The organism is Gracilibacillus boraciitolerans JCM 21714 (assembly GCF_000521485.1).
In the GTDB taxonomy this organism is placed as follows: domain Bacteria; phylum Bacillota; class Bacilli; order Bacillales; family Amphibacillaceae; genus Gracilibacillus; species Gracilibacillus boraciitolerans.
This window is the reverse complement of sequence record NZ_BAVS01000028.1, coordinates 1-42,166: the sequence shown is the minus strand read 5'-3', so window position 1 is coordinate 42,166 and position 42,166 is coordinate 1. Positions and strand designations below refer to the sequence as shown.

Annotated in this window: 47 protein-coding genes and 8 pseudogenes; 21 read left to right on the top strand and 34 right to left on the bottom strand. The window is 35.9% G+C overall.

Annotation, left to right across the window (positions count from 1 at the left end; translation table 11 throughout):
• Positions 1-263: 263 nt before the first annotated feature.
• The 5 genes and pseudogenes from JCM21714_RS22000 to JCM21714_RS14190 all read left to right on the top strand — a co-directional run.
• Positions 264-443: a hypothetical protein gene (locus JCM21714_RS22000; RefSeq protein ID WP_035725336.1), complete on the top strand. Its 180-nt coding sequence runs from the start codon at positions 264-266 to the stop codon at positions 441-443.
• 117 nt (positions 444-560) lie between these two features.
• Complete coding sequence (locus tag JCM21714_RS14200; protein ID WP_035725333.1) at positions 561-1,532, top strand: peptidylprolyl isomerase; 972 nt, start codon at positions 561-563, stop codon at positions 1,530-1,532.
• An 82-nt stretch (positions 1,533-1,614) separates the two neighbouring features.
• Positions 1,615-2,268, top strand: coding sequence for a hypothetical protein (locus tag JCM21714_RS24375; protein ID WP_369403605.1), 654 nt, complete (start codon positions 1,615-1,617; stop codon positions 2,266-2,268).
• A gap of 16 nt (positions 2,269-2,284) precedes the next feature.
• Complete coding sequence (locus JCM21714_RS24370) at positions 2,285-2,848, top strand: hypothetical protein (protein ID WP_369403604.1); 564 nt, start codon at positions 2,285-2,287, stop codon at positions 2,846-2,848.
• A gap of 83 nt (positions 2,849-2,931) precedes the next feature.
• Positions 2,932-3,523 (top strand): annotated as a pseudogene (locus JCM21714_RS14190) (DedA family protein); the annotation flags it as partial.
• 58 nt (positions 3,524-3,581) lie between these two features.
• On the opposite strand, the gene JCM21714_RS14185 reads toward JCM21714_RS14190, so the two are convergent.
• From JCM21714_RS14185 to JCM21714_RS14135, 11 genes and pseudogenes are all read right to left on the bottom strand, one after another.
• Positions 3,582-3,983 carry a GNAT family N-acetyltransferase gene (locus tag JCM21714_RS14185; protein WP_084040837.1) on the bottom strand — a complete coding sequence of 134 codons (402 nt, stop codon included), beginning with the start codon at positions 3,981-3,983 and terminating at the stop codon, positions 3,582-3,584.
• A 67-nt stretch (positions 3,984-4,050) separates the two neighbouring features.
• A complete protein-coding gene (locus JCM21714_RS14180) occupies positions 4,051-5,328 on the bottom strand; it encodes an ATP-binding protein (RefSeq protein WP_035725330.1) in 1,278 nt (425 codons plus the stop codon).
• A 19-nt stretch (positions 5,329-5,347) separates the two neighbouring features.
• Positions 5,348-6,268, bottom strand: a complete 921-nt coding sequence (locus JCM21714_RS14175; RefSeq protein WP_035725328.1) for a hypothetical protein — start codon at positions 6,266-6,268, stop codon at positions 5,348-5,350.
• 140 nt (positions 6,269-6,408) lie between these two features.
• Entirely contained in the window at positions 6,409-6,687 is a 279-nt protein-coding gene (locus JCM21714_RS14170) for a hypothetical protein (protein WP_035725326.1), read from the bottom strand.
• Positions 6,668-6,904, bottom strand: coding sequence for an ATP-binding protein (locus tag JCM21714_RS14165; RefSeq protein WP_035725323.1), 237 nt, complete (start codon positions 6,902-6,904; stop codon positions 6,668-6,670). Before JCM21714_RS14165 ends, JCM21714_RS14170 begins: the two co-directional genes overlap by 20 nt.
• A 4-nt stretch (positions 6,905-6,908) precedes the next feature.
• Positions 6,909-7,103, bottom strand: coding sequence for a hypothetical protein (locus JCM21714_RS14160; RefSeq protein WP_035725320.1), 195 nt, complete (start codon positions 7,101-7,103; stop codon positions 6,909-6,911).
• Positions 7,075-8,145, bottom strand: coding sequence for a metallophosphoesterase family protein (locus JCM21714_RS14155; RefSeq protein WP_052000746.1), 1,071 nt, complete (start codon positions 8,143-8,145; stop codon positions 7,075-7,077). The genes JCM21714_RS14160 and JCM21714_RS14155 overlap by 29 nt, the downstream gene beginning before the upstream one ends.
• Before the next feature lie 257 nt (positions 8,146-8,402).
• A pseudogene (locus tag JCM21714_RS14150) lies at positions 8,403-9,676 on the bottom strand (ABC transporter permease).
• Positions 9,669-10,571, bottom strand: a complete 903-nt coding sequence (locus tag JCM21714_RS14145) for an ABC transporter ATP-binding protein (protein WP_035725319.1) — start codon at positions 10,569-10,571, stop codon at positions 9,669-9,671. Before JCM21714_RS14145 ends, JCM21714_RS14150 begins: the two are co-directional and overlap by 8 nt.
• A gap of 96 nt (positions 10,572-10,667) precedes the next feature.
• Positions 10,668-11,018 carry a YlbF/YmcA family competence regulator gene (locus JCM21714_RS14140; RefSeq protein ID WP_035725317.1) on the bottom strand — a complete coding sequence of 117 codons (351 nt, stop codon included), beginning with the start codon at positions 11,016-11,018 and terminating at the stop codon, positions 10,668-10,670.
• A 69-nt stretch (positions 11,019-11,087) separates the two neighbouring features.
• A complete protein-coding gene (locus JCM21714_RS14135) occupies positions 11,088-12,221 on the bottom strand; it encodes a DUF445 family protein (protein WP_035725315.1) in 1,134 nt (377 codons plus the stop codon).
• An 85-nt stretch (positions 12,222-12,306) separates the two neighbouring features.
• On the opposite strand from JCM21714_RS14135, the gene JCM21714_RS14130 reads away from it, so the two are divergent.
• From JCM21714_RS14130 to JCM21714_RS14110, 6 genes are all read left to right on the top strand, one after another.
• A complete protein-coding gene (locus JCM21714_RS14130; protein ID WP_035725313.1) occupies positions 12,307-13,590 on the top strand; it encodes a YheC/YheD family protein in 1,284 nt (427 codons plus the stop codon).
• A gap of 45 nt (positions 13,591-13,635) precedes the next feature.
• Positions 13,636-13,821: a hypothetical protein gene (locus JCM21714_RS14125; protein ID WP_035725311.1), complete on the top strand. Its 186-nt coding sequence runs from the start codon at positions 13,636-13,638 to the stop codon at positions 13,819-13,821.
• 247 nt (positions 13,822-14,068) lie between these two features.
• The gene (locus tag JCM21714_RS21995) at positions 14,069-14,458 is read left to right on the top strand and encodes a hypothetical protein (RefSeq protein ID WP_235182894.1); all 390 of its coding nucleotides are present in this window, start codon (positions 14,069-14,071) and stop codon (positions 14,456-14,458) included.
• Complete coding sequence (locus JCM21714_RS21990) at positions 14,388-14,963, top strand: PucR family transcriptional regulator (RefSeq protein ID WP_235182893.1); 576 nt, start codon at positions 14,388-14,390, stop codon at positions 14,961-14,963. Before JCM21714_RS21995 ends, JCM21714_RS21990 begins: the two co-directional genes overlap by 71 nt.
• 374 nt (positions 14,964-15,337) lie before the next feature.
• Complete coding sequence (locus JCM21714_RS21985; RefSeq protein WP_235182892.1) at positions 15,338-15,565, top strand: hypothetical protein; 228 nt, start codon at positions 15,338-15,340, stop codon at positions 15,563-15,565.
• Positions 15,566-15,734: 169 nt separating this feature from the next.
• Positions 15,735-15,992, top strand: a complete 258-nt coding sequence (locus JCM21714_RS14110) for a hypothetical protein (RefSeq protein WP_035725308.1) — start codon at positions 15,735-15,737, stop codon at positions 15,990-15,992.
• 106 nt (positions 15,993-16,098) lie between these two features.
• Here JCM21714_RS14110 and JCM21714_RS20395 read toward each other — a convergent pair whose 3' ends face one another.
• On the bottom strand, positions 16,099-16,242 hold the full coding sequence (locus JCM21714_RS20395; RefSeq protein WP_162833708.1) for a hypothetical protein: 144 nt from the start codon (positions 16,240-16,242) through the stop codon (positions 16,099-16,101).
• Positions 16,243-17,046: 804 nt separating this feature from the next.
• On the opposite strand from JCM21714_RS20395, the pseudogene JCM21714_RS14105 reads away from it, so the two are divergent.
• A pseudogene (locus JCM21714_RS14105) lies at positions 17,047-18,146 on the top strand (ABC transporter ATP-binding protein).
• Positions 18,147-18,264: 118 nt separating this feature from the next.
• Here the strand turns inward: JCM21714_RS14105 and JCM21714_RS14100 are convergent.
• From JCM21714_RS14100 to JCM21714_RS14080, 5 genes are all read right to left on the bottom strand, one after another.
• Positions 18,265-18,468, bottom strand: a complete 204-nt coding sequence (locus tag JCM21714_RS14100; RefSeq protein ID WP_035725306.1) for an alpha/beta-type small acid-soluble spore protein — start codon at positions 18,466-18,468, stop codon at positions 18,265-18,267.
• 94 nt (positions 18,469-18,562) lie between these two features.
• On the bottom strand, positions 18,563-19,954 hold the full coding sequence (fumC, locus tag JCM21714_RS14095) for a class II fumarate hydratase (RefSeq protein ID WP_035725305.1): 1,392 nt from the start codon (positions 19,952-19,954) through the stop codon (positions 18,563-18,565).
• 71 nt (positions 19,955-20,025) lie between these two features.
• The gene (gene yabG, locus JCM21714_RS14090; RefSeq protein ID WP_035725302.1) at positions 20,026-20,892 is read right to left on the bottom strand and encodes a sporulation peptidase YabG; all 867 of its coding nucleotides are present in this window, start codon (positions 20,890-20,892) and stop codon (positions 20,026-20,028) included.
• A 162-nt stretch (positions 20,893-21,054) separates the two neighbouring features.
• Positions 21,055-21,864, bottom strand: coding sequence for a M15 family metallopeptidase (locus JCM21714_RS14085; RefSeq protein WP_052000744.1), 810 nt, complete (start codon positions 21,862-21,864; stop codon positions 21,055-21,057).
• Between the two features lie 145 nt (positions 21,865-22,009).
• Positions 22,010-22,255, bottom strand: coding sequence for an IDEAL domain-containing protein (locus JCM21714_RS14080; RefSeq protein ID WP_035725300.1), 246 nt, complete (start codon positions 22,253-22,255; stop codon positions 22,010-22,012).
• Positions 22,256-22,482: 227 nt separating this feature from the next.
• On the opposite strand from JCM21714_RS14080, the gene JCM21714_RS14075 reads away from it, so the two are divergent.
• On the top strand, positions 22,483-23,349 hold the full coding sequence (locus tag JCM21714_RS14075; RefSeq protein ID WP_035725297.1) for a cation diffusion facilitator family transporter: 867 nt from the start codon (positions 22,483-22,485) through the stop codon (positions 23,347-23,349).
• Between the two features lie 54 nt (positions 23,350-23,403).
• Here the strand turns inward: JCM21714_RS14075 and JCM21714_RS14070 are convergent, their stop codons facing one another.
• The 15 genes and pseudogenes from JCM21714_RS14070 to qoxA all read right to left on the bottom strand — a co-directional run bounded on the left by JCM21714_RS14070 (position 23,404) and on the right by qoxA (position 33,919).
• Positions 23,404-23,700, bottom strand: coding sequence for an AzlD domain-containing protein (locus tag JCM21714_RS14070; RefSeq protein WP_035725295.1), 297 nt, complete (start codon positions 23,698-23,700; stop codon positions 23,404-23,406).
• Positions 23,697-23,900 carry an ABC transporter permease family protein gene (locus JCM21714_RS24365; protein WP_369403603.1) on the bottom strand — a complete coding sequence of 68 codons (204 nt, stop codon included), beginning with the start codon at positions 23,898-23,900 and terminating at the stop codon, positions 23,697-23,699. The genes JCM21714_RS14070 and JCM21714_RS24365 overlap by 4 nt, the downstream gene beginning before the upstream one ends.
• The gene (locus tag JCM21714_RS14065) at positions 23,891-24,409 is read right to left on the bottom strand and encodes an AzlC family ABC transporter permease (RefSeq protein ID WP_369403602.1); all 519 of its coding nucleotides are present in this window, start codon (positions 24,407-24,409) and stop codon (positions 23,891-23,893) included. Before JCM21714_RS14065 ends, JCM21714_RS24365 begins: the two co-directional genes overlap by 10 nt.
• 19 nt (positions 24,410-24,428) lie before the next feature.
• A pseudogene (gene map / locus JCM21714_RS14060) lies at positions 24,429-25,195 on the bottom strand (type I methionyl aminopeptidase).
• A gap of 237 nt (positions 25,196-25,432) precedes the next feature.
• Positions 25,433-25,624 (bottom strand): hypothetical protein, encoded by a 192-nt coding sequence (locus tag JCM21714_RS20200; protein ID WP_235182891.1) that lies wholly within the window; start codon positions 25,622-25,624, stop codon positions 25,433-25,435.
• A 132-nt stretch (positions 25,625-25,756) separates the two neighbouring features.
• Complete coding sequence (locus tag JCM21714_RS19470) at positions 25,757-25,867, bottom strand: YjcZ family sporulation protein (protein WP_084040831.1); 111 nt, start codon at positions 25,865-25,867, stop codon at positions 25,757-25,759.
• A gap of 86 nt (positions 25,868-25,953) precedes the next feature.
• Positions 25,954-26,709 (bottom strand): SDR family NAD(P)-dependent oxidoreductase, encoded by a 756-nt coding sequence (locus tag JCM21714_RS14055; protein ID WP_035725293.1) that lies wholly within the window; start codon positions 26,707-26,709, stop codon positions 25,954-25,956.
• Positions 26,710-26,718: 9 nt separating this feature from the next.
• Positions 26,719-27,856, bottom strand: a pseudogene (locus tag JCM21714_RS14050) (trans-sulfuration enzyme family protein).
• 96 nt (positions 27,857-27,952) lie between these two features.
• Positions 27,953-28,723, bottom strand: a pseudogene (locus JCM21714_RS14045) (DegV family protein); the annotation flags it as partial.
• Positions 28,724-28,881: 158 nt separating this feature from the next.
• Positions 28,882-29,250, bottom strand: a complete 369-nt coding sequence (locus JCM21714_RS21980) for a hypothetical protein (protein WP_235182890.1) — start codon at positions 29,248-29,250, stop codon at positions 28,882-28,884.
• Positions 29,251-29,269: 19 nt separating this feature from the next.
• The gene (locus JCM21714_RS21975) at positions 29,270-29,890 is read right to left on the bottom strand and encodes a hypothetical protein (protein ID WP_235182889.1); all 621 of its coding nucleotides are present in this window, start codon (positions 29,888-29,890) and stop codon (positions 29,270-29,272) included.
• Between the two features lie 172 nt (positions 29,891-30,062).
• The gene (qoxD, locus tag JCM21714_RS14035; protein ID WP_035725291.1) at positions 30,063-30,365 is read right to left on the bottom strand and encodes a cytochrome aa3 quinol oxidase subunit IV; all 303 of its coding nucleotides are present in this window, start codon (positions 30,363-30,365) and stop codon (positions 30,063-30,065) included.
• Positions 30,366-30,965, bottom strand: a complete 600-nt coding sequence (gene qoxC / locus JCM21714_RS14030; RefSeq protein WP_035725288.1) for a cytochrome aa3 quinol oxidase subunit III — start codon at positions 30,963-30,965, stop codon at positions 30,366-30,368.
• Positions 30,962-32,909: pseudogene (gene qoxB, locus JCM21714_RS14025) on the bottom strand (cytochrome aa3 quinol oxidase subunit I). Before qoxB ends, qoxC begins: the two are co-directional and overlap by 4 nt.
• Before the next feature lie 17 nt (positions 32,910-32,926).
• On the bottom strand, positions 32,927-33,919 hold the full coding sequence (qoxA, locus tag JCM21714_RS14020; protein ID WP_052000742.1) for a cytochrome aa3 quinol oxidase subunit II: 993 nt from the start codon (positions 33,917-33,919) through the stop codon (positions 32,927-32,929).
• Positions 33,920-34,304: 385 nt separating this feature from the next.
• Between qoxA and JCM21714_RS14015 the strand changes: the two genes are divergently transcribed.
• From JCM21714_RS14015 to JCM21714_RS13985, 8 genes and pseudogenes are all read left to right on the top strand, one after another.
• Entirely contained in the window at positions 34,305-35,012 is a 708-nt protein-coding gene (locus JCM21714_RS14015) for a response regulator transcription factor (RefSeq protein WP_235182888.1), read from the top strand.
• A 72-nt stretch (positions 35,013-35,084) separates the two neighbouring features.
• On the top strand, positions 35,085-36,419 hold the full coding sequence (locus tag JCM21714_RS14010; RefSeq protein ID WP_052000740.1) for an ATP-binding protein: 1,335 nt from the start codon (positions 35,085-35,087) through the stop codon (positions 36,417-36,419).
• Positions 36,403-37,119, top strand: coding sequence for an SDR family oxidoreductase (locus JCM21714_RS14005; RefSeq protein WP_035725285.1), 717 nt, complete (start codon positions 36,403-36,405; stop codon positions 37,117-37,119). Before JCM21714_RS14010 ends, JCM21714_RS14005 begins: the two co-directional genes overlap by 17 nt.
• A gap of 15 nt (positions 37,120-37,134) precedes the next feature.
• Positions 37,135-37,320, top strand: coding sequence for a hypothetical protein (locus JCM21714_RS21970; RefSeq protein ID WP_235182887.1), 186 nt, complete (start codon positions 37,135-37,137; stop codon positions 37,318-37,320).
• Between the two features lie 154 nt (positions 37,321-37,474).
• Entirely contained in the window at positions 37,475-38,152 is a 678-nt protein-coding gene (locus JCM21714_RS14000; RefSeq protein WP_235182886.1) for a TIGR00341 family protein, read from the top strand.
• An 84-nt stretch (positions 38,153-38,236) separates the two neighbouring features.
• A pseudogene (gene chrA / locus JCM21714_RS13995) lies at positions 38,237-39,435 on the top strand (chromate efflux transporter).
• 136 nt (positions 39,436-39,571) lie between these two features.
• Positions 39,572-40,489, top strand: coding sequence for a cation diffusion facilitator family transporter (locus JCM21714_RS13990; RefSeq protein ID WP_035725283.1), 918 nt, complete (start codon positions 39,572-39,574; stop codon positions 40,487-40,489).
• A 13-nt stretch (positions 40,490-40,502) separates the two neighbouring features.
• A complete protein-coding gene (locus JCM21714_RS13985; protein ID WP_035725280.1) occupies positions 40,503-40,811 on the top strand; it encodes an ArsR/SmtB family transcription factor in 309 nt (102 codons plus the stop codon).
• A gap of 132 nt (positions 40,812-40,943) precedes the next feature.
• Here JCM21714_RS13985 and JCM21714_RS13980 read toward each other — a convergent pair whose 3' ends face one another.
• Both JCM21714_RS13980 and JCM21714_RS13975 read right to left on the bottom strand, forming a co-directional pair.
• Positions 40,944-41,321 (bottom strand): SET domain-containing protein, encoded by a 378-nt coding sequence (locus JCM21714_RS13980; protein WP_035725338.1) that lies wholly within the window; start codon positions 41,319-41,321, stop codon positions 40,944-40,946.
• Positions 41,322-41,573: 252 nt separating this feature from the next.
• Positions 41,574-42,008, bottom strand: coding sequence for a hypothetical protein (locus JCM21714_RS13975; RefSeq protein ID WP_084040839.1), 435 nt, complete (start codon positions 42,006-42,008; stop codon positions 41,574-41,576).
• Positions 42,009-42,166: the final 158 nt, after the last annotated feature.

Genomic DNA, 42,166 nt, shown 5'->3' with positions numbered 1-42,166 from the left:
AAAACTAAAATCCGAACGATAACGATCGTTCGGATTTTTTAATTGCACAACAGGAAGAGAATGATGACTATAATTAGAGTCTTATGACTCGGTATCTCAACGTAAGCCTCTGCCTCTTCTTCAATGAACAAAATTTCTTTTTTGTTTTTCCTAGCATGATATAATGGCAACATACATATTTTTCTACTAATTTAGAGAAGTCATACTGTTCAAAACTATATTTTTTTGTTAAAGTAATGAAGTAGATTAAGGAGGTAAGTTTCATGCTATTCGTTTTCGTTATGTTTGCATTTTTCATTTTATTTATATTTAACTCATTAACCATGAGACTGTGTTTGCAAACAGAGATGTCCCAAGAAAAACAACCAAATGTATTCCGTACCATTAATATTTTAATTACGATTCTTTTAGTTTCATCATATGTTGAAGTAATTTACACATGATAAAAATGAGTAAAAACAATGTAATATATAGTTATACTGTTTTTTTTAATTAAAAGTATGTTATATTATTGCAAGAGTTAAAAATAGTATTAGTAAATAATTAGGAGTGTAGGTAAAATGAAAAAAATAGCAATCACAGCAACAGTTGCAGCAAGTATCTTTGCACTTTCAGCGTGCTCATCTGATGAGTCTGAAACAGTAGTGACAACAGATTCAGGTGATATCACGAAAGAAGCGTTTTATGAAGAATTAAAAGCTGAGAATGGTGATCAGGTTCTTCAAAAATTGGTATTAGAAACTATTCTTGAAGATAAATACGATGTATCCGAAGAAGAAGTAGATGAAGAAATTCAAACATTTAAAGATCAATATGGAGAACAATTTGAAACCATTTTAAATCAAATTGGCTATGAAAACGAAGAAGCTTTTCGTGAAGACATACGAGTGAATCTTTTACAGGAAAAGGCTGCTACTGAAGATATAGAAGTAACAGATGAGGAAATCGAAAAACGTTATGAGCGTATTCAATATGATTTAGTCGCAAGCCATATTCTAGTAGATAATGAAGAAACAGCAAAAGAAGTGAAAGAAAAATTAGACAATGGAGCTGATTTTGCTGAGTTAGCAAAAGAATATTCCTCGGACGGAAGTGCTGAGGATGGCGGAGACTTAGGTCAATTCGGAAAAGGTAAGATGGTTCCTGGATTTGAAGATGCTGCTTATAATCTTGAAGTAGGGGAAATTAGTGAACCTGTTCAAACAGAAAATGGTTTCCATATTATTAAGGTCACAGATCGCATTGAAGTTGAGGATGCAGAACCACTTGAAGATGTTAAAAATCAATTAACTCGTGAAATTGCACAAACTAAAATTGATCAGACTGCTTTTCAAACAAAAATTCAGGACTTAATCGCAAATGCTAAAATAGATGTAAAAATTGATGAATTTAAAGATCTATTTAAACAGCCTGAAGCACCGGAAACAGAGACTTCAGAAGAACCAACTTCAGAAGAAGAAACTGGCAATGCAGATGAAGAAGCGAACACCACTGAAGAAGAATCTGGCAGTACGGAAGAACAAACAGAATAATAAAACAACCAAAACCCTATCTTCATCGAGAATGAGGATAGGGTTTCTTATATAATAGATCTACCAGATTGGAGTGATTTATGTGACTAACACCAACTATTTTTATGATATGATCCCGATCAATTATCAATTAACGGATAAGCAAAAAGAACATGTGCTATCATCCTTTCCACCACCAACTTTGCCAGACAACATAAAAGGATTACAATTAAATGATTTAACAAAAGGTTCTGCAGTGTCTACAAGAGTTTTATTGAATGATTTTGAAGTTAAGAAAACAAAAACTAATAAATCCTTCTTAAAACTATCACTAAGTGATCAAAGTGGGAATATTTCAGCTAAGATGTGGGATAACAATGGTGAGGTAGAGGCTATGCTTCCCATATTAGAACAAGAAGGCGTCTTTGATATTCGAGGTCAGGTCGACGAGTTTAATGGCTTTAAGAGTGTAACCATTTATGACTTGACACCTTGTAAAGATACGATCGATCCTTTTACACTTTTAGCTTACACCAAACAAGACATACAGCAATTAACGGAAGAATTGTTTGCATATCTATATGAATTAAAAGATCCATATCAACAAATTACATTTCGAGCAATGGATCATTTATGGGAAGCATTTCGTTTGAGCCCTGCCGCAAAAGGGTACCATCATAATTATCTAGGGGGGGCTTTTAAAACATACTGTTGGACTGATGCGCTTCTGCAAATACATAACAATACAGGAAGATAATCCTTTCCGTGCGGTAATGAAACTGATACACAAAGTGGAGACTCAATTTAAACAAGAGATTTGGGAGTCACTTAAAGACGATGGGCAACGTTCTCATTTTGTCTGGAAAGACTCGATTGATCATTTATATCACATGTTACAAGGAATGTCTGAATATAAATTTAAAGAAATTAATTATGATGCTTTAATAACGAGTATTTTATTCCATGATATCGGTAAGTTAGCCGAATACGATTATGCAGGTAAATCGATGGACATTTTTAACTTTCTATATCCTACGGCATCGTTTGAAGATACTACTCGTAAACAAGCTGGAATTGCTATGGATCCACTAGGTGTTACAATCGGGCATATTCCTTATGGTGTATTAGTATTATCTAGAGTAATCGAGCATAATCAAATTACTATCAGTATGGAAGCTATTCATTTAATGTCTCATTGTATTTTGTGCCATCATGGTCTACCAGAATGGGGGGGCAGCGCCATTCGTAAGCCCCTTAATCTAGAGGGCTATATTATTCATATTGTTGATTACTTGGATAGCAGGTATGAGAATACAGAAGCAGATCATGAAAAATAAAGAAATGATATAAATCTTACTGTATATCTAGAAATTATAATCGGAAAAATTTTTTTAAATTTTAGGCAAAGGGGGGGTATGCAATGGAACAATGGCTGATTGAAATAATGAATGATTACGGTTATATTGGAATACTATTCTTAATCACCATGGAGAATATTTTTCCACCGATTCCGTCCGAAGTTATCTTAACCTTTAGCGGCTATCTCACCACAACTTCATCGTTGCATATAGTGGGGGGGTTATTATAGCATCAACAGGTGGATCTGTATTAGGAGCGATCATTTTATATAGTATAGGCTTGCAATTAGATGTGCAACGATTAGAAAAAATAATTGAAAAATGGGGGGGACATATCCTTCGCGTTAAAAAAACAGACATATATAGAGCTGACGCATGGTTTGATAAATATGGCTACTGGACCGTTTTCTTTTGTCGTTTTGTACCTGTGATCAGGAGCTTAATTTCAATTCCTGCCGGGATGTCAAATATGAATATTCGCTTATTCTTATTATTTACGACTCTCGGGACATTAATCTGGAATACAATACTAGTCTATTTAGGTGCTACCTAGGTGCTTCCTGGGACGAAATATTAGCTTACATGGAAGTATACTCTACTGCTATTTATGTAGTGTTATTCATCCTGGTGATTTTGCTGTTACTTAAGTTTTTCTGCAGAAAAAATAAAGGGGGAATTGCCGCTTTTATGCTGCAATTCTCCTTTATTTTTATTATTTTTGTCTCGGAATTTTATACCCATTATCGATTTTATCAAATCCGATTTTTGGATAATAATCAATTGCAGTCGGTGAGGATAGTAATATTAACGCGACATTCTCGTTTAAAAGTTGTTGTACACGTTGAATTAATAATTTTCCAATCCCTTGCTTTTGATAACTCTGGTCAACAGCCAAGTCTGAAAGATAACAGCAGTAGCTGAAATCTGTCAAGCCTCTTGCCACTCGAATTAGTTTCTCTTCATCCCATGCCGTTAACAAGATATTCGCGTGATCTAACATTTGCTGCAGACGATCCAGATCATCATAAGGTCTTTTAATTCCAGATTTTTCAAAAATATTTGCAAGATCGATAGGTATAATCGTACAATCATCTTTATACAGAATATCGTTCAATCTCGCCACTCCCTCTACTTTATGTCATATTTAAGTCTGACATAATCGCACAATAAATTTCTAATTATTATAATACGATTTTTGCTGTTTCTGTCTTATTTGCCGTAAAATAAAATACTTGATGTTGCTGACTAATTTCTTCTAATAACTCCAGTACTCTTTCTTTGCGACCTGCATCAAAATGTACAAAACCATCATCGATTAAAAAAGGGAAAGCAAATCGATCGGCCATCACATGACTGAGAGAGAATCGAAGCGCAATATATAATTGATCTTTCGTCGCCTGAGATAACTCCGCTACATCATACTGAAACCCTTCCTTATCTTCTACCAAAATATTTTTATTGTCTTCTATATAAATACTCGGATAACGTTCGATCGTCAGACGGTTAAAATAGCTACTCGCTTTTTCGAAAATCATCGGCATATATTTCTCTGAATAGCTTGTTTTCGCTTTAATGAGCTTGGATTGGGCTATTTGCTGAATTGCCCATTTCCTAGCTAATTCAGATAGTTTTTCTTGTTTAAGTGATAACTGATGATTTATAATCGATACTTCCTCTTTTGATTCTAATAGTTCGATTGCTGCCTTACGGTCACTCAGATTCTTCTGTAACTGATTAATTGCTTTTTCACTTTTCTCTAATTTCTTTTTTGATTCTTTCATGTGGATATTTAAAGTATTTTTGTCTGAAAATTGACCATTCGCAAAGTCAATAATTGTCTGTTCCTCAAATATTACACTTAAACTGTCGTGAAGCTGATTCACCTTGTGTGCTGTTGCAGCAATTTGATTGAATTGTTCTCCCTTTTTGATAAACTGTTCTTCCATCTCTACCTGAGCATGCGCCATTAACTGATTGATTTCATTTAAGTATGGCTGTTGCTTTTCTCTGCATTGATCAAGCTGATAGGATAAATCCTTTAGGCGATCAGCTAAACGTATTGCTTCATTATGTTTATCTGTTTCTATTTGCAATACTTCAGCGAGATTTTGATCTAAATCAATCGGAAGAGCGGTGAGTTCCCGTTCTTTTTGTTGTTTGATTTGATCTAATTTAGTTAAGTCAGCTTTTATTTGCTGGAATACAGTTAATCTTTCTTTTTGCATCATCAATTGTTGATACAATTTTGCCCAATAAGCAATATCTACCATTTTCAAAAAAGGAAATTGTGTTTGTTGATCACGAATTTTAATATCAATCTGTTCTAATTGTTCCATCAAAAAGGTAGTCCTTGCCTCTAACTTTAATTGCTCACTCCGATGGTGCTGTAAATTTTTTTCAAGAGAATTAATCCGTTCTTTTTGTTTCTCGTTCTTTTCTATTTGTTGCTTTTTTTCCACTCGTTCCTTTTCACTTAATCTAATTGATTTTGCCTGTACAGGGGGCTAACCATTTTTTCATAACTTGACCATAGATTCTCATGACGACATATTGGAGAAAGGAAAGAAAAGCGATAATTCCACCCCCCCACATCCAATCGGTAAGGAAAAGGAAGCCTATAGATATCAAAAGTCCTACCATAAATATAATCATCGAACTCTTTGATTGCTGACGATACTGCTTCTGCCATTTTTGAAACCGTAATTGCTGATTTTCTTGTTCTCTAGTTAAGTCTGCTTCTACCAATTCCTGCTTATAGTTAGCGATAATACTGGAGTCGATTAATTGTTCACTCTCATGTTGAATTTGTTGTTCGAAATCATTCATGATGTTTTGATTGGATGCCTGATCGTTTTCTACATATCGCTGTTCCAACTCTATCTTTTCGATTTTTTTCGATAGTTCTGTCCACAGTTCTTCCAAATAGAAAGGTAAAGAAATTTCTTCCAATTCATCAAAGGTGAGATTGATTTGTATGGAGAGAAGCTTATCTGTAATTTCCTTACGAATCTCAGCAAGCTTATTAGCTGCTCCCTCTTGTTTTTCATTTAAATACTTCATTTCTTCTCTTAAGTCAATCACATATTCTAATTGCTTCCGTTCTTCATCTGATAACAAACTAAGAGTGTTAAGTCCTTGTTCAACTTCTTTCATATTTTTTTCAATAATGCGTTGTTCACTTTGCAATGGTAAGAGCTGTTCTTTCCATTGATTAAATCTTTCTATCCCATCCGTTGGAAAAGCTAATCCAGACGGTAGACGCTTAAGATTAGTAGATGCCAGGTAATAGTCTTCGATCAATTGATAGTGAGCGCTTCTTTTTTCAAGCTGTTGAAGATCTGCTACCACGTGTTGTTTCGCTATTATTTCATTGTCTAGATTCGATTCTAAAATACCCATTTCTTCCAATTGAACGCGATAGGTTGCTTCTTCTTGTTTTGCTTTGACTAGCCGTTCTTTTAATTCGATTAGCTCTTGAAATAATTGATTGATTTCCGGTTTTTTTCCATATGGTTTAAATAACTCTGTGATATTTTTGTCTAATTTTTTTCTGCCTGATAAATACGATCTGAGCCTGACATCCCAATCGCAATGAGTACTTCATGGATCGCCTGATTATCAACATGCTGGATCTGCTGAAGATCGATTGCATCAAAGCTGAATATTGCTTCATACTGGGCGCGATCAATTCCTTTTAACTGTTCTTGTAACCAGTCTTCATCTTTCCTTTCCCCCCCAGCGACAGAGACCTGCGCATTATTTTTATTTTTTCCATCGACTCGTTCAATTGTGACGACCTTAGAGGATAGACCTGACACCGTCATTCTTCCACCTAAGACAGTTCCTTTTTGGTATGTAATACTTAAGTTTAGCGAGTTTTTCTCCAAATAACATATATAATATAAACTGTCTTAGAGTAGATTTTCCCGATTCATTGTTGCCAATAATTTTAATAATTTCATTAGAATCTGGAAAAGAAAACTGCTGATCCTGCCACTTTCCAAAGCCATATATATGTACACTATCAATACGCATGAAATCACACCTCCTTTTCATGTAATAGCCGATCTAATAATTGCTCTGCTTGATTCAGGTATGTTTCTAGATCTTTATCGTCCAGCTTGTCCAGCCATTTCCGTCCTTCCGGATGCTGCCAAAGATTGGCGATCATTTCGGGGGGGACTTCATTTTTGTTAGAAAAAGCTTCAGCTAGTTCTCTTAAGAAACCCCCCATCTTCCATCCACTCGGTCCGTTGGTGTTTCATTTCCCATTTATATCCACTAATATATATCCAATCTTTTGCTTCAGCTGATTGATTAATGACCTCGATTAACTCATCTAACGATCCGTTAACAATCCATTCATGAACCATATCTGAGACATTCTTTAACTCCAGTTCAACAAAATATTTCCCTGGTGATGAAATACATTCATTTAAGCTCGCTTCAATTTGCTCTAAAGCCTGGTACTTTTCTGACCATTGTTCCGTTTGAATCGTACATCTCTCAAACTTAATCGAGTGTAAGGGTTGAAATTCAAAGTTTTGCTCTGTTTCCGAGAGGGTGACAAGGTAGCATCCTTTTTCTCCTGTTTCCTTCATGGATCTGCCTTGCATATTACCTGGATAGATTACGGCTGGTTGTTCCGACAAAATTGCTCGTTTATGGATATGTCCCAGTGCCCAATAATCAAATCCTGCTTGTTTCAATTCCGAAAGCTGAAATGGTGCATAACGTGCATGTTCCTCGCTATCAGCATTCCCGGCAGTTCCGTGAAGCGTAGCGATATGATAGATATTTTGGTCTGTTTTATGATAGTTAGATGCTTTATTTTCGATAACCGCTCGTTCTTGATAACTAAAGCCATAAACTCTCGCTACAGGTTGATGTTCTTTTATCATATCGAAGTATGTTATTTCTTCTTTGTCAAAAACGTAAACATTATCAGGATAGTTTCTGGGAAACGTCTGACTGTTAAGATAATCATGGTTACCAAAAGACATATACACCTTGATATCGTACTCGTCCAATCGTTCAAAAGCTTTTTTTATTGCGATGTGTGCTCGCATGCTTTGTTCTTCCTGATCAAAAACATCACCAACCATGAGCACAAAGTCTACTTTTCTCTGAATGGCAAGGTTAGTAAGATTGGTTAATGCTATAAATGTGCTTTCTCGAATATTTTTTAAAATAGGTGAAGGAATATCACTTAATCCTTTAAATGGACTATCCAAATGTAGGTCCGCACAATGAATAAAAGTTATTTGTTTTTTCATAGGATTCACCTGCCTTTGTTTATATTGTAGCAGAGCACGAAATAGAATGCACGTTCGATTATTGTATTGCAATAGATAAAACTTCTTTATTCCATTCTTCCCCCCCATTAAAATGAAAGACACTTTTTCTGTTTTTTCTCTTTTTTTGTCTCTCATCGGTCGAACTTATTGTTAATGAATCGGAGCAACTCATTTTGTCTTCGCTTATTATGAAAAAAGCTATTTCGCTCCAACTGCGAAATAGCTTTCTCTACATTTTATTCTTTTTTCGATAATTGTAATGCCTTTTTAAAATCCTTTAGTGATGTCGAGGTGCCATACATCAATACGCCTCCGCGGTAAACTCTGGCACCAACTACTGCGAATAATATAATAGTTGCGATTAAGATTAGTATACTTAGACCAATTTCCCAAAATGGAATATCCAATAACCCCCCCACACGCAAAAACATCGAAAGTGGTGAGAAAAAAGGTATATAAGAAGAAACCACAACAATAGTGGATTCCGGCATGTTCAAGCCAAACATCGTAATCATGAAAGCTGCCACAATCAGCAATGTTACTGGCATCATTAACTGCTGTACATCCTCTGTTCGACTAACTAATGAACCTAGCATTGCCGCTAATGTAGCATATAAGAAATAGCCTAACAGAAAAAAGACCACTGCATATACAAACGTAGAGGGACTTATATCAGATAAACCGAAAAATTCAAAGAATCCACCAACTAATTCATCCTGCTTCTGTACGATTACAAGATAACCTACGACGAGGAATGCTAAAATCTGAGTTAATCCCACTAAACCAATTCCTAAGATTTTTGCAAACATCTGGCTGACTGGAGAAGAACTCGAAATCAATATTTCCATGACTCGTGACGTTTTTTCATTCGCAATATCCATCGCAATCATATTACCATATGCGATCACGGTGAAATATAGCAAAAATAAGATCACATATACTAAGCCTCGTGCCCCGCTTAATTCTTCTTCCGTTTTCACATCTGAAGTTTCTCCATCACCAGATGCTATTAATTTATTTTCAAACGGGATGGGTTCATAAATACTAGCTATAATGGCTGGATCTATTCCAGATTGATTGGTTGCTATTTCTACTTTCATCTGTTGCAGTTCATTTTGCAATCTCATTTCAATCGATTGAGTTGAATAGTCTGCGCTATGATAAACGGCAGACGGTAAGCCATCAGCAGATTCGGTAATTTCAATTGCAGATACATAACTTTCATCAAGTACAGCTTCTTTAGCTTCGTCCAAGCTACCATCAAAACGTTGAATATCAAAATTTGCATCACCTGCAGTTAGTCTTGCTTCTAATTGCTGATACATGTCTTCATTTTCTGTGACAACAGCAATCTGATCCCCCTCGCGTCCGACTCAAACATATCAATAATCGATTGAATATTGGCCATTACTATAATAAATAATAGAAAAATTGCGGTAGTAATAATAAATGATTTTGATTTTATCTTTGACATAAAGGTGTGGGAAAACACAATCCAAAATTTATTCATATGCCGCACCTGCTTTCTCAATAAAGATATCATTTAAGCTAGGCTCATCTAGTTCAAACTTGCGAACAAAGCCCTTTCCGATTAATTGCTCTAAGATATGCTGTGAAATATCTTCATTCTCAATTTGACAAAGTGCGCGATCTGCAAGGTACTTCACTTTCACTACACCAGGAATTCTTTCGACAAAGTCAAGATTGAAATCTGCTTGTATCGATAAGTTTTTCTTGCCAAATGACCGTTTGATTTCACGAATATCTCCATGAAGTATTGGTTTACCATGCTGCATCATACATAAATGCTGACATAGCTCCTCGACATGTTCCATCCGGTGGGAAGAAAAGACAATTGATGTACCATTTTCTTTTAACTCTACTACTGCCTCTTTTAGCAGTTCGACATTTACCGGGTCTAATCCGGAAAAAGGTTCATCTAAAATAAGTAGTTGTGGTTTATGTATGACTGCTGAGATAAACTGAATTTTTTGCTGATTCCCCCCCTTAGATAATTCTTCAACTTTCATATCCATGTATTGAGGTACTTTTAATCGATCAAGCCATTTTGTTAATTCTTCTATAACATCCTGCTTTGTCATCCCTCTAAGTTTTCCTAAATAAATAAGTTGCTCTCTAACTTTTAATTTTGGATATAAGCCTCTTTCTTCTGGGAGATAGCCAATTAGATCACTCTTACTGTAATCTATTTTCTGCTCTCTCCATGTGATGGTTCCAGATGATTGATCTAAAAGATTTAAGATCATTCGAAATGTTGTGGTTTTACCAGCACCGTTTGCACCAAGAAATCCAAATATTTGATTATCAGGAATCTCTAAGGATAGATTATCTACCGCGGTAAAAGACCCGAATTTCTTTGTAACATTCTCTAATTTTAATGTCATCTTCCCTCACTCCTTCCACATTATATACGGATAACAAATCAAAATTGTTTCAAAAAAATGAGTTACAGCTCAAATTTGCTGTAACTCATATCTGTTTTATTGTTCCTGTGCTCCATATAATTCTTCTAGTGGTTTCGTAATAATGCGACTAATATCATTGATCAACACATTAAGGCGTTGTTCTTGTTCCATTAGTTGAGAAATATCTTCATGTTGTTGAACTAACTCTACAACCTGTTTGGCTTTTTCAACTTCATCTTCTGTAATTTCCTCTCCTTGCATTTGCTTTTGTTGTAATTCCAATTGCGTATTACGGAAATTATCGAACATTTGTTTAGAACTAGGATCTGCCATTACTTTATCATAAGCAGCTTTTAAATCCTTGAATTCTTCACTTTCCTGAATCGCATTTTCTAACTGATGTGCATTGTCATAAATAGTTGACATAAAATAAAATCCTCCTAAAATAGTTACATCTTATCTTGCTTGCGTATACCTTCTCACTATATCAAAGATTTAAATCACGATAAAGATAAGCGCCTGAATAAATCCAATCAATCCACCTAATAAGGCTCCTAAATAGGTAATCAGCTTAAATTCCTTTCGCGAAATCGATAATATAATTTCTTCTATCCTTGAGGTTGGAAAAGATGTTACTTGCTTTTCCACCATTTTCTCGACTTCTAATTCCTTTAATATTCCTGGTATACTATCTGCTAATTTAGCAAACAATTGATTGACTGCCAAAGGCATTATTTTTTCTTTTATTTGAGAAGTAAAGGGGGGGATCAGTAATTCCTGTACTGGTTTTGTTAACCAGTCTTCTACCGGTATGTGTTGTTGAATAATCTCTCTCACCAATTGTTGTGTTTCTTGTTTTTCTAACACCGGTTCTATAAGTTGTACCTCTTGTTCCAATAAATTGGACCATTCTTCCTGTACTGCTCTTGAGAGCCATTTATAGCCATCTTCGGAACGCAAATAATCAATGACCAGTCGTTGAATTTTTAATGCTAGTTCGTCACTGCTAAACATCGATAATATCATATTACCTAAAAAGCCCCCCCTGGATTGTGCGTACTGCTGAATAACTATTTCAATTTTTTCACTTGTTTCTTCTTTATTTAGAAGCTCAATTCCCTTGTCTCTTATCAAAATAGCAACTTTTTCTATATCTTTCTCTGTCACTGCTTGTTCCAGCCATTGTTTGATGGGTGTCTGTTTATTCTGATTAAAAAAGTGATTTATCTGTTCTACTATTTTTTCTGCAATATTTTCCTTTAACTGGTTTGCATCCAACTTCATCTGAAATTTCTCAGCCAACTGCTGAAGAGAAGTCGTTTGTGTTAAAAAGACATCAAATTCCTTCTCTAATTTTTTTCGCAGCTGCTGATGTAACGAACGATCTTGCAGTTTTAGTTGAATGCTGTCTATCGTTAATAAATGATTTACGACTAGTTGACCTAATTGTATAGCTAATTGATCACGTCGTTTTGGGATTACCCCCCCAGGCGTAAAAGGAACTTTCCATTTGCCGATGTATTTTGCTTCATAAGGTCTGAATAGCATTTTAATAGCAATCGAATTGGTCAATCCTCCAATAAAGCTACCGACAGCTACCATTACCAATATTATAATTAAATTTTCCAATTGATACTTCCACCTTTCATTATGTATAGTTCGTCCAGCTTTCGCATATAATGAATTACCTTTCCCAAGGAAAGAAGGTTCCAAAATGCGAAGAATTTTACAAATTAAAGTTTATCATAATCAAAAAAACAGAATTATTGTCCCTAAGAATGAATATTTTCTCATAAAGGATATCACTTCTATTCAGCTGGGCTTTAACAAAGTGCCATGTGAAGTATTGAGTCACAAGCAAAATTTAAATACGATCTATGTGTCCTCCTCCATTGGGAAGCAACTCAACATACGAGACCAAGCACAAATAATCATTTATCCTCAAGATAACAGCTGTATTTTCTATTATTTATTTGGTGTTTTTCTACATCGTGAGCTAAACTATTCAAAGTATCAAAATCTCTATCAAATGATGGCTAGAATTGGTGAAACGCTTGGATTTGGAGTCTTCCTGTTTTCCAGTAAACAAATTAATTACGACTCACAAACCGTAAATGGATATCTTTTGCGACAATCGGAGTGGGACATGATCGAAATAAGTGTTCCATCTCTCATTTATAATCGTATTCCTAATCGAGTTATAGAAAATCATCCACAGGTCATCAAAGCAAAAAACTATTTATCAGCAACTTCCATTATATTTAATTCTGATTTTTTACACAAATGGCAAGTGTATGATCAGTTAAAAAAATCTAATGAGTTCAATTATTTATTACCAGAGGTCGTGCTCCGTCCCTCCTTAGAAACTATTGATCAATCACTCGCAGACCATCCTATTTATTTAAAACCTTTGCATGACATCACTAAAGGTGCTATTTATTATTTAGAAAAAGTCGATGATCTGATATTTATGACATCTTATCCCAACATGATACGCAGGTATTCTGAAGATCTGAAAGCATTATATTATGAATATTTTCCGTATGTATGTGACCAATACTTCTTAGAAGATGCCATTCAGCATAAAGAAGTAAATGAGAGAGCATTCCATTTTCGTATTCATACATTAAAGAATAATAATGATTGGAACGTTGGATTATATTATGCCAAGGAGCATCCTTTAAGCTCCAATTCAAACATCCCAAACATTCTTTCCATGAACTCTCTTTTCGAAAAAAATGAAGCATTTTTGATCGCAAGAAAAATCTCGCACATAGCCACCCAGCTAAGTCATATTATTGAAAATAACATAAACGGAACCTATCGTGAATTAGGATTTGATATTGCTTTAGATCAGGAAAATAGACTTTGGATTGAAGAAGTATATTCCAAACCAAGTTGGGAAGTATTTAATGATCCACAGATGACGACGCAAGCTCAGGAATATTTCACACAGTTAATGGAATGGTCAATCACTGTTGCAAAAGACTTGGAATGATTTTCAGATTTTTGCTTATGCTAAGAATCGTAAGGAGGGATAGTGATGGCAAAGCCTTCATCAGATAGCGAAAGAGATGTACGTGAAAAATACGAGGTGGATGTCGATCGGATGATTAATGAGGGATTGGCTGGTGGCACTACCTATTCTCTTCATGATCGAATCCAAATCGAACAAGCAAGAAAATTACCAAAAGAAGATGAGCCATTCCCAGCTGGAACAGATGACTAGAGACTGAGACAAAAGTAATTTGATAAAAGGGAAATCCGAACGATATGCAAATTCTCTGATTAGAATTTACTATCATTCGGATTTTTCAATTGCATATAAGGAAGATTTTGTACACTAACTGATGAGGTAATTATGAAATCTTAATACTGCTTAACAAGCCGCTCCCGCTTGTCCGCTTATTAATTTAGAATTGCTGTGTTTTTTTGTTATACTAGTATTAAAAGATTGTGATGAAAGAGGCCTAAATATGTTAGAACAACTAAAAACTATGTTTCCAGATTTAATAACGATAACAGATGATACAACAATGGATACCGTAACCTATAAGTGGTACGTCACCAGTAGCAATGAAATTATAGGCTTTCCAAGAAATGAACTGACCAAAAGGGAATCAGATTTATTAGAAATCTTGTTAACACCATATAAGGCAAATCAGCATCCTACAACAGATCGCGAAAAAATGTGGATGGATATTTTATTTCACAAGGAATTTCCCAAGGATCAGATAGAAGAGAAATTATCTGATTTTAATTTTGTTTATTTTTCCTTATCAGACGAATCGATAGATGCTGAAGCATTTCGGGGAAGCAATTCATGGCTTGTTTCCACCTGGTACATCTATATTATGGGAGAATAATCATGAAGGTATTATTATTCAAGAAGGAAATCATTCAGAGGATTTCATATCTTACTCCGAAGTAATCGAAGTATTAACAACGGATTTTTATATGAATATTAAACTTTTTGTAGGACCAATTATAAATAATCAAAAAAAGGCTCCTGAATTTTATCATTGGATAAAAAAGTGTTATCACTTAACCAAACGTCATAATTATGACGTTCTACATTATATCGAAGCTATTCCTTACCTGTTTTTACATGATATTACAGATGAAGAGCAAAATATGATTTCAGATTCATTGTTAAGTGATGTGAAAGAGGATGAAGAGCTTTTAAAGACGGTTCGAGTTTTTTTAGAATCTAATTCCAATACAACACTTGCTGCGAAAAAAATGTACATGCACCGAAATAGCTTGCAATATCGTGTTGACAAATTCATCGAAAAAACAGGAATCGATGTAAAACAATTCGAAGGCGCCATCGCCATCTATCTATGCCTCATTATGCGGACAAAGTGGTAAAATAACCTATGACTTATAACTAAACTATGAAGTAACTGCTCTTTTTTGAAAGTTCGATAAGTGGAAACATAAGCTTCGTCCATTTACTTCGCTTTCCGCGGCAAAATAGAAAACAGGCATTGGATATTACCTTCTTGTCTTCGATTTTTAGGGTTTCTACCTTACTAAGTCAGACTTGAGGGTTGTATCCTCCTCCTATTTCCTCTCATCAAATCGTATGTGAGTTTTTCCCTCATATGGCTTTCCAACGTTCTTCTTCTTTCACATTAGAGGCTTCCCTTAGTCAAAGGTACAATGTTCTCTTAGAAGTTTTCGAGCTTTCACATTATAGGTGTAGTTAGCCAACTTACACTCACTCTTATCCCCCTCAAACAGTGGATAGAAAAGGAAAAGGTTATATGCTCCTCTATGCTTGCCGACCATTACTACGTTTTCCAATGTATTTACTGTTTTTCGCCATTGCCACAATCCCTTCTCTCAAAGAGGAGTTTTTACCGCGTCAAAGAGAATTATTCCTATTCCTTCCGTATAAAGGAGTGGTTGAAAAACATACAGTAGAAAAAATATTAAACGGATGTATCTCTATGGTAGAAGAAGGTTGACTGATTACTTGGCTACTACATAATATTTAATTGATCAAAGACATGAGTTTCTTGTTACTAGACGTCAAATTTTGACGAGTAAAAAAACTGATAAATTTCATTCAAAAGAAGGAAATAAATGAAATATGTAGAATTATATTAATATAACATTAATTTAGGAGGGTTATTAATGAAAAGAATTTCAAAGTGTTTGGTAGTCTTGATTGCAGTGGTTTTATTTGTTTCACCGATAACAGCCAGTGCGAGTACTTCATCAATAAGCAATGACAGTAACCAACAACAAGAGATTTTAACTCCTACTAATTATACTGATGATGCTCAGGTTTCTCCTAATGCTCTTCCTGCAATCCTTATAGGTATTGCAATAAGAGCATTGTGGAGACTTGGTCTACAAGAGTTGCACGATACTTATCAGAAAAAGGGATAGACGCATATTGTTCTAAATACGGTAACAGTGGTCCAAAAGTTGTTTCAGATTTAATTTGTAACTAAAATCAAAGGGATTACCATTAGGTAATCCCTTTGATTTATAATTAATATGGTGTATAAGTCCCTTTCAATTTATTTTTATAACGCTCTAGCTTTTTTATTTTTCTAAAAGTAATTAAAGAACAAATCGTAACAATTATTAACATCAATTCATGATCTTCCCACCTATTACCAATAATGTTTGGCATGTAATCCCTCCAAATTTTAAAATAATCAAACCGAACAAATTAACACATACTATTCTATAATTATCAATTTATTACAATATACTGAAATTATACCATCTATCCTTGTTGTCAATCAAATCTCTTAAAAACAATTTTTTCTTATCCCTTTCTTTAAACCTAGGTGCTCAATAAAGTATTTCTGAACATACGTAATTATGTTCTTCCCAATGTAATAGAAAAGTGATAGAAAAATGTGTAGAAGAGAAATGATGCCTCTCTCCCACTCTTACTCTTCAAACCTTTTTATATCAAAGTTTTACCAACTCTTTACCGTTGTTTTGGGTTGGTATAAATGTCAATGATAATATGTACACTTTTGGCAGTATAATATATCCCCTAGTCTTTTGAATTCTCCAAATAATGTAGATTCTACCTCACGAGAGACACCCTTGCCATTCGTTAACAGTTCCTTCTGCCAAGTCTGTAGTGGACTTTCACCACCTAGTTATAACCCATGCCGGGCGCACGATCCACTTGGTAAAGCGATTTTCTTTCTAAAGTTAGGCTGAAATCCCCCCTAGGAAAGGGATTGTTTTTCCGAAGCGCTGATTTTAAGCTCATCAAAAGTTTCCACAAGTTTATGTCTACCATTGATAAAAAATCGAGAGAATCAGGGGGTTACCTTATTCTTTTGACCAAGCTTCTGTAACCGTGCACAAATGAAACAGAATTTTTTGTGCACGCTTTCTATTTACGATTGGACAAATTACTAGTAAACTATAAAACATAGATGAAACGTTTTCAACAAAACTAGGAGGGAATACAATGGCAGAATTAACATTAAGAAACATTGATAAGGTTTATGCAAAAGGAGAAGAAAAAGCGGTTGACAATTTCAACCTTGAAATCAAAGACAAAGAATTTATCGTATTTGTTGGTCCATCTGGTTGTGGTAAATCAACGACACTTCGTATGATTGCAGGTCTGAAGAAATCTCTTCTGGAGAATTCTATATCGATGATAAATTGATGAATGAAGTAGCTCCAAAAGACCGCGACATCGCGATGGTATTCCAAAACTATGCGTTATATCCACATATGAACGTATATGACAATATGGCATTTGGTCTTAAATTACGTAAATTCAAAAAAGATGAAATTGAACGTCGTGTAACAGATGCAGCTCGTATTCTTGGTCTTGACGCACTCTTAGATCGTAAACCTAAAGCACTTTCCGGTGGTCAGCGTCAGCGTGTTGCATTAGGACGTGCGATTGTACGTGATGCAAAAGTGTTCCTGATGGATGAGCCATTATCAAACTTGGACGCAAAACTTCGTGTGCAAATGCGTGCGGAAATCCAAAAGCTTCACCACCGTTTACAAACTACTACTGTTTATGTAACACACGATCAAACAGAAGCAATGACAATGGCAACTCGTCTTGTAGTATTAAAAGCCGGGATCATTCAACAGGTTGGTGCTCCTAAAGAAGTGTATGACAAACCAGACAATATTTTCGTTGGTGGTTTCATCGGTTCACCTGCAATGAACTTCTTTAATGGAACATTAGAAGAAGGTTCTATCAAGCTTGGGGACACAAACGTAGAAGTGCCTGAAGGAAAAATGAAAGTTCTTCGTGAACAAGGATATATTGGTAAAGAAGTAGTATTAGGTGTTCGCCCTGAAGATATTCATGATGAGCCAGTATTCTTAGATGCTAATCCTGGTAAGAAAATCCAAGCAACTATTGAGGTTTCTGAACTAATGGGTTCTGAGTCTTACCTATACTCTGAGGTTAACGGTCAAGAATTTGTCGCACGTGTTGATTCTCGTACAGATATCCACGGTGGTGAAAAAATCGATCTTGCATTCGATATGCATAAATGTCACTTCTTTGATAAAGATAATGAACAACGTATTCATTAATAGGTCACAAAAGCGCATAGTTAACAACTATGCGCTTTTTCTTTTTTCTAAAATATATACTTTGCAAAAAGGGAGACACTTTCATCAAAGCGTCTCCCTCCCTTTTATTTAACACCTATTATTTTGGTTGATTACCGCCAAATTGTTGTTCAGCCATTGTTACTAAACGTTTTGTGATTTCTCCACCAACTGAACCGTTAGCACGAGAAGTAGAGTCTGCTCCTAAGTTAACACCAAATTCTTGAGCGATTTCATATTTCATTTGGTCTAATGCTTGCTCAACTCCAGGAACTACTAATTGATTTGAATTGTTAGTTGCCATCTTTAATCACCTCCTGTACACCATATTGTGAACAAAAAAGGGATCATTATGCTCTTATTTTCTTAGCAATTTCTAGTAATAGACCCAATTGCGATTATTTAGGATAGATCATCTCTTCTGGTTTAATCCATTCATCAAATTGTTCTGCAGTTAATAAGTCTAATTCTATCGCAGCTTCTTTTAATGTTGAGTTATCTGCAAAAGCTTTTTTTGCAATTTTGGCTGCATTTTCATACCCTATATGAGGATTTAAAGCAGTAACCAACATTAATGAACCATATAAATTTTTCTCAATTTGTTCATAATTTGGCTCTAAACCAACTAAACAGCGATCATTAAATGATAGCATACTATCTGCTAAAAGCTGGGCCGATTGCAAGAAGTTGTAGGCAATGACTGGCTTAAATACATTTAATTCAAAATTACCTTGACTTGCTGCAATTCCAATTGTTGCATCATTACCCATTACTTGTGTTGCCACCATCGTAATTGCTTCACTTTGTGTTGGATTCACCTTTCCTGGCATAATCGAACTTCCAGGTTCATTAGCTGGAATGGTAATTTCACCGATTCCACAACGTGGACCACTTGCTAACCAGCGAACATCATTTGCAATTTTCATTAAGTCCGCCGCAAGACCTTTTAGTGCACCATGAGCATACACTAATTCATCATGACTTGTTAATGCATGAAATTTATTCGGAGCTGACACAAAGTCTTTCCCAGTATATTCATTAATTTTTGCTGTGACACGCTCAGAAAATTCCGGATGTGCATTTAAACCTGTCCCAACAGCCGTCCCACCAATTGCTAATTCTTTAACATAGGGGGGGATACTGCCTGTAATCATATCCTCGGTTTTTTCTAACATACGATGCCAACCACTGATTTCTTGACCTAATGTTAATGGGGGGGTCGCATCTTGTAAATGGGTACGGCCGATTTTCACAATATCATTAAATGCTTCTATCTTCTCTTCTAGCGTCTGTTTCATCTTTGATAATGCTGGTAATGTTACATCTTCTAACTTGCGAACTGCCGCAATATGTAACGCGGTTGGATACGTATCATTAGAGCTTTGTGACTTGTTAACATCATCGTTAGGATGCAGGCTCAGAATGCTATTCTGTTGTTTTAACCACTCATTTCCCACAAAAGCAATCACTTCATTTGCATTCATATTTGATTGTGTCCCACTTCCTGTTTGCCATACAACTAAAGGGAAGTGTTCAAACAATTCACCTGCTAAAATGCGGTCTGTTGCATATTTAATCGCATCGGCTTTCCTTTCATCCATTAAACCTAGCTCACTATTAACAATGGCAGCACTTCTTTTTAGAATAGCAAAACCTTCAATAATTTCTTTTGGCATTGTTTCAATACCAATCGGAAAATTCTCTTTACTTCTTTGCGTCTGCGCACCCCAAAATTTATCATTAGCAACCTTAATCTCACCTATCGTATCACGTTCCATGCGATAATCCATTTTATTTTATCCCCCCTTAAATTAACTTCTTTTTATATTGTATCAAAAAAAGACAAAAATAGAGACAAAAGTTATTTTGTCTCTACATAAGGTAATCCTGTTCGATAAAGTCCACGGGTTTCCATTCCGCCAAGTCCTTTTTCACCTGTTAAGGTATTTCTTAACACATCATACACATCAACTTTCTCCATGAAAGGAGTGTAAGCTACTTTAGCAACTACATAAACAGGATCTAGTGCATGTATATTAACCCGATCAGGTGAACTGGCAAAATTTGCCCCCCCTGCTCTTATTAGTGATTCAAAGTGTGATTGACACGCCCCCCCTGCAAAAATAACAAGCTGATCTAAATTAGGTGACCAGGTTCTGGCCTGCCTTACAGCTTCTACAAAAAATCGCGTATTTCTATAAGCAGCTAAATCTTTCTTATTTCCTTTTGAACCGGAATAGGCATCATGTCCTGTTATTACCATTATTTCAGGCTGAATTTTTTGTATAAGAGCATCGATTTCAAAGGGCAAATCCTTTTCGTTTACATAAACACCATGTACCTGTAGTCCTAACCGCTGATATAAATCAATACATTTCTTTAAATAGAGTCGGTCACCATCAATGTGTAAAACCTTTACCGGCAATTGAAATCGTTGGATACTTCGCGGTTTTTCCTTATTATACTCATAATCTTTTTTCTCTTTCATTAGTTGATAATCTTGACGAAAAAGGCGATAAGAATATTCTTCCTTTTCTTTTATTTCTTCTTCTCGTTTTCGCACATCATCTTCCGGCAAAATCCGTAAGTCTTCTACAGGAGCATCAGCTTCTAGTCGTATATCTTCCCCATGAAGCAAGACTTTATCACCGTTTATATGTTTAACACGAAAAACAATATCGTGTTGATAAGAATATCGTGTCACAAGCATTCCTGTCATCAGATTCACTGCATCACCCCCATCTAAAGCTTGCTAGTATAGGCTATGTATCTGACGTCAATTTGGTGAAAAGTAAATGTCTACAACTATTTTAAGGATACAGACCAAAGTGTTCTTCTAATGTAGTCTGTGCTTGATATATTTCACTCGCTGTATTTTTTCCGACATACCTTAAATGCCAAGCTCATAGCTATAACCTGTGATAGCTTCTTTTCCTTCAGGATAACGAATAACAAATCCGTATTTATGTGCATGATTTTCTAGCCACTTTCCCTCATCTGTCTCAATAAAACTTTGTTCTAATACCGCTACAAGTGCAGCGGAAGCAACATCCATTGCAAGTCCTGTCTGGTGTTCACTCGTACCGGGCTTAGCTGAAAATTTATCTGCATGTTCCTGACCTTTATTAACGACATTACTTTCATATATTTGTTTTTGACGTTCATAGGAGCGATATCCAGAAACCGCTACAAGCTCAAGTCCGACTGCTTTTGCTGCTTTGAAAAGTTCCTCTAATGCCGTGGCTGCTTCTTGACGTAATAAGCGTTTCGGATCCCCTTCCGCTGCATAATAAGAAACATTTGCTTCGACTAAGTCATTTGGAGCATAACCATCTGGGAGTTTCCGTTGTTTGTTGACAACTAATTCTACACTTTCTGGATTTTCAATAACGGCTAAGCTATCCTCTGCTTGATTTGAATCCTGATTTTGTTCGGATTCATTGTTTTTATCTGTATTTTTTTCTTCTGAATTTTCTTCTGAATCTTCTTGATCTTCTTGATCTTCTTGTTCTTCTTGTTGTTCTTGTTCTTTCTTTTGTTCTTCATTCACATCAACATTTACTTCTTCCGTTTCTGGCTCTTCTTTATGTTCTGCTTCATAATTTCTTTCATCAAGTTTTTCACTTGAATACCTTTCCTGCTCACAACTAGCCAAAATGAAAGTTAACGTAAAAATAAATACCAATCCCATTTTTTTCATACATATTTCCTTTCCTTACTGCATCTGAACATTTATTTGATCTATTTACTATAACATATAACTAATAGGTACCATACAGGTGGAAAGAATTATTTTTATCATGACCAAATAAAAACCTCGCCATAAAAACGACGAGGTTTCAAAATTATGATTCCCATATATAACTATTGAATGTTTTGCTCAACTCTTTAAATGCTTCTTCATTTTGTTCATCTAATGATTGATTTATATCTTTCTCTAAGCGTGCTTTATTCCAACGGAAACAAAGGTCATCCAACAGAAGCTGTGAAGCTAATCGAATTTCAAACGGGATCTCTCTTTTTGCTTTTAGTTCAGACTGATTATTCTTTCTTAACATTTTCAACTGGTAATTTAGCTTTTGCTTTTTCATGGAGCACGCCTCCCTTTTTTTTTTCGATTCTATTTAAATAACATTATATGATGAAATGTTATTATTGTTAATAGTTATTTGACTATTCCCTTATATTTTTGATAATAAACGCACCGTTCCTTTCTTTTAAGCAATAATTTTAATAAATAGGTAACACTAATTCTAGACATGAATTACTTTTATTTGATAAGCTTATTTTATTAACAGATATACTGGGGGGGACGCTTATGGATCAATCTCAAAAATATAAAGAAGGAGAAAAAGGAGCATGGCTTAGCATCATTACCTATATCTTTCTTGCAACTGCTAAGCTGATTATCGCGACAATTGGTAATTCCTCCGCCTTACGCGCAGATGGATTAAATAATGCTACAGATGTCATCGCCTCGATTGCTGTCTTAATAGGATTAAAGATATCTCGGAAACCTCCAGACGCTGATCATCATTATGGACATTTTCGCGCAGAAACAATTGCCTCACTTATAGCTGCCTTTATTATGATGACGATAGGTATTCAAGTATTAATCGATACCGTTAAATCAATCATAGTAGGAGAGTTTTCACAGCCAGATATGTTGACGGCATGGACTGCATTAGTTGCAGCTATTATAATGTTTTTTGTTTATCTATACAATATCCGATTAGGAAAGAAAATTAACAGTGCCGCTCTGCAAGCAGCAGCACAGGATAACAAATCAGATGCTCTTGTGAGTATGGGAGCATTTATTGGTATTGTCGGTGCACAATTTCACGTTTATTGGTTAGACCCTTTAGCAGGTGCGATCGTGGGTATCATTATCTGTAAAACTGCCTGGGATACCTTTCGCGTGGCAACCTTGACCCTTACCGATGGTTTCCATCCAAAGGAATTAGATTTAATTAAAGAAAGTATTGATCAACATCCAGATGTACTGCACATCAAAGATATTAAAGGACGGCTGCATGGTAATCAATCCTTAATTGAGGCAACGATATATGTAGATCCTTTACTAACAGTCGAGGAAAGCCATGAAATCACTGATCATATAGAAGAAAAACTAAAAGAAGAACATGATGTACCACATGCCCATATTCATATTGAACCATATAAATAAAACATTTAGCCAAAAAGGACCGTAGCTACACGGTCCTTTTTGGCTAAATACGAATTATATGGTTAACAAAAATACAATAATAATGGCACTTAACACGACAATTATGACATGAATTCTTAGCCAGGCTAATATGATCGCGATTACTCCTGCGATCAAGCCAATATGTGGTTTTTCAGGTATGACGGTCATTATTCCGGGGGGGAAAATCAATGCGCCCAAAGCAGCATACGGGATTGCTTTCAATCCTTTGTTTGCCCAATCAGGAAATTGAATCAAATCTACAATAAACGCAGGTATGACCCGAGGGATAATCGTTACTATTGCCATTCCAATTATAATAAACCAAATCATACCTTTTCCTCCTCTAATACGAAAATACCAATACATGCACCTATTATTGTACCTGCCACAATACCCCAACCTTGTCCTATATACGGGCTAACTAAATAATTAACCAGCATGGCAGCAATACTTATCATGGCAATGCATTTATATTTTCGGACTGAAGGAATTAAAAGGCCAATAAACATAGCATATAAAGCTACACCCATACTTTGCTTAGCGTTTCCGGGATAACATCTCCTAAAACACCGCCAAGGAATGAACCAAATACCCATGATAAATAAGAAGTCAGCATGATAGTACCATAAAAATAATACCCATATGCCTGATCAACTTGTTTTTTATAAATGGACGAAACAGAAAAAGTTTCATCTGTTAAACCAAGTGTTAAAAGAAACTTCCATTTCATTGCATATTGTCTGATTTGATTAATAAACGACAAACTCATCACAAAGTGTCGAAAGTTCAAAACAAAGGTAGCAATGATAATTTCAGCCGCGCTGACTCCAAGTCCAATCATTCCTGCTCCCATAAATTGAGCTGCTCCTGCAAAGACAAAAAGACTCATTCCTGTTAATTCCAATAGAGATAATCCTGCTTGTTTCGCTAAAACACCATAAGCAATAGCAATTGGCAAATAGCCAACCACTATTGGTAAACCAGCAATGAGCCCATCTCTTATCTGTATCTTTATTAATGGTTTCTCTTTTAGGTCCACTGCTTCAAAGTACTCCTTTTTAATTTTCTTCGATAGTATCCTGATCTGTTATAATAAGAGGTCCTTCTTTTGAGATAACTAAAGTATGCTCGAACTGTGCTGAGCGTTCTCCATCGATGGTTCGTGCTGTCCATTTGTTATCATCCATTTTACTTTGCCACGCACCTTCGTTGATCATTGGTTCGATCGTAATAACCATTCCTTCTTTTAACCGTGGCCCTTTACCAGCTAATCCGTAATGTGGAATTTGTGGATCTTCATGTATGGTTGGTCCAATACCATGTCCCGTAAATTCTCTTACAACTGAGTAGCCTTCAGCTTCTGCATACTGTTGAATCGCGTGACCGATATCACCAATTCGCTTACCTGGCATTGCCTGTTCAATCCCTTTATATAAAGAAGTTTTCGTTACTTCTAATAGCTTTTTCGTTTTTTCATCGGGTTCTCCTACTGCATAGGTCCAGGCGGAATCTGCAAGTCCACCGTTTAAATTAACGACCATATCCACTGTTACGATATCCCCCCCTTCACTAACTTTTCATTTCGGGGAAATCCGTGACAGATTTCATCATTTACTGAAGCGCAGGTTGCGTAAGGATAACCACTGTATCCTTTTTGCTCAGGAGTGGCACCATGTTCTTCTAAAAAAAATTCTACAAAATCGTCAATTTCTTTAGTGGTTACTCCTGGCTTTATCAGCTTAGCAATTTCTTTGTGGCATTTTGCTAATACTTTACCTGCCTCTTGCATCATTTCTATTTCACGTTTGCTTTTTCTGGTAATCATCTCTAAAAACTTCCTTTCTAAAACATTTGCCTTTTAGTATCATTATAAAGTTTATCATATTTCCCAAAAAAGATGTGTCCTCACTTTTCATGTCTTCAGGAAAAAAACATAATCCGACAGAGTTGATTCATTAGATAAGATATAGCTTTGGATCAAAATGGTAATTTTGAAAGGGATGGTATCTATAGATCGAAAAGAAAGAGTCTAATTTCTAGCGCTTGCATCTGTTGTAGAATCTTATTTAGCGCAGGCGTCCACTTCGACTCCTGGGGGGGGATCAGCGTGATCTGAAGATCCACTTTGTAAAGGGGGGGTCTTCTTTGCAAAGTTAGCTGAAGAGCACGCCCCCCCGGAAAGCGAAGTGGGCAAGCCGAAGCGATTGCTTATCATACAATTTATTCCAAAATTACCGCTTTGATTACTTATCATACATCATACAATAATTCATGGTTTAAGAATATTTAATGATTGCAAAATCCTACATACGATGATTTTGTCTGACATAAGAAAAACTGACAAAGGATTTTTATCCCTTGTCAGTATCATTGTATTAAATTTGTCTTAATACCCGCCGTAGCCCCAAGAAGCACCAATGATGATTAAAAGAATAAACAATACGACAATCAGCGCAAATCCTCCGCCGTAGCCGCCACCATATTGTTGAGCACCCATATCTATCCCTCCTTTTCTTACTACACTTATAAAGTATGTCAGAAGGAGGGAAATGGTCAGTAAAAAATCTTAAAATGGGTAAGAACCTATTTTAAGATATCTTTTACACTGAAATAATCACCATTTTTAATGCTTTTTTCATCTAATAAACGGTCCACTAATACTTTAGCAACCACTTCTGTACTTCTGAGTTTATCTTCTTTCTTATAATTCTTAAATTGCTCCACATCAACAAACTGACTAGGATCTGCTGAACGTATTTGTCCCTGCATGTCTGTATCCATAATGCTAGGATCAAATAAAAATACTTTGTTACCTGTTTTTAATTTATCTTGTTCCAATGCCACAGTATCTGTATAACGATCTAAACCAGCCTTAGTGCTACCGTATGCATTCCAACCATAAACAGAACGATTTGCTGCACCAGAAGTAATGTTGACCAGCACCAATGGGATGTCAAGATCTCGCAATAAGTCTAACCATAGATTCGTAACAACCATCGGAGTCAGTAAATTGACATGAACGTGTGAGGTTAATTCCTTTGCAGACTGTTTCCCAGCTTGTTCAATCGGTGATACCAGGGCAGCATTTTGAACTAACTGTAACGAATCAAGAGGTTGATCCTCTAGAAAGCTAATAATCTCTCGGAATGTCCTTTCTGTTTGTTCGATATCAGATAAATCGACCTGGTAATGCTGATAGCTCCCTGGCAAGTTGGCATTTTCTAATTTCTGATTTGTTCCTCTAGCTAATCCAATCACGTGAACAGAGGCCTCCATTAATAATTTTGCGATGGACGCACCAAGTCCTTTTGACGTTCCCGTTATTACTGCATATTTCATTCCATCACCTCATTTTTTTGCGTTATTTAAGGCATTTATTAGCGTATGTATAATATCTTCAATATCTTCAATACCTACAGAAATACGTACTAAACCCTTCGTAATACCTAGAGCCTGCTGAGATTCTTTTGGTAAGTTACGATGTGACGTACCGATAGGATACGAAACGGTTGTCTCTACTCCTGCTAAAGTTGCAACAATTTTGATCCAATCTAACGATTCAAAAAAAGTTTCCACTATTCCATTATTGGTAATATCTATTGTAACAATTGCTCCGTTTCCTTTTTCCGAAACATATTCAGGAAAATATACCTTATCGACAGCTGGATGCTTTGCCAAGGCGCTAGCTAATTTAGCAGCATTTTGCACATGCCGTTCCATACGTACACTTAATGTTTTTAAACCTCTAACCGTTAACCATGCTTCAAATGGGCTTAAATTTGTGCCAAAATTCACACATTTTGTTTTTGCCTTTGTAACTAAATCTTCGTCTCCAACTAATACCCCCAGCTGTAATATCACTATGCCCGCCCAAATATTTGGTGGCACTATGTACGACAAGATTTACACCTAATGAATAGGGTTGTACTAAATAAGGAGTGGCAAACGTATTATCTATCATTGTTTTAATCTGATGTTTTTTAGCAATTTGAGTAACCTGTTCTAAATTTTCCACTCTTAACAATGGATTTGTGATCGATTCTGTATACAATAGAACCGTATTATCTTTTATCTCTGATTCTATATCACTTTCAAATGATACAAAACTTACCTCAATGCCAAACGATGTTAATTCATTTGCCAATAATTCATACGTGCCACCATATAAATCCTCCGAGGCCAAAATATGATCGTCTGTTTTCGCAATGGAAAGTATGCCGACCAGTATGGCTGATAAACCAGAAGAAGTCGCAATACCTGCTGGAGCCGCTTCTAAATTAGCAACGGCATTTCCTAGTTCATCCGTATTAGGGTTACCTACTCGTGTATAGAGATACTCTCTTTCTCCCGAGTAAAATCTCTCAATATCTTCTAGATTTTTAAAAGTAAAGGCGGAGGTTTGATGTATTGGTGTTACTTTGGTTGGCACTCCTTCTTCTTTTTTCCTTGTAACATGTACAGATTTTGTGTCAAATCCATGTTCCATAAAAACGGTCTCCCTCTCTATTCATAACTTTCTTATTAATTCAATATTTATAGTTATTAATGGAATTACTTTATTTCAAGATTTTCATTTTATTTATCATTCTCTTAGCCATGCAATACATAAGGTCCCATACCCTGTATGCACACCAGCTACTGGTACCAGCGTTTGGATATTGATCTTTAACTCTGTATAAAGTTTTTCGATTTCTTCTTTCCATTTATGTGCATGGTCTTTTACACCAGCATGTAAGATACATATTTCTTTTAATTGATAGTTATCCATAGCCTCATCTAACAGCTGTAACATTTTCCTTGTTGCTCTCTTTTTAATTCAAACTTTATCTTTTACTACAACCTTGCCATTAACAAATCCTAAAATCAAATGAATATTTAATAAAGACGCAAACATCGATTGCGCCGTACTTACTCTTCCACTTTTGCGCAATTGTTCAAAACTCTGAGACATCAGATACATCTGAGCATAGTCAGGTAAAGTGCGCAGCTTAGAAACAATTTCATCAAAAGGCTTTTGCTCTTTGACCATTTGCACACCCGTTTGTATCATCTTTCCAAGTGCATAATCACCGATTTTAGAATCTATCACTTCTACATCAAAACCAACCATTTCAGACGCAGAAATTGAGCTTTGATACGTCCCTGTTAATTGACTCGATGCATGGATAGCTATGCCAACATCATATTCTTCTTTAAGTCGTTCATACAGAGTAATAAAGTCTCCATATGCTGGCTGACTTGTTTTTGCATCATTACCATGTTCCTTTAACAATTCATACAATTCATCTTTCGATAGATCGACTTCTTCTCTATAAGTTTTACCATTGATGATCACATTTAAAGGGATAATATAAACATCATTTTTTTAAGCATATTCTTTATGTAGTCCGCAAGAGCTATCTGCAATCCATGCAATCTTTTTCATGATATGCGCCCCCATTTCCTGCACGAGCTGTGCGATATTATTAGCTTATATTTTACTTTATTTTAGCTTCTAAGTAAATCGACACATTATGCAAATCGATAATAGATCAAAATAAAAGTTGCTAATACAAATATGAAATTCAGAAATACAAAAACAAGTTGATCCATCTTCGTTTTATGGATTCTAATTGGAGGATGATAGAACGAAACCCCCTCTATAATAAAGATAATTAAGACAATATGAATCATGGCATGACCAATTATCTCTGTCATTCCAAATAATAAAGAAGTGGAAATAAATATTAAAGTAACAACTAATCCTAAAATTCGATTGAGAATCCCAACCACTAATAAATAGCCAACCACAAATTCCACAAATGCCGCCATTATAATAAATGTTTCAGGATCAAACCCAAACGTAGGTACTCTGTGATTAACTACAATATCAAGAGTCATCGATGGATAGACCCATTTTTCAACAGCTACCCAGCATAAACTTAGACCAGTACCTAAGTAAAGGAACGGAAACCCCCCAGCCTTCTAGATTTGTTTTCCCAATAAATAGCACAAAGATGATAGCCAGATAGAATCCATAATCTAACATATAGAACCATCCATAATCCTGCCATACCGTGATAAACAAGCCTAGCATAAAAAAGGCAGCAACCTTGGTACTAAAATGCTGTGGTATTAATAATGTTACGATAATGAAACCCATCACAATGGTTTGCCAACCTTCAGTAATTTCAAATTCAGGGGGGGCAAACATTGTTCCAGAAATAATTTGTATAATAAATGCAAGGGCTGTTCCATATTTTAAAATATAACGTGAATATTTTCGAATTCCATTTAAAAAGTGATCAACTTTTGCTGCATATGGTATTTTTAAAAAATAATCCATCACTTGTGATAAAATCGCTAAGATAACCGCCACAATGATGGCAAATGTTATGAAAAATGGAGATAGAATCTCTTCCATTGGTACTTTTTCCGGCTCCACTTGAGCAAACCATTTTACATGAGCATATGCCGTAATAGGAGTTGCAAGTAGTAATGTAACGAGAAAAGAAAATAGACCTTTTTTATTAAGTGGCATGTGATTTTCTCCTTTATTTGATTTTCTGATGCTATGATATCATATTAAAGAAAGGAAAGGATACAATATTGGTTGCAGATATAGATAAATTACCTTCCACTGATTTACTATCAGGTATACAGAAGGGGCAGCACTCAACTATTTCATTGAGGCAGCCCCCTTCTGTTTCTTATTACATTGCTGCGTGACCAGATGTGAGTACCCATATCGTACCGAAGATGATAATTAGAGCTAGTATCATACTATTGACGATATTGATAACATTGATTATTCCTTCTTTTCCTTCTGTTACGTGCATAAACATAAACAATTGGATAATCGCTTGAAAAATGGCAAAGGCACCGATAATCCATAAGATAACTGAACTAGAAAAGTCCGTATAAAACGTTACAAAAACAGCAAGTAATGTCAATGCAATCGAAAGCACGAACCCTACTAACAGATTCCATGGAAAACGACTAGTATGTGCACTCATTTACATCACCATCCCTTTTAGATATACAAATGTAAAGATAAAAATCCATACTACATCTAAGAAATGCCAATACAGACTGGCAATAAACAGCTTACTAGAGGTTTTTTCGGTGATACCACGTCGTACTAATTGAACTAGCAACAAGCTGATCCAGATAATACCAAAAGTTACGTGGGCTCCGTGGGTACCTAATAAAGTAAATAAACCAGCGGTAAAGCCACTTGTTTGAATCGTTGCTCCCTCATGGATAAAATGGAGGAATTCATTAATTTCCATAAATAAGAAGCCAGCACCTAGCAATAATGTAGCAATCATCCAAAGTAGTAAGCCTTTTTTATCATGATTACGCATCGCATGGATGGCAAGGCCCGAAGTGAAACTACTTGTCAAAAGCAGAAAGGTTTCAATTAAGACATCCTTCAAAACAAAAATATCTGCCCCCCCACCAGGGCCTCCCGCAGTATTATGCTCCAATACAAAATAAGAAGCAAACAGCGTGGCGAAAAGCACAATTTCTGCACCAAGAAATACCCAAAAACCTAATATATTCATTTGACTTTGATGTGACTTATATTCTAATGGTGTTGTGTGTGACGTCATTTTAAATCACCTCTCCACTCTCTTTCTTCTTTCTCTAATTCATCTACTGGAATATGATACCCGTCATTATAATCAAACGTGTTGGCAACTAATCCGATCACAATACCAACAGAAGCAATGATCGCTAACGTAAACCATTCAAATACTAAGAAAAATCCAACTACGCCAAATGCTATTGCTAATACAATTGGTGTCCAAGAGTTACTTGGCATATGAACAGGTTTTAAATCTGCCTTTTTCAATCCTGTTTCGCCTTTTTTCTTCTTATACCAGAAGTCATCTAAGCTATCTACTTTTGGTACTTTGGCGAAATTGTAATGTGGTGCAGGTGATGCAGTCGCCCATTCTAGTGTCCGAGCATTCCATGGATCATTTCCGACTTTCCGTGACGCATAACGGAAACTCCAGTAAATATTGTAGACAAGTGCAGCGAAACCAGCTGCCATTATTAAGGAACCAACTGCTGAGAAGCCTAACCATGCACCCCCATCCTGTACTTTCTGCATAGGTATACATACGACGAGACATACCATCTAATCCCACAAAGAACATTGGCATAAAAGTTAAATTAAAGCCGATTACAAATAACCAGAAATGCCATTTCCCGATTTTCTCATTAAGTTTAAATCCAAACATTTTTGGCCACCAGTAATATAGGCCTGCAAATACCGCAAATACAACACCAGGTATTAATACATAATGGAAGTGTGCCACTAAGAACATCGTGTTATGGTATTGATAATCAGCAGCTGCCATAGCAAGCATTACTCCTGTTACTCCACCAATGGTAAAACACGGAATAAAGGCTAATGCCCATAACATTGATGTTGAAAATTCAATCCGACCTTTTCGTAACGTAAATAACCAGTTAAAGATTTTAACACCAGTCGGAATTGCGATCATCATGGTTGTTAAAGAGAAAATGGAGTTTACTGCTGCACTATTGCCCATTGTAAAGAAGTGGTGTACCCAAACTAACATACTTAAAAATGCAATACCTGCAACCGCATAAACCATTGATTTATATCCATATAAATTTTTTCGTGCAAATGTCGCGATAACTTCTGAGAACATCCCGAATGCTGGTAACACAACGATGTATACTTCCGGATGGCCCCATAACCAGAATAAGTTGAGCCATAACATCGGATCCCCACCAGCAGCAACGGTAAAAAAGTGTGTCCCGAAAAGTCGATCCAATGACATATACAGTAATGCTACGGTAAAGATTGGGAAAGCAGCTACAATGATAATTGATGTAATAAATGTCGTCCAGGTAAAAATCGGCATCTTCATCCAACTCATGCCTGGTGCACGCATTTTAATAATCGTTACCACAAAGTTAATCCCTGTTGCTAATGTACCAATACCAGCTATCTGTAATGAGATAGCATAATAGTTATTCCCAACTCCCGGAGTAAATTCCTTTCCTGCTAATGGAAAATAGGAGGTCCAACCTGCATCAGGAGATCCACCAATAACAAATGAGATATTAAATAACATCGCCGCTACAAAAAACAGCCAAAAGCTAAGCGCATTTAACTTTGGAAATGCCACATCTCTTGCACCAATTTGCAATGGAATTACAACATTCATAATCCCTATCAGCAATGGCATCGCCATAAACAATATCATGATCACACCATGTGTGGTAAAAATTTCATCGTAATGTTGGGCATCTAATATTCCCATCTCAGGTCTAGATGTTTGAGCTTTCATTAATAATCCATCGACGCCACCTCGGAAAAACATGAGCACCCCAGCTAAAATGTACATAATACCTATCTTTTTATGATCAACGGTTGTAAACCATTCACTCCATAACCACTTCCAACGCTTCAAATACGTGATTAATGCAACTAATCCAACCATTGTTAAAGCAATTGCAATTTGAGACGCAAGAATCATCGGGTCACCTGTGACAAAAAATTCATCTAATGACATGTCTTTCACCACCTCTATTAATGATGTGAGTGAGCTGTATCTGCAGAATCACTCGTTTCTTCCTCTACTTCTGTATGACTCTCTTCGGTTTGCACCTCTGTTTCTTCCTTATCTTCTTCATGCTTCCCATCACCATGAGTGATCCGATATAACTCCGGATCAATATATTTTTCAGAACCACCATGGGCATGATCAATCCATTCTAAATGTGTGTTATTGAAAGTCATTCTACCAAGATTTCCCGGTTCTAAGATTTCACCATATTTTTCTTCTGTTAAATCCATGGCAGTTGTTTTGACATCATTTACCCATTCATTAAAATCTTCTTTCGTTTGGGCTTGTACTTCGAATTCCATATGGGCATATCCTCTGCCATTAAAGCTTGTATTACGTCCATAAAAGGAACCTGGCTTATCTGCAACTAAGAAAAGGTTTGTTTGCATATTGGCCATCGTGTATTTTTGACCACCTAATTCAGGCACCCAAAAAGACTGCATCGTTCCTGCAGATGTCATCTTAAACTGTATAGGATGATCTGCCGGGATATTAATATAATTCACTGTCTCAATATCTTGTTCAGGATAGCTAAAAATCCACTTCCAATCAGCCGATGTTACATGGATCACAAGTGGTTCTTCTTCTTCGTATCCTTGAGGAATATTTTCAACCTCATATATAGTTTTTGCTGTTGGAATCATCAGGGCTATAACAATGATGACAGGAATTGTGAACCAGGTAATCTCCAACCAATGATTCCCTTTTTCCTCTTTGGGTTCAAAATCAGCGTCATCTTTTCGCACACGATATTTCCAAATAATATAAACAAACAAAACAAAAACAACAAGAACAATTACTAACATTAAGATAATCGAATACACAATTAAATCTGTTAAACTTCTGGCTACTGGTCCCTTTGGATCAAAGACTAATAGTTTTGACTCACACCCCGCCAAAAAAATAGGTATTACCAATAAGGTTAATAAATATATGAGTTTCTTCATTGCCTTCATGGAGTTTCTCCTCTCATTTGAAACATTTCTATACTTTGCATACCATTTAGTTAAAAAAGTTATGTTACAACTACTTTTTATTCTGACAGATAAATATGATGAAATTATGATGAAACAACTATTGTCATAAATTGTTCATAAATTATCTCACCAAAAATATTATTCTTATTTATCCGAAATAAAGACATACCCTGCGAAATAGTAACAATTTTGAAAGTATGCTGAGTGTAAGGCAAAAGCTCCCACTTAACACACTTTCAAATTAAGTTTGGATATACTATCCATGTAATGTTGAATGTTAAGCACTCTGTGTTTTACTAATTATGAATTTTTCTATACTATTTGAGTAGGGTATAAATTGATGTATGTAATGTGAGGGATAGCGATGACAACCATACTTATTGTCGATGATGAATTACAAATGAGAACCATGTTAAAATTATATTTAAGGAAAGACTATGAAATAGTAGAAGCGGAAAATGGAATAAAGGCGATTCAAATCTTACAAAACCAAGCAATTGACATTGTTCTATTAGATATTATGATGCCTGAACTGGACGGGATGGAAGCATGTAAACAAATGAAAACCGTCAAGCCAGGCGTTCCAATCATTTTATTAACAGCATTAAATAATACCTCGCAAAAGGTAGAAGGCTTAACTATCGGAGCAGATGATTATGTTGTAAAACCATTTGAACCTGTGGAACTACTGGCACGGATTCAAGTGCAGCTCCGCCATTTTTACAAAGAAAATATAAATAACGAAAGTTCACTATTATATGGAGAATTACGAATTGATCCGATTTCACGTACGGTCACAGTGGATAAAAATGAGGTGAAATACAGTCCAAAAGAATTTGATGTCCTGTATTTACTTGCCTCCCATCCAAATCGAGTATATACGAGAGAACAACTATTGGATTTAATTTGGGGGGGATTGGATGAAATAGTAGATATACGCACTGTTGACTCCCATGTTCGCTATGTAAGAGATAAATTAAAGAAAGCTGGCATTTCTTATCAGCACTGCAGACCGTATGGGGGGGAGTTGGATATAAATTCGATTGGGAGGGGGAACCATGAAACTAAATAGTGTGATTTTTAAACTGGGAGCAACCATTTTATTCTTACAGCTTATTATATTGATCCCACTTGGTATATCATCTTGCAACTTATTTTAAATTACTCGATAAATCAGACTGAAACACAACTCGTTCAGTTATCTGAAAAATATGCCAATCAGGTAACTGACTTAGATGATTCGGAAAACCTACAATTATTAGAACATCTGACAGAAATGACAGATACAAGTGCCGTTATTTTAGATCAAGAAGGCACTAAACTATTGCAAACAAATTGGCAAGAAGACCTTACAGATAAGACATTAACAAGCAACGAAATTATGCAATTGAAACGTGGTGAAACCATTGTAAAAGAATTTACATCTAATGGATCTACCTATCTGAAGGTTGCCCAGCCAATCATTAATCAAAATGGAACAAATGGCAGTGTCGTCTTATTTTCTTCCTTCGGTCTTATTAGTAATTCGATTCACAATATTATCTTTTTAGTTATTTTGGCTAGTTTAGGTGCCGTTGTGTTGGCCATAGGGTTTACTTTCTTTATTTCAAAAAAATTAGGTGCACCCCCCCTTATTGAAATGGAGAAAGTTGCAAAACAAATAGCAGAAAAGAAAAACTTCTCTTTACGGGTAGATTATAAAGCAAATGATGAAATTGGATCACTTGCACATGCCATAAACCATCTGTCAGAAACGTTAGAAAGATATCAGACAAATCGCAATGAATTTTTCTCAAATATTACCCATGAATTAAAAACGCCACTTACCTATGTAAAAGGTTATGCCAATGCAGTACGCCATGAAATGTACCAAAATAAAGAAGAAAAAGATGAATTTCTGGAAATAATCGAAAATGAAACAGATCATATAAGTGACCTGATGGATGATCTTATGGACTTATCAAAAATTGAAGAAGGTAAGATAGATCTCAATAAAGAGGACATTAATATTAACAAGTTAGCAGAAGAAATGCTTAAACGTTCCCAGTTTAGAGCTTCAGAAAAAGGACTGACGATGCATCTTAACCAGCCTGAAAATACCGTATATTTATTTGCAGATAAAAGCAGATTGGATCAGGTTTTAACTAACTTAGTGGAAAATGCGGTACGTTACACGGAAAAGGGTAAAATAACATTAACAGTGCAAGAAGAAAGGAAAGATGTAATCATTCGTGTGGAAGATACAGGTATTGGCATCAAACAAGAAGATATCCCATATCTATTTGAACGCTTCTATCGCGTAGATAAATCTCGTTCAAGAGCTAATGGTGGTACAGGACTGGGACTCTCGATCGTAAAAAATTTAGTTGAAATGCATGATGGCAGCATCCAGGTAGAGAGTGAAATAGACAAGGGAACAGCTATTACATTAAGATTCCCTACAGAGGAGGAGAAACAGTATAATGCGTTATCAAGATAAAGTAGTCGTTGTTACAGGCGGAGCAAATGGAATAGGAAAAGCAATTGCTAAAGCATATCAAGAAGAAGGAGCAACAGTAATTGTTGCGGATATAGTGAAGCCCTCTGAAGAATCGGTACACTTTTACAAAACAGATGTGAGTAATCCAAGCGATATTAATCGACTATTTGCTTATATAAAAGAACAATATGATCAGCTTGACATTCTTATTAATAATGCAGGTATATCATCCTTTGGTGACTTTTATGATATTTCATTAGAAGAATGGGATCGAGTGCTAAACACAAATTTACGCAGCGTTTTTTTATGTTCTCAACAAGCGGCTAGAATCATGCGTCAGCAGGCAAATGGTGGAAGTCTTGTTCATATTGCTTCTACTCGTGCTTTTATGTCAGAAGCAAATACCGAAAGCTATGCGGCAAGTAAAGGTGGGATTTTTGCCTTAACACATGCGTTAGCTATGACATTACAAGAGGACCATATTACAAGCAACGCGATTAGCCCTGGATGGATTCAAAATACGAATTACGAGAAGTTGCGGGAGATTGATCATGAACAACATCCATCTAAACGTGTTGGTAAACCTGAAGACGTTGCCCGTGCATGTCTATTTCTAACGGATCCTGCGAATAATTTTATTAATGGCGAAAATTTTGTGATAGACGGTGGGATGACAAGAAAAATGATTTATGAACACTAAGAAGGGACTGGCATCATGGAACTGCAGCTTATTGAAATTTATATACCAATTAATCGACTAGATGCTTTTCTATCCGAAATAGAAGAATTTCATGTCATTGAAAAATGGCACACACAAATTACTGATAAAGAGGAGTTAGTAAAAATACTGATAAAGAAAAAATACACCGAAGAAATTTTTAAATTTTTTAGAAGTAAATGACAAGAATCAAAAAGAAGTCCGTGCACTTCTGTATAATATTTCGACTTACCTGCCAAGGATAGAACCCGATCAGGAAGAAGATGTAAAGGAAGAGGACCCTAAGGAAAAACAAAAAGAAATCACCCGTGCCAGTCGTCATGAATTATATAATGTGGTGCACTCTTCTAGCAAGACAAGTGTCAACTATATTTGGATGCTTGTTCTTTCTGCTGGGGGGGTAGCTACAGCAGGGATTGTTAAGGATAGTGCAGCAATAGTTATTGGCGCAATGGTGATTGCTCCCCCCCTGATTGGTCCTTTTACAGCTTTGTCTTTTGCTGCTACATTGGGTGATTATAAATTAATGAAGAATTCCGCGATGACCTCTTTATATGGCTTAGCTATTCCAATCGGGATTGCCATTATTTTTGGTTTTATTTTCCCTTTACCGATAAATAGTGACGAATTTTTTGCGAGAACCAATATTGAACTCATGGATATAGTCGTGGCGCTTGCAGCAGGAACAGCAGGAGCTATGTCTTTTGCAAAAAGGGTCTCTGAAGCCTTGGTCGGTGTAATGGTTTCTGTTGCATTATTACCACCAGCTGTTGTACTCGGGATGATGCTTTGTGCCTTGGAATTTGAACAAGCTTTAACGCCCCCCCTTCTTCTATTATTAGTCAATATTAGTGCTATTCTCTGCTCGGCTATTATTGTGTTCTGGACAAGCAGGATTCAGCCAATTAATTGGAGTGAAATCCAAGTAGCAAATACCTCAAAAACATATTCATTAATCGCTGTAAGTATTGTCATTGTCATATTAGCTGTACTTATCTTTATCATTCAATTTTAACAAAAATTTTATATGAATATACTTGTCTGGTTTCTATGAAGATTGGTATACTGTATAGAACAAAATCATAATTAGGAGTAAATAATGATTACTCAGAAAAACAGTTTTCAGGATTATTTAATTATCTTATGGATTGCCACAAGGTTAGGTTTCACTTCCTTTGGAGGTCCTATTGCACATCTAGGTTATTTCCATGAAGAGTATGTTCGAAGAAAAAAGTGGTTAGATGAAAAAGCATATGCAGATTTAGTTGCATTGTGTCAGTTCTTACCTGGACCCGCCAGCAGTCAAGTAGGGATTGGGATCGGAATTATACGTGGTGGTGTTTTAGGAGGTATTCTCGCCTTTCTAGGGTTTACCTTACCTTCTGTCATTGTCTTAATCCTCTTTGCTTTAGCACTTCACCAATTTTCATTTTATGATGCAAGTTTTATTCAGGGTTTGAAAATTGTTGCAGTGGCAGTTGTGGCACACGCTATTATCGGAATGGGCGCCAAGCTTACACCAGACCTTTCTAGAAAAGCTATTGCAATACTTGCTGTTGTGAGCATGCTAGTCTGGCAAACCACAATGACACAAGTGGTAATTATTCTCGTTTCCGCATTGATTGGTATAGTCTTCTTTCAACAACAAGAGAAGAAGGAAGAAACGATTACTATTCATTTAACTTTATCTAAGAAAATGGCTATAATATGTATTTCTTTATTCTTTTTGTTATTAATCATCTTACCACTTGTCAATCAAGCAAGCGACTGGCAATGGCTTGCAATGTTTGATAGTTTTTATCGGTCTGGTGCTCTTGTATTTGGGGGGGCGGTCATGTTGTTTTACCATTACTTGAACAGGAATTTGTCCCTGCTGGGTGGATGACGGAGCAAGAATTCTTAGCTGGTTATGGAGCCGCCCAAGCAGTGCCTGGTCCACTATTTACATTTGCCGCTTATTTAGGAACTATAATTGCTGGTATTCCTGGAGGACTTCTAGCCACTTTTGCTATTTTCTTACCAGCATTTTTATTAATAATAGGTACACTTCCATTTTGGAACGCATTGCGTCAGATTCCATCTATTCGTGGTGCCCTTATTAGTGTTAATGCTGCTGTGGTGGGTCTTTTAATTGCTGCCTTCTATCAACCAATATGGACTAGTACTATCACAGAAACAAAAGATTTTATCTTAGCCGTCATCCTTTTTAGTTTATTAGCATTCTGGAAGTTACCATCATGGATTATTGTTATCATTGGTCTAATTGGCGGCATCCTACTACCATATTTGCCCATCTAGTGACTAGCATTTCTAGTCACTATTTTTATTAGACACCTTTTGCTTTTTCTGAACACTTCAAAAATTTCTTGCACATTTTCATCTCTCATTTTATAATATGAATATATGTTCATATATATAAAAAGGAGTGTTAAAATTGGCACATTCACACGGACATGACCATGCACATGATCATCATCATACCAATAACAAAAAAGCGTTACTGATTAGTTTTATATTTATTTTCACTTTTATGATTGTGGAAATAATTGGTGGTATTCTGACAAACAGTTTAGCCTTATTATCCGATGCTGGACACATGTTAAGTGATGCCTTTGCATTAGGTTTAAGCTTATTTGCTTTTAAATTAAGTGAAAAAGCTGCCAATGCTGACAAAACATTTGGGTATAAACGATTTGAGATTTTAGCGGCATTTATTAATGGTATCACTCTCTTAGCAATCTCGATATATATTTTTTATGAAGCATACCATCGCTTTTTAGAACCTCCTAATGTTAGTCCTATGATGCTTTGGATAGCAGTTACTGGTTTAATCGTAAATATTATTGTCGCATATATTTTAATGTACAATGGTGATACAAAAGGTAATTTAAATTTACGGAGTGCTTTATTACATGTTTTAGGGGATTTACTTGGTTCAGTTGGAGCCATCATAGCAGGTATACTAATTTTACTGTTCAATTGGAATATAGCAGACCCGATCGCCAGCATTATTGTTGCGATGCTCATTTTAGTTAGCGGATACCGTATCACTAAAGATTCCTTACACATCTTAATGGAAGGAACTCCAAATAATTTATCCTATGTGGAAGTAGAAAATATGTTAACTCAGCTGGATGGAGTCATCAACATACATGATTTACATGTTTGGACAATTACTTCTGACTTTCCAGCACTATGCTGCCATATGGTAGTAGAACAAGATACAGATCGAGACGCTCTGTTAAAACGAGCCTCTAAATTATTACATGATTCATTTTCTCTGCATCACACTACGATTCAAATCGAAGGTATTGATGCTGAAATAGAAAAAGAGGAAGATTGTTGTAATTAAAGGAGTGGTTAAAATGGCAGATGAAAGCCAATACGAACTTGACGAGGAAACTTTATTTTTAGTATCACAAACCTTTAAGGCACTAAGTGATCCTACAAGAATTCGAATTTTACATTTACTATTTGAAGAAGAATTATCTGTTAACAAAATAGCGGAGACATTAGACCTAAATCAGTCTAATGTCTCCCATCAACTTCGCTTTTTAAAAAATTTACGTTTAGTTAAGTATCGCCGTGATGGCAAAACAATTTATTATTCCCAAGACGACGAACACGTGATGAAAATCTTACAGCAATCAATTGACCACGCTACACATCATTAACAGTTCACATGCGGATATAAGTTGCAATGCCTTTATTGCATCTTATATCCCTTTCTATACTACTTATTATTAATGTTTTTCGCTACCTTTTTTTGTTAAAGTAGTATGTTTTATTACATTACTCATTCTTTTCTACTCTTGATCAAACCATAATGGATCGTCTATATCAACGTCACCGTTATAATTAATTAAAATCTCATCACCTGCTTTGATATCTGTATAAGCGTAGAATTCAAATGTGTGATTATCAAAGTTAATCTCATAATTTGCATTAGGCTGATAAGAATGATTAAACAACATTCCATAACCAAGCAGAATTGCAGAGTGATTTATTCCGTACTCAAATGCATAATCCGCGAGTAACGTCTTTTCAATATGCTGATGCTGATCATTTGGATAAGCAATGACCGGTGCTTCGTGTATAAGCTTGCCTTTTTCAATATCACACGTAGCAAATACTCCTCTATTAAATTCTCCATCACTAATTTTTGATGATTTAATCTCAATCATGTTTTTCACCTGCTTTTTTAAAATTATTCCATCTAACTGTACCATTAATTTTAATTTTATGCCCCCTATTGTCTATCATTACATCTCAAAGATAAGTATAAAGTGAGACTTCAATCAGTGGGGGGGGTTTTACGGACGGTTAGCGCATGATAAATTTCAACCATAACAAAGAGGCACAAATCGTCTGACGATTTATGCCTCTACAGAATGAGTAAACAAAAATTTAGTATTCGCTCGCATGAACAGATATTTTTAAACACATGTAAAAGATTGAATTCGATCGAGATCAATACCAAAATATACCCAGTTAAATCCTGTCCACCGGTAACCTGCCACCGATCTTCTTCCCACATAAGTAGGATAGAACCAAAAAGCATTGAAACGATTTAACCATATATACGTGAAGCGAAATAGACACCCTCTTATTGAACCTGGATCAACTGCAAAAAGTTGTGCTCCACTCCCTGATTGTGATGCCTGCTGTGGAACAAACTGTGGTGGTGGACTAGTTGGGGGGGGACCAGATTGTTGTCCCTGACCTGGTGGAGGACCAATTGGTGGTCCACCTTGACCCGGTGTATTACCTCCAGGAAATATTCCAGGTAAAAAAGGAAAGAATGGTAGCTGACGATAGTCTTGATACATGTTTCCGTACTCATCGTATATTCCATAATTAGCTTGATACATAGAGTCCAATGTGATTACCTCCTCTTCCTTATCACTATATGATAGGCAAAAGTTTAGGTAATTTGTCCACTCGCAAAATAGGCAATCATGCATTAATTCGAGAGTTTAAGCTTTAAATACCGATGAGATGCACTCTCGTCAGTTTTTTAATCCCGGTA

Bases quoted from the DNA above. Each gene is read 5' to 3' on its own strand.
- JCM21714_RS14015 (WP_235182888.1), top strand. From the start codon at position 34,305: ATGACAACCATACTTATTGTCGATGATGAATTACAAATGAGAACCATG.
- JCM21714_RS14085 (WP_052000744.1), bottom strand. From the start codon at position 21,864: ATGAAAAAAATGGGATTGGTATTTATTTTTACGTTAACTTTCATTTTG.
- JCM21714_RS14145 (WP_035725319.1), bottom strand. From the start codon at position 10,571: ATGACATTAAAATTAGAGAATGTTACAAAGAAATTCGGGTCTTTTACC.
- JCM21714_RS14155 (WP_052000746.1), bottom strand. From the start codon at position 8,145: ATGAAAAAACAAATAACTTTTATTCATTGTGCGGACCTACATTTGGAT.
- JCM21714_RS21975 (WP_235182889.1), bottom strand. From the start codon at position 29,890: ATGCCACTTAATAAAAAAGGTCTATTTTCTTTTCTCGTTACATTACTA.
- JCM21714_RS21995 (WP_235182894.1), top strand. From the start codon at position 14,069: ATGTTAGAACAACTAAAAACTATGTTTCCAGATTTAATAACGATAACA.
- JCM21714_RS20200 (WP_235182891.1), bottom strand. From the start codon at position 25,624: ATGATAAGTAATCAAAGCGGTAATTTTGGAATAAATTGTATGATAAGC.
- JCM21714_RS21990 (WP_235182893.1), top strand. From the start codon at position 14,388: ATGCTGAAGCATTTCGGGGAAGCAATTCATGGCTTGTTTCCACCTGGT.
- JCM21714_RS14130 (WP_035725313.1), top strand. From the start codon at position 12,307: ATGCGAAGAATTTTACAAATTAAAGTTTATCATAATCAAAAAAACAGA.
- JCM21714_RS21980 (WP_235182890.1), bottom strand. From the start codon at position 29,250: ATGACTCTTGATATTGTAGTTAATCACAGAGTACCTACGTTTGGGTTT.
- JCM21714_RS14110 (WP_035725308.1), top strand. From the start codon at position 15,735: ATGAAAAGAATTTCAAAGTGTTTGGTAGTCTTGATTGCAGTGGTTTTA.
- JCM21714_RS22000 (WP_035725336.1), top strand. From the start codon at position 264: ATGCTATTCGTTTTCGTTATGTTTGCATTTTTCATTTTATTTATATTT.
- JCM21714_RS21970 (WP_235182887.1), top strand. From the start codon at position 37,135: ATGGAACTGCAGCTTATTGAAATTTATATACCAATTAATCGACTAGAT.
- JCM21714_RS13975 (WP_084040839.1), bottom strand. From the start codon at position 42,008: ATGTATCAAGCTAATTATGGAATATACGATGAGTACGGAAACATGTAT.
- JCM21714_RS14125 (WP_035725311.1), top strand. From the start codon at position 13,636: ATGGCAAAGCCTTCATCAGATAGCGAAAGAGATGTACGTGAAAAATAC.
- JCM21714_RS14165 (WP_035725323.1), bottom strand. From the start codon at position 6,904: ATGCGTATTGATAGTGTACATATATATGGCTTTGGAAAGTGGCAGGAT.
- JCM21714_RS14070 (WP_035725295.1), bottom strand. From the start codon at position 23,700: ATGATTTGGTTTATTATAATTGGAATGGCAATAGTAACGATTATCCCT.
- fumC (WP_035725305.1), bottom strand. From the start codon at position 19,954: ATGGATTATCGCATGGAACGTGATACGATAGGTGAGATTAAGGTTGCT.
- JCM21714_RS19470 (WP_084040831.1), bottom strand. From the start codon at position 25,867: ATGGGTGCTCAACAATATGGTGGCGGCTACGGCGGAGGATTTGCGCTG.
- JCM21714_RS24370 (WP_369403604.1), top strand. From the start codon at position 2,285: ATGAAACTGATACACAAAGTGGAGACTCAATTTAAACAAGAGATTTGG.
- qoxA (WP_052000742.1), bottom strand. From the start codon at position 33,919: ATGAAGGCAATGAAGAAACTCATATATTTATTAACCTTATTGGTAATA.
- JCM21714_RS14200 (WP_035725333.1), top strand. From the start codon at position 561: ATGAAAAAAATAGCAATCACAGCAACAGTTGCAGCAAGTATCTTTGCA.
- JCM21714_RS14075 (WP_035725297.1), top strand. From the start codon at position 22,483: ATGGATCAATCTCAAAAATATAAAGAAGGAGAAAAAGGAGCATGGCTT.
- JCM21714_RS14080 (WP_035725300.1), bottom strand. From the start codon at position 22,255: ATGAAAAAGCAAAAGCTAAATTACCAGTTGAAAATGTTAAGAAAGAAT.
- JCM21714_RS14100 (WP_035725306.1), bottom strand. From the start codon at position 18,468: ATGGCAACTAACAATTCAAATCAATTAGTAGTTCCTGGAGTTGAGCAA.
- qoxC (WP_035725288.1), bottom strand. From the start codon at position 30,965: ATGACGTCACACACAACACCATTAGAATATAAGTCACATCAAAGTCAA.
- JCM21714_RS24365 (WP_369403603.1), bottom strand. From the start codon at position 23,900: ATGGGTGTAGCTTTATATGCTATGTTTATTGGCCTTTTAATTCCTTCA.
- JCM21714_RS14005 (WP_035725285.1), top strand. From the start codon at position 36,403: ATGCGTTATCAAGATAAAGTAGTCGTTGTTACAGGCGGAGCAAATGGA.
- JCM21714_RS20395 (WP_162833708.1), bottom strand. From the start codon at position 16,242: ATGCCAAACATTATTGGTAATAGGTGGGAAGATCATGAATTGATGTTA.
- qoxD (WP_035725291.1), bottom strand. From the start codon at position 30,365: ATGAGTGCACATACTAGTCGTTTTCCATGGAATCTGTTAGTAGGGTTC.
- JCM21714_RS13980 (WP_035725338.1), bottom strand. From the start codon at position 41,321: ATGATTGAGATTAAATCATCAAAAATTAGTGATGGAGAATTTAATAGA.
- JCM21714_RS13985 (WP_035725280.1), top strand. From the start codon at position 40,503: ATGGCAGATGAAAGCCAATACGAACTTGACGAGGAAACTTTATTTTTA.
- JCM21714_RS14175 (WP_035725328.1), bottom strand. From the start codon at position 6,268: ATGGGTATTTTAGAATCGAATCTAGACAATGAAATAATAGCGAAACAA.
- JCM21714_RS14160 (WP_035725320.1), bottom strand. From the start codon at position 7,103: ATGGGGGGTTTCTTAAGAGAACTAGCTGAAGCTTTTTCTAACAAAAAT.
- JCM21714_RS14055 (WP_035725293.1), bottom strand. From the start codon at position 26,709: ATGAAATATGCAGTAATAACGGGAACGTCAAAAGGACTTGGTGCGTCC.
- JCM21714_RS14140 (WP_035725317.1), bottom strand. From the start codon at position 11,018: ATGTCAACTATTTATGACAATGCACATCAGTTAGAAAATGCGATTCAG.